The 41,326-nt window shown below is 66.0% G+C and carries 37 protein-coding genes; 20 read left to right on the forward strand and 17 right to left on the reverse strand.

Annotated features, from left to right (window positions below):
• On the reverse strand, positions 1-1,312 hold a 1,312-nt coding region (locus WAZ62_RS13700), incomplete at its 3' end, for an AAA family ATPase (protein ID WP_422644095.1).
• A 121-nt stretch (positions 1,313-1,433) separates the two neighbouring features.
• Between WAZ62_RS13700 and WAZ62_RS13705 the strand changes: the two genes are divergently transcribed.
• From WAZ62_RS13705 to WAZ62_RS13715, 3 genes are all read left to right on the forward strand, one after another.
• A complete protein-coding gene (locus tag WAZ62_RS13705; protein ID WP_422644096.1) occupies positions 1,434-2,240 on the forward strand; it encodes a Crp/Fnr family transcriptional regulator in 807 nt (268 codons plus the stop codon).
• Positions 2,241-2,305: 65 nt separating this feature from the next.
• Complete coding sequence (locus tag WAZ62_RS13710; RefSeq protein ID WP_422644097.1) at positions 2,306-2,770, forward strand: hypothetical protein; 465 nt, start codon at positions 2,306-2,308, stop codon at positions 2,768-2,770.
• Positions 2,771-2,799: 29 nt separating this feature from the next.
• A complete protein-coding gene (locus tag WAZ62_RS13715) occupies positions 2,800-3,678 on the forward strand; it encodes a universal stress protein (protein ID WP_422644098.1) in 879 nt (292 codons plus the stop codon).
• Positions 3,679-3,714: 36 nt separating this feature from the next.
• Here the strand turns inward: WAZ62_RS13715 and WAZ62_RS13720 are convergent, their stop codons facing one another.
• Positions 3,715-4,248, reverse strand: a complete 534-nt coding sequence (locus tag WAZ62_RS13720; protein ID WP_422644099.1) for a TIGR00645 family protein — start codon at positions 4,246-4,248, stop codon at positions 3,715-3,717.
• Positions 4,249-4,316: 68 nt separating this feature from the next.
• A complete protein-coding gene (locus tag WAZ62_RS13725; protein ID WP_422644100.1) occupies positions 4,317-5,636 on the reverse strand; it encodes an MFS transporter in 1,320 nt (439 codons plus the stop codon).
• A gap of 145 nt (positions 5,637-5,781) precedes the next feature.
• Between WAZ62_RS13725 and WAZ62_RS13730 the strand changes: the two genes are divergently transcribed.
• Together WAZ62_RS13730 and WAZ62_RS13735 are read left to right on the forward strand one after the other, a co-directional pair.
• On the forward strand, positions 5,782-6,069 hold the full coding sequence (locus tag WAZ62_RS13730; RefSeq protein WP_422644101.1) for a DUF1778 domain-containing protein: 288 nt from the start codon (positions 5,782-5,784) through the stop codon (positions 6,067-6,069).
• Positions 6,066-6,572 (forward strand): GNAT family N-acetyltransferase, encoded by a 507-nt coding sequence (locus WAZ62_RS13735; protein ID WP_422644102.1) that lies wholly within the window; start codon positions 6,066-6,068, stop codon positions 6,570-6,572. Before WAZ62_RS13730 ends, WAZ62_RS13735 begins: the two co-directional genes overlap by 4 nt.
• 21 nt (positions 6,573-6,593) lie before the next feature.
• On the opposite strand, the gene WAZ62_RS13740 is transcribed toward WAZ62_RS13735, so the two are convergent.
• Positions 6,594-7,607, reverse strand: coding sequence for a Fe(3+) ABC transporter substrate-binding protein (locus WAZ62_RS13740; protein WP_422644103.1), 1,014 nt, complete (start codon positions 7,605-7,607; stop codon positions 6,594-6,596).
• A 163-nt stretch (positions 7,608-7,770) separates the two neighbouring features.
• On the opposite strand from WAZ62_RS13740, the gene ettA reads away from it, so the two are divergent.
• Positions 7,771-9,453, forward strand: a complete 1,683-nt coding sequence (ettA, locus tag WAZ62_RS13745) for an energy-dependent translational throttle protein EttA (protein ID WP_422644104.1) — start codon at positions 7,771-7,773, stop codon at positions 9,451-9,453.
• 38 nt (positions 9,454-9,491) lie between these two features.
• On the opposite strand, the gene WAZ62_RS13750 is transcribed toward ettA, so the two are convergent.
• Positions 9,492-9,854: an EthD domain-containing protein gene (locus tag WAZ62_RS13750; RefSeq protein ID WP_422644105.1), complete on the reverse strand. Its 363-nt coding sequence runs from the start codon at positions 9,852-9,854 to the stop codon at positions 9,492-9,494.
• A 74-nt stretch (positions 9,855-9,928) separates the two neighbouring features.
• Between WAZ62_RS13750 and WAZ62_RS13755 the strand changes: the two genes are divergently transcribed.
• Both WAZ62_RS13755 and WAZ62_RS13760 read left to right on the forward strand, forming a co-directional pair.
• Positions 9,929-11,320 (forward strand): bifunctional enoyl-CoA hydratase/phosphate acetyltransferase, encoded by a 1,392-nt coding sequence (locus tag WAZ62_RS13755; RefSeq protein ID WP_422644106.1) that lies wholly within the window; start codon positions 9,929-9,931, stop codon positions 11,318-11,320.
• 1 nt (position 11,321) lies between these two features.
• Entirely contained in the window at positions 11,322-12,500 is a 1,179-nt protein-coding gene (locus WAZ62_RS13760) for an acetate/propionate family kinase (RefSeq protein WP_422644107.1), read from the forward strand.
• A 10-nt stretch (positions 12,501-12,510) separates the two neighbouring features.
• Here the strand turns inward: WAZ62_RS13760 and WAZ62_RS13765 are convergent, their stop codons facing one another.
• Positions 12,511-12,936, reverse strand: a complete 426-nt coding sequence (locus tag WAZ62_RS13765; protein WP_422644108.1) for an HIT domain-containing protein — start codon at positions 12,934-12,936, stop codon at positions 12,511-12,513.
• Positions 12,937-13,017: 81 nt separating this feature from the next.
• Here WAZ62_RS13765 and WAZ62_RS13770 point away from each other — a divergent pair, with 81 nt between their 5' ends.
• Positions 13,018-13,560: a GNAT family N-acetyltransferase gene (locus WAZ62_RS13770; protein WP_422644109.1), complete on the forward strand. Its 543-nt coding sequence runs from the start codon at positions 13,018-13,020 to the stop codon at positions 13,558-13,560.
• A 2-nt stretch (positions 13,561-13,562) separates the two neighbouring features.
• Positions 13,563-14,684 carry an alanine racemase gene (locus tag WAZ62_RS13775; protein ID WP_422644110.1) on the forward strand — a complete coding sequence of 374 codons (1,122 nt, stop codon included), beginning with the start codon at positions 13,563-13,565 and terminating at the stop codon, positions 14,682-14,684.
• A 6-nt stretch (positions 14,685-14,690) separates the two neighbouring features.
• Here the strand turns inward: WAZ62_RS13775 and WAZ62_RS13780 are convergent, their stop codons facing one another.
• The 8 genes from WAZ62_RS13780 to WAZ62_RS13815 form a co-directional block, all read right to left on the reverse strand.
• A complete protein-coding gene (locus WAZ62_RS13780) occupies positions 14,691-15,920 on the reverse strand; it encodes an MFS transporter (protein WP_422644111.1) in 1,230 nt (409 codons plus the stop codon).
• Between the two features lie 101 nt (positions 15,921-16,021).
• Entirely contained in the window at positions 16,022-16,858 is an 837-nt protein-coding gene (rsmA, locus tag WAZ62_RS13785; protein WP_422644112.1) for a 16S rRNA (adenine(1518)-N(6)/adenine(1519)-N(6))-dimethyltransferase RsmA, read from the reverse strand.
• On the reverse strand, positions 16,855-17,859 hold the full coding sequence (pdxA, locus tag WAZ62_RS13790; RefSeq protein WP_422644113.1) for a 4-hydroxythreonine-4-phosphate dehydrogenase PdxA: 1,005 nt from the start codon (positions 17,857-17,859) through the stop codon (positions 16,855-16,857). Before pdxA ends, rsmA begins: the two co-directional genes overlap by 4 nt.
• Before the next feature lie 4 nt (positions 17,860-17,863).
• The gene (locus tag WAZ62_RS13795) at positions 17,864-19,177 is read right to left on the reverse strand and encodes a peptidylprolyl isomerase (protein WP_422644114.1); all 1,314 of its coding nucleotides are present in this window, start codon (positions 19,175-19,177) and stop codon (positions 17,864-17,866) included.
• A gap of 149 nt (positions 19,178-19,326) precedes the next feature.
• Entirely contained in the window at positions 19,327-21,546 is a 2,220-nt protein-coding gene (locus WAZ62_RS13800; RefSeq protein ID WP_422644115.1) for an LPS-assembly protein LptD, read from the reverse strand.
• Positions 21,546-22,652, reverse strand: a complete 1,107-nt coding sequence (lptG, locus tag WAZ62_RS13805; RefSeq protein WP_422644116.1) for an LPS export ABC transporter permease LptG — start codon at positions 22,650-22,652, stop codon at positions 21,546-21,548. The genes WAZ62_RS13800 and lptG overlap by 1 nt, the downstream gene beginning before the upstream one ends.
• A 1-nt stretch (position 22,653) precedes the next feature.
• Complete coding sequence (lptF, locus tag WAZ62_RS13810) at positions 22,654-23,781, reverse strand: LPS export ABC transporter permease LptF (protein ID WP_422644117.1); 1,128 nt, start codon at positions 23,779-23,781, stop codon at positions 22,654-22,656.
• 9 nt (positions 23,782-23,790) lie between these two features.
• A complete protein-coding gene (locus WAZ62_RS13815) occupies positions 23,791-25,332 on the reverse strand; it encodes an ArnT family glycosyltransferase (protein WP_422644118.1) in 1,542 nt (513 codons plus the stop codon).
• 123 nt (positions 25,333-25,455) lie between these two features.
• Here WAZ62_RS13815 and WAZ62_RS13820 point away from each other — a divergent pair, with 123 nt between their 5' ends.
• From WAZ62_RS13820 to WAZ62_RS13850, 7 genes are all read left to right on the forward strand, one after another.
• A complete protein-coding gene (locus WAZ62_RS13820) occupies positions 25,456-26,952 on the forward strand; it encodes a leucyl aminopeptidase (protein ID WP_422644131.1) in 1,497 nt (498 codons plus the stop codon).
• Positions 26,953-26,960: 8 nt separating this feature from the next.
• Positions 26,961-27,419: a DNA polymerase III subunit chi gene (locus tag WAZ62_RS13825; RefSeq protein WP_422644119.1), complete on the forward strand. Its 459-nt coding sequence runs from the start codon at positions 26,961-26,963 to the stop codon at positions 27,417-27,419.
• 413 nt (positions 27,420-27,832) lie between these two features.
• Positions 27,833-28,879, forward strand: coding sequence for an HlyD family secretion protein (locus WAZ62_RS13830; RefSeq protein ID WP_422644120.1), 1,047 nt, complete (start codon positions 27,833-27,835; stop codon positions 28,877-28,879).
• A gap of 2 nt (positions 28,880-28,881) precedes the next feature.
• Positions 28,882-31,623, forward strand: coding sequence for a ribosome-associated ATPase/putative transporter RbbA (rbbA, locus tag WAZ62_RS13835; RefSeq protein WP_422644121.1), 2,742 nt, complete (start codon positions 28,882-28,884; stop codon positions 31,621-31,623).
• A gap of 1 nt (position 31,624) precedes the next feature.
• Positions 31,625-32,749 (forward strand): ABC transporter permease, encoded by a 1,125-nt coding sequence (locus WAZ62_RS13840; protein WP_422644122.1) that lies wholly within the window; start codon positions 31,625-31,627, stop codon positions 32,747-32,749.
• A 406-nt stretch (positions 32,750-33,155) separates the two neighbouring features.
• Complete coding sequence (locus WAZ62_RS13845) at positions 33,156-34,172, forward strand: methyl-accepting chemotaxis protein (RefSeq protein ID WP_422644123.1); 1,017 nt, start codon at positions 33,156-33,158, stop codon at positions 34,170-34,172.
• 99 nt (positions 34,173-34,271) lie between these two features.
• Positions 34,272-34,520 carry a hypothetical protein gene (locus tag WAZ62_RS13850; protein WP_422644124.1) on the forward strand — a complete coding sequence of 83 codons (249 nt, stop codon included), beginning with the start codon at positions 34,272-34,274 and terminating at the stop codon, positions 34,518-34,520.
• A 16-nt stretch (positions 34,521-34,536) separates the two neighbouring features.
• Here the strand turns inward: WAZ62_RS13850 and WAZ62_RS13855 are convergent, their stop codons facing one another.
• Positions 34,537-36,420, reverse strand: a complete 1,884-nt coding sequence (locus WAZ62_RS13855; RefSeq protein WP_422644125.1) for an ABC-F family ATP-binding cassette domain-containing protein — start codon at positions 36,418-36,420, stop codon at positions 34,537-34,539.
• Between the two features lie 116 nt (positions 36,421-36,536).
• Between WAZ62_RS13855 and ndk the strand changes: the two genes are divergently transcribed.
• A complete protein-coding gene (ndk, locus tag WAZ62_RS13860) occupies positions 36,537-36,959 on the forward strand; it encodes a nucleoside-diphosphate kinase (protein WP_422644126.1) in 423 nt (140 codons plus the stop codon).
• 73 nt (positions 36,960-37,032) lie between these two features.
• Here the strand turns inward: ndk and WAZ62_RS13865 are convergent, their stop codons facing one another.
• On the reverse strand, positions 37,033-37,812 hold the full coding sequence (locus WAZ62_RS13865; protein WP_422644127.1) for an NAD kinase: 780 nt from the start codon (positions 37,810-37,812) through the stop codon (positions 37,033-37,035).
• A gap of 22 nt (positions 37,813-37,834) precedes the next feature.
• On the reverse strand, positions 37,835-38,869 hold the full coding sequence (gene moaA, locus WAZ62_RS13870; protein ID WP_422644128.1) for a GTP 3',8-cyclase MoaA: 1,035 nt from the start codon (positions 38,867-38,869) through the stop codon (positions 37,835-37,837).
• 103 nt (positions 38,870-38,972) lie between these two features.
• Between moaA and glpK the strand changes: the two genes are divergently transcribed.
• Both glpK and WAZ62_RS13880 read left to right on the forward strand, forming a co-directional pair.
• A complete protein-coding gene (gene glpK, locus WAZ62_RS13875) occupies positions 38,973-40,493 on the forward strand; it encodes a glycerol kinase GlpK (RefSeq protein ID WP_422644129.1) in 1,521 nt (506 codons plus the stop codon).
• 52 nt (positions 40,494-40,545) lie between these two features.
• Positions 40,546-41,326, forward strand: a 781-nt coding sequence (locus WAZ62_RS13880) for a patatin-like phospholipase family protein (RefSeq protein WP_422644130.1), incomplete at its 3' end; no start/stop codon positions are given.

A 41,326-nucleotide genomic window follows, 5' to 3' on the forward strand; every position in this document is an offset into this window, starting at 1 on the left:
GCCACAGGCCGGTGAAGGCCCGGGGCGCGATCGCCCGCGCCGCCGCCCGTTCCGCCTCATGGGCGAAGACCCCGTCGAGAATGACGCTGCGGCCGGTGGCGAAGGCGGCGGCGGCCTGCTCGAAGAGCGCGCCATAGACCGCTTCGCTCTTGCCCGGGCCATAGGCGTCGGGCGGCAGCGGCTCGGTCTCGGCCACGCCGTTCAGCGCCTTGCGGATCACATCGGTGCGCAGGTGCAGGGCGCCCGGCACGGGGCCGAGGTACGGCGCCAGCGCCCGGCCGAGGGTGGATTTCCCGGTGCCCGACAGGCCGCCGATGGCGAGCAGGCGGGGTTTCGTGTCGGCCAGGCAATCCTCGGCGGCATCGAGGAAGCCGGAGATTTCGGCGATGGGCGCGGGGCCGCCCGTCGCCTGCCAGCGGGCATGGGCGACGAAGGCGCGGATCGCGGCGCGCAGCGCCATGCAGCCCGGCATCAGCGAAGGCCCGCCCGGCCCGACATCGCCATAGGCGTCGAACAGGGCAAGGGCGAGGTCGCCCCGGCCCAGCCGCCGCAGGTCCATGGCCAGGAAGGCGAGATCGTAAAGCACATCGGCGGTCGCGAAGGCATCGTCGAATTCGAGGGCGTCGAAGGGCACCAGGCGGCCCTCGATCAGGCAGATGTTGCCCAGGTGCAGGTCGCCATGGCCCCGGCGCCAGAAGCCGAGGGCCGCGCGCTGCGCCATCATCCGGTCGGCGGCGGCGAAATGCGGGGTCAGACGGCCGAGGAGGGCTTCGATCCGGGCCGCCGGAATTCCGGGTGCCATGGCCCGCAGGGGGGCGCGGCAGGGATCGAGCCGCGCGGTCATGGGCGCGGGCGGCAGGGGCGGGATCGGGCAGGCCTCGTGATAGGGCTTAAGGCGCCGGCCGAGATCGGCGACCATCGCGCGATCGACGCGCCCGGCGGCGAGGGCAAGCGTGCCCAGGGCATCGTCGGGAAAGCGGCGCATGACCACGATGGGCTCGACCGGCGTGCCTTCGCCATCGAGGGCGAGGCGGCCGTCCGCGTCCCGCGTGACATGGGACAGGCGCAGGTAAAGTTCGGGCGCGGTCCGGCGGTTCAGGGCCATTTCCGCCCGGCAGGCCGCCTCCCGCCCTTCGAGGGTGGAAAAGTCGAGATAGCCGAGGTTGACCGCCCGCTTCATCTTGTAGGCGAGGTCGCCCGCCAGGAAGACATAGGCGCAGGACGTGTCGATCCGGCGCGGCAACACGCCGCCATGGGGCCCGGCGGCGCCGAGGAAGGCGATGGTCTCTGTCTGGTCCAAGCAATCGGCCATAGCCCGTCCGTAACATGCGCCGCATTGATTCAGGTCAAGGATTGTTGACCCGGACTGCCCCCAATTACACGGGGAATGTTTCTTTCGATCGAGCGCGCGAATGCGGGAAAAGAGCCGGGACATGGCGGCACAGCAGGCAGGCAGGACCGGGCGCGCCACGGCCGAGGACAATGCCGGCACCAGCCGGCGACGCCACCCGGACATGCATACCTGCGAGCATTGCGAGGCGCGCGGCTTCAACATGTGCAACGCGCTCGATCCGAACGAACTGGCGCGGCTCGCGGCGATCATGTCGGATCAGCGCTTCGACGCCGGCACGACCTTCATCGAGGAAGGCGCCCCGGCGGATGACCTGTTCAACCTGACGTCCGGCACGGTCAAGGTCTTCAAATTGCTGGCCGATGGTCGCTGCCAGATCACCGGTTTCATGATGGCGGGCGATTTCCTCGGCCTGTCGCGTGGCGGCACCTATGCCTATAGCGCGACGGCGATCACGCCGGTGACCTGCTGCCGGTTCCAGCGGCCGCAGTTGCGCGGGCTGTTCAACGAATTGCCCAAGATCGAGCGCCAGATGCTGGGGCTCGCCATGAACGAGCTGATGGCGGCGCAGGACCAGATGGTGCTGCTCGGCCGCAAGACCGCGCGGGAGCGCATCGCGTCCTTCCTGCTGGCCCTGTCCGACCGGGCGGTGCGGCGGGGCCGGCCGGGCAATCCGGTCGACCTGCCGATGACGCGGGGCGATATCGCCGACTATCTGGGCCTGACCACCGAGACCGTCAGCCGGACCTTCACCCAGTTGAAGGGCGAGGGCGTGATCCAGCTGAAAGGCAATCACGGCGTCGACATCATCGACCTCGATGCTCTCGTCGAAATCGCCGGTCAGGAAGACCGCGTGGCATGCTTCCACCCCTTCGACCAGATCGCTTGATCCACCTCAAGGCGGTTGCAATTGCCCCCTGCTAGGGTCGCCATCACATCAGGGAGAGGTCCGCGATGGCAGCGGCATATCAGGTGTCACCACTGGGCGAAGGGCAGGTCGACGCGGCTTTTCCGCTCGCTCATGCCTGCCTCGGAACGCCTGACCTCGGCACCTGGCGCGCGGTCGCCAGGCGTTACGCCGACGGGGACAGCTCCGGCCTGATCGTCGCGGAACGGGATGGTTACATCCGGGGCCTGCTGGCCTATAGCATGGTGCCCTCGCTGAAGGGCGGTCTCGAACTGGTGGTCAACGCCGTTGGCGTGCTCGAGCTGCTGTTTCCCGAACGGGCGGCGCTCGCCCTCGCCGATGCCACGCGGGCGATCGCCCGGGCCCATGCCTGCGAGGAAATCGTCTTCGCCGTGCCGCACGATTCGGAATGGCTGACGGCCCTTCTGTCCGATCATGCCTGGCACGACGCCGGACGCCTGATGGTCGGGCGCCGGGCCATGACCATTGACAGCAATCGCCGCAGCCTTTAGTCCGCGATAGGCCATTCCGGGAGCTAAGCATGTCTTTCAGGACTATTCTCGTGCCTGTCGAGCGGCCGAAGACCGCCCGGCCGGCGCTGCGCCACGCCATTGAATTCGCCCGCGAGGCGGATGCCCATGTCGAACTCTTTCATCCGCAGATCGATCCGGCCCTCCTGATGCCGCCGGTGTTCGACGGTCTGTCGGGCATCGCCTTCGCGCCCGAATTGATCGCCAGCGCCCAGCAGGCGGCCGACGAGCTGAAGGGCGAGATCAAGTCGATGATGGGCGAGGTGCTGGCCGAGCTGGGCTGCGCCGATATCCCCCGCGGCCGCCAGCGTGGCTTCTCGCTGTCTTTCGGCACCATGGTCGGCGCGCCGGAGCGGCTGGTGGGTCGCCGTGCCCGCCTGGCGGATGTCGCGGTGATCGCCCGCACCCCGGCCAGCGTCAGCCGGGGCGAGACCGACAGCCTGAACGGCGCCCTGTGGTCCAGCGGCCGTCCGGTGCTTTTCGTTCCCGGCATCGGCAAGGGCGACGCCGCGCCGGGCCGCAAGCCGTCGCGCATTCTCGTCGCCTGGAACGGCAGCCTGGAAGCGACACGGGCGCTGACCGCGGCGATGCCGCTGCTGGTCGATGCCAGGCAGGTCGATGTCGTCACCTTCGACAAGGCCGTCGACCAGGACGGGCTTGACGATGTCGCCGCCTATCTCGCCGCTCATGGCGTGAGCGCGCGGACGGCGGATATCGCGACGGAGGGTTATCTCCTGTCGAAGGCCCTGTTCGACCGCGTGCTGGAGCTTGACGCCGATCTCATCGTCATGGGCGCCTATACTCACAGCCGGGTGCGTGAATATCTGCTGGGCGGACTGACCCAGGAAATCCTGGAAGGTGCCCCGGTCCCGGTCCTGCTCGCCCATTGAGCGGGCAGGCCGGTCGGAAACATTCGGAAAGGGCGGTCAGGTGGCCGCCTTTTCCTTTTCCGTCTTCTCGCCCTTGCCTTTCGAGAAGGCGAGCTTGTCGATGAAGGCCATCAGCAGGGTCGAGACGACCAGGGTCATGTGGATGGCGATCAGCCAGGCCAGTTCGGTCGACGAGTATTTGTCGACGCTGACGAAAGCCTTGAGAAGCTGGATCGACGAGATCGCCACCATCGACGCGCCGAGCTTGATCTTCAGCGTGCCGGGATCGAGCTTGCCGAACAGGGGCGGCGTGTCCGAACCTTCCTTCACGTCGATTTTCGAGACGAAATTCTCGTAGGAACTGATCACCACCATGGTGATCAGGCCCGCGACCAGCACGAGGTCGATCAGGGCCAGGGTCTCGAGAATGATCGCGGAATCATCCGCGACGCCCAGCGTGCCGATGACATGGAAGAAATCGGCATAGAATTGCCAGATCAGCACCAGCAGCATCAGCGCGAGGCCGAGGTAGAGCGGCACCAGAAGCCAGCGGCTGGCCAGGATGGCCTGTTCGATCAGTCTCTCGAGCATGAAAACCCCCAGGGAACACCGGCGCGAAACTGGGGACGGACACGCCCGAGTTCAAGGGCAAAAGCGCGTCAGAGCGGGCGCGCTGGATCGTCCATGTCTTCATTCTCGTAATGATCGCCGCCCCTGGTCGCGGCAAGACGGGCGTTGGGATCGGCGAAGGAAATGATCATGGCGACGAACAGCAGGCCGGCACCGATCAGATAGGGCAGGGACGGGTCCAGCTTGTAGGCCGGCATGGCGATGAAGGGCATGATCAGGAAGCCGAAGGCATTGGTCGCGTTGTTGAGGCCGGCGATCGCCCCCTGCTCGTGGCGGCGGACGATGAGGGAGGCGACGGCGACATTGCCCGGCCGGGACATGCCCTGGCCAAGGCCGATCATGGTCAGCGCGAAGACGAGGGGGCCGATCTGGTTGGCGAAGGCCATGGCGAGGAAGGCCCCCGCCGCGATCAGAAGCCCGCTGCGCTCGAGCATGGGCGCCGACATGCGGAAGCGGTGGACGATCACCAGCTGGCCGAACAGCGCCGCCATGGAAGCCGCCATCAGGCCGATGCCGGCATATTGCGCGGCATGGTCGAGGGGCAGGGCAAGGCGGTCCATCATGTAGAAGGCGACGGTCTGGATCATGATCGCCTGGGCCGAGGACATCAGCCCGCCATTGACGAGGTTCAGCACGATCCGGCGGTCGAACAGGCGCAGCTTCACCTTGGCGTGGGTCGGCAGCGGCCGCTCCTTCTCGGGCAGATAGCGCCAGATCAGCGCCGCGCTGAGAAGCCCGAGCAGCACGCAGAAATAGAAGGGCACCAGGATGCCGATGATGACGAGGCTGGCCGACAGCCCCGGCCCGATGGTCGCGCCGAGGCCATAGGCGGCGCCGATGGTGGCGACCGCCCGCGTCCGCTCGTCCCGGGTCGTCCGGTCGGCGACATAGGCCTGGGCCGAAGGATTGGCCGCCGAGACGATGAGACCATAGAGCGAGCGGGTCAGGATCAGAATGGGGAAGGCCGCCCCGATCGTCAGCCATTTCGCCTGCGCCGCCTCCAGCGCCAGGGTGAAGAGCAGCATCGACAGGGAAAAGCCGAACAAGCCGATCAGCACTGACAGTTTCCGCCCCAGCCTGTCGGAGCGCCGGCCCCACCAGGGCGTCGTCAGCACCCAGAACAGGGACGACAGCACGAAAATGCTGCCCACCTGCATTTCGGACAGGCCGAGGTCGCGCGCGATGGGCGGCAGGATGGCATAGACCACCGACTGGCTGAATCCCGTGCACATCAGGCCGATGGTCAGGACCAGAAAGGCCCGCCGCCGGTCCCTCGGGTCCATGTGAATGGTCGCCCGCTCCCCCTCGACCGCCTTCTGCCGGGCGGCTTCGTCGATTTTGTCGCTCATGATGTCCGTATGTGCTGGCCGGCAGCCATCATGGGCGAAGCGGGGCGAGTCGTCACGCGGTGGGTTGCTGCTGGCCTTTAACAGCGACGAGCTTGTTGCATACGGCAAATTGCCGTATTCTTGAGCCCAGCAGGAGAATGCTTCCATGGCCAAGACGGCAGACATTCCCATGGCCCGGCTGGAGGCCCGCATTCCGCAGCAGGTCTATGAGACCATGCAGCGGGCGGCTCAGCTTCGTGGCATGACATTGACTGGCTATCTGATGGCGACGGCGGGCGAGGATGCGCGTCGTGTGGTCGAGGATGCCGAGATCATGCGCCTCTCCCGGGCCGAACAGCAACGCTTCGCCGAGGCGCTGGTCCAGCCGGCGGAGCCCAATGCCCGGCTGCTGCGCGCCGCCCGGCGGCACAAGAGCCTCATCGAACCAAGGTGAGCCACCGGTTCGCGATCGAGGCCCTGTCCAGGGACCATGACCGGGCGGCCTTCGTCTGCGGCAACGAGAGGATCGACAGCTATTTCCGGACCGCGGTGTCGCAGGATGTGAAGCGCCACTATGCGACCTGCTTCGTTGCCCGGGACCTGTCGACTGGTCGGGTCGCGGGCTTCTACACACTCTCGTCCAGCCATGTGCCGCTGATCGACATCCCCGAACAGCTCGCTGCGAAACTGCCACGTTATCCGACGGTGCCCGCGGTGCTGATCGGGTGGTTGGCCCGTCACAGCGACTTCGCGGGTCTTGGCCTTGGGGAAGCCTTGCTGTTCGACGCCATCAAGACGGTCGCTTCGGCACCGATCGGTGCCCACGCCATTTTCGCCGACGCGATCGATGCGCCGGCCTTGGCCTTCTATGAGGCCTATGGCTTTACCGCCCTGAAGGATCAGCCGCGCCGGCTCTATTTGCCTGTGGCAACCGCCCTGTCGGCCCTGAAGCCTTGAGGGCGGTTGCCCGGCCGAGGCTTACCGCCAGCCGGCGCGGTCCAGCAGCTGGACGGCGGCGGCGTTGTTCTTGCCGAGTTCGTCGATCGGCAGCGTGTCGCGCTTGAAGTCGCCGAAGCCCTGCACGACCGAGGAGGGGGCGCCGCCCTTTAGGATCGGAAATTCATTGTTCGCCTCGGCGAAAATGTCCTGGGCTTCCGGGCTGGCCAGATATTCGAGGAATTTGATCGCCGCCGCCTTGTCCGGGGCATGGGCGGCGACGCCGGCGCCCGAGACGTTCACATGGGTGCCGAAGGTCTCCTGATTGGGGAAGAAGATCCCGACCCTGGCGACGATCTCCTTGTCCTCCGGCTTGTCGGAGGCGGCGATGCGGGCGAAGTAATAGTGGTTCACGATGGCGACATCGGCCTCGCCGACCGCGACCGCCTTGATCTGGTCGGTATCGCCGCCCTTGGGGGCGCGGGCGAAATTGGCGACGATGCCCTTGGCCCAGTCTTCGGCCTTGGCTTCGCCCAGATGGGCGATCATGGCCGCCGTCATCGACTGGACATATTCGTTGTTGGACGAGCGGGACAGCACGCGGCCCTTCCATTCGGGTGCGGTCAGCGCCTCATAGGTCGAGAGTTGCCCGGGCTTCACCTTGTCCTTGTTGTAGACGATGACGCGGGCGCGGGTGGCGAAGGCGTACCAGAGACCGCTCGGCTCGTGGAACTGGTCCGGCACAGCGGCCTGGAGCTTGTCCGAGGTCACGGGCTGGAACAGGCCGGCGGCCTGTGCACGCCACAGGTTGGCGGCATCCGTCGTGATGAAGATGTCGGCCGGGCTGTTGGCGCCTTCCAGCTTCATGCGCTCGACGAGTTCCGCCGCCTTGCCCTGGATCAGGTTCACCGAAATGCCCGTCTCTTCCTTGAACTTGCCGAACAGGATTTCGTCGGACGGATAGTGACGGGACGAATAGATGTTCAGCTCCTCGGCCCGTGCCTGGCCGGCGACGAGGCCGAGACCCAGGGCGAGAGTGGCGATCAGACGGCGCATCCAGATCCTCCGATGCAAATTAATGCAAATGGTTCGCAATAGCGTTGGCAATATGGTCCGCGGAAGATGGCAAATCAACCCCTGCCATTGCGGCACCCCGGCGGCTGGGCTACAAGGGCGTCAATCCAATCCAGCTATGTTAAGCGAATAGAGGGCAGGGCCGATGGCTTCCTACCAATACGTCTATGTGATGAAGGATCTGTCCAAGACCTATCCGGGTGGGAAGACGGTTCTGAAGAATGTCTGGCTGTCGTTCCTGCCGGGCGCGAAGATCGGCGTTCTGGGCGGCAACGGCGCCGGTAAGTCGACCCTGATGAAGATCATGGCTGGCCTCGATACCGAGTTTCAGGGCGAGGCCTGGGCGGCCGAGGGCGTGAAGGTCGGCTATCTGCCGCAGGAACCCCCGCTCGATCCCAAGCTCGACGTGCTCGGCAACGTCATGATGGGCGTCAAGGAGATCAAGGACCTCCTGGACGAGTTCGAGGCGGTTTCGGCCCGCTTCGGCGAGGACCTGACCGACGACGAGATGAATGATCTCATCACCCGCCAGGCCGAATTGCAGGAACAGATCGACGCCAAGGACGCCTGGGACATCCAGCGCCATGTCGAGATCGCCATGGACGCCCTGCGCTGTCCGCCCGGCGATTCCGAGGTGACCAAGCTCTCCGGCGGCGAGAAGCGCCGCGTCGCGCTGTGCCGCCTCCTGCTCGAGAAGCCGGACATGCTGCTGCTCGACGAGCCGACCAACCATCTGGACGCCGAGTCCATCGCCTGGCTGGAAAACTTCCTCGAGAATTACGAGGGCACCGTGGTCGCGGTCACCCACGATCGTTACTTCCTCGACAATGTCGCGGGCTGGATCCTCGAAATGGACCGTGGCCAGTGCCTGCCCTTCGAAGGCAATTACACCGGCTGGATGGAGCAGAAGCGCAAGCGCCAGGAAATCGAGAAGAACCAGGAAGAGTCGCGCCAGAAGGCGATCGAGCGCGAACTGGAATGGATCCGCGCTTCGCCCCGCGCCCGCCAGTCCAAGTCGAAGGCGCGTATCGCGGCGTTCGATGATCTGGTGGCAAGGCAGGGCGACCGCGAGATCGGCCGCTCGACCATCGTCATTCCGCCGGGCCCCCGCCTTGGTGGTCTCGTCGTCGAGGCGAAGAATGTCTCCAAATCCTTCGGTGACCGGCTGCTGATCGACAATCTGTCGTTCAACCTGCCGCCGGGCGGCATCTGCGGCATCATCGGCCCGAACGGCGCCGGCAAGACCACGCTGTTCCGCATGATCACCGGCGTCGAGAAGCCCGACGCGGGCGAGATCCGTATCGGCGATACCGTGGTCATGGGCTATGTCGACCAGTCGCGCGATGCCCTCGATCCCAACAAGACGGTGTGGGAGGAAGTCTCGGGCGGTTACGAGATGCTGACCATCGGCAAGCGCGAGATCCAGAGCCGGGCCTATCTCGGCTCGTTCAACTTCCGCGGCGCCGACCAGCAGAAGAAGGTCGGTATGCTCTCGGGTGGTGAACGCAACCGGGTGCATCTCGCCAAGATGCTGAAGTCGCAGTCCAACTTCCTGCTGCTCGACGAGCCGACCAACGATCTCGACGTCGATACCCTGCGCGCCCTCGAAGAGGCGCTGCTCGATTTCGCCGGTTCGATCATGGTGATCTCGCACGATCGTTACTTCCTCGATCGCATCGCGACCCACATCATGGCCTTCGAGGGCGAAAGCCATGTCGAATGGTTCGAGGGTAACTACCAGCAGTACGAGGAAGACCGGCACCGCCGTCTCGGCACCGATGCCGACCAGCCGCACCGGATCAAGTACAAGCCGCTGACGCGCGGCTGAGGTGCCTCCCGGCCCCCGTCCGCGGGGGCCGGACCGGCTCAGGCCGCGTTGTAGACGTCGATTTCCTCGCCGATGAAGATGGGCGAGTCGCTGTAATCGACGAAATTGATGTGATCGAGGAACAGCTCCGAAGCGGCACGGCCGCCTTCGGGCGTGCTCAGGTGATCGAGCATGGCGCCGATCGAATCCCAGTATAGCGCGTCGATGCCGTCATAGGGCTGGGGCGTGCCGCGCGCGGCGGTCAGGGCCTGGGAGATTTCCTCGTGCGCCGTCACGTTCTGGACATAGCGGCGAATGCCCAGCAGCTTGGCCCGCTCGGCCGCCATGGGACCGTGGACATTACGCCAGTATTTCAGGAACTGCTCCCGGCTCATGCCCGGCTGGCGCCTCATGCAGACCATCAGTTTTATCATTTAGTCCAGCTCCCGCATCTTGTTCTTCTTGTTGTCACCGTGCCGGGGGTAATCTTTGCCCCATGACGATGATCGAAAACCGCCCCTTTGACGAACTGTCCGTCGGCGATGCCGCCGTGATCGAACGTCGCCTCACCCGCGAGGATGTCGCAACCCTTACATCCTTGACCGGGGACCTCAATCCCTTCCTCGTCGACCCTGCCTTCGCCTCCGCGCACAGGTATGGCGAGCCCGTCGCGCCGGCGCCCTGGGCCGTGGCGCTGGTCTCGGCGGTGATCGGTACCAGATTGCCGGGGCCGGGGACCATCATCCTTTCGCAGCGTCTCGAATATCGCCGGCCGGTCGGGCTCGACGACACGCTGCGGCTGACGATCAAGGTGCTGGAAAAGGCCGAGGGACGCCGCGTCGTCCTCGGCGTCGAAGGCGAGACCAGCCCGGGGCACCCGGTGCTGACCGGTAGCGTCGAGGTGCTCGCCCCGCAGGAGAAGATCCGCCGCGAGGCGATGGGCCTGCCCGAGATCCGCCTGTTGCGGAAGGGCGCGCGCCTGGCCGGTCTGATCGAGCGGGCGGTGACCTTCCCCTCGCTGAAGGTCGCCGTCGTGCATCCTTGCGACGCTTCGTCGCTGGGCGGCGCGATCGAGGCCCGGGACCTCGGCCTGATCGAACCCGTGCTGGTCGGGCCGGAAGCGCGCATCCGCGCCGTCGCGGAAAAGATGGGGGTTTCGCTGGAGGGGATGCGCATCGTCCCGGTCGAGCATTCCCATGCCGCGGCCGACATGGCGGTCGAACTGGCCCAGGCCGGCGAGGTCGAGGGCCTGATGAAGGGCAGCCTTCACACCGACGAGATCATGGGCGCGGTGGTCGGCCACAAGGGCGGCCTGCGCACCGACCGGCGCCTGTCCCATGTCTTCGTCATGGATGTGCCGAATTACCCCAAGCTGCTGGCAGTCACCGACGCGGCGGTGAATATCGCCCCGACCCTCGAGGAAAAGCGCGACATCGCGCAGAATGCGATCGACCTCGCGCTGGCGCTGGGGATCGAGTCGCCCAAGGTCGCCGTCCTCTCCGCGGTCGAGACCGTGACGTCCAAGATTCCCTCGACCGTCGAGGCGGCGGCCCTGTCCAAGATGGCCGAGCGAGGCCAGATCACCGGCGGCATCGTCGATGGTCCGCTGGCATTCGACAATGCGATTTCGGCCGAGGCGGCGCGGACGAAGCATATCGTCTCGCCGGTGTCGGGCCAACCGGACATCCTGCTCTGCCCCAATCTCGAATCCGGCAACATGGTCGCCAAGCAGCTGGGCTATCTCGCCGACGGCGAGGCGGCGGGCATCGTCCTCGGCGCCCGGGTGCCGATCATCCTGACCAGTCGCGCCGATGGGCCGGCGGCCCGCGCCGCCTCGGCCGCCCTCGCCGTCCTGCGGGTGCGCTGCGCGCCCGCCAAGGGTGAATGACATGACGGTCGATCCCGAGGGTATCGTCTTCGTCATCAATGCCGGCTCGTCCAGCGTCAAGTTCCGCATCGCCGACGTGAAGGGCAGGGCGCTCTATGAGGGCTCGATCAGCGGCATCGGCAGCCATCCCGCCTTCAAGCTGAAGGATGGCGAGGGCAAGGCCATCCCCATGCATCTCGCCCCCGAGCAGATGGACGAGCAGGAAGACGCCCTCGACCTGTTGCTCGCCCTCGCGGCGGAGCGTCTGCCGGGGCGGCCCATTCTGGCCGCCGGACACCGGGTGGTGCATGGCGGGCTGGAATTCGACAGGCCCACCCTCGTCGATGACAGCGTGCTCGATCGGCTGGAGGCGCTGGTGCCGCTGGCGCCGCTGCACCAGCCGCATAATCTCGCGGCCATCCGCACGCTGGAGGGCTTGCGTCCCGATCTGCCGCAGGTCGCCTGTTTCGACACGGCCTTTCACTTCGGACAGAGCCGGGTCGCGCGCCTGTTCGGCATTCCGCGCGCCCTGATCGACGAAGGCGTATTCCGTTACGGCTTCCATGGCCTGTCCTATCAGGCGATCGCCGGGCGCATGGCGCCGATCATGGGCGAGGGGGCGCGGGGCAAGGTGATCGTCGCCCATCTCGGTAACGGCTGCAGCATGTGCGCGATGGACAACGAAAAGTCGGTCGCCACCACCATGGGCTTCACCGCGCTCGACGGTCTCGTCATGGGCACGCGCTCGGGCACCATCGATCCCGGCGTCGTGCTCTATCTGATGGAACAGAAGGGCTACAGCCCGGCACGGATCGCCGACATGCTCTATCGCGAGTCGGGTTTGCTCGGCGTCTCGGGCATTTCCAACGACATGCGCGATCTCCTGGCCTCGCCGGAGCCCGCGGCGGCCGAGGCGGTCGATCTGTTCGTGCACCGTATCCTGCGCGAGATCGGCTCGCTGATGATGGTGCTGGGCGGGCTGGACGGCATCGTCTTCACGGCGGGGATCGGCGAGAACGCCGCGCCCGTGCGCGCCCGGGTGATCGAGGGGCTGAGTTTCCTTGGCGCCGAACTCGATGCTGCTGCCAATGAGGCGAACGGGCCTCGCATCACCTCGGCCGAGAGCCGAATCAGCGGCTTCGTCATTCCGACCGACGAAGAGGCGGTCATCGTCACCGAGACGCTGGCCCTGCTGTCCTAGCGCGCTGCGCTCAAATGCCGCACTGCGGCAATTTCAGGCGCCGACGCAGCGTTTCCGCCGATTCGGCCGGATCGGGCCAGGGCTCGCGCGGGGAATGGCCCCAGACCGGACCCGGCCAGGCCGGGTCGCCCTCGGTCCTCGCGATCACATGGATGTGCAACTGGCGGACCATGTTGCCGAGGGCGCCCATGTTGATTTTTGTTCCCAGATCCCGCAGGGCAGCCATGCTTTGGTGCAATTCCTCCCAGAGCATCCGGGCTTCATCCGGTTCGAGATCCAGCAGTTCGACCAGGCCGGCGCGGCGCGGCACAAGGATAAGCCAAGGGTAGCGGCACTCGTTCATCATCAGGACGCGGCACAGCGGCAGCTCACCCAGCGTCACCGTGTCGGCGGCCAGGCGAGGGTCGAGCAAGAAATCGGTTGCGCGGTTGGTCATTTGGCCTTGTACCATATCCGTCATGAATGGAAGAACCGACCGTAGCCATGATTTTTGCGTTCGGTTTATTGTGAGTGCCGCATGATCACAATTCGCACCCTGGATGCGGCCGAAGCCTGGGCCGCCATTCCCGCTCTCGCCGACCTTCTGGTCGAAGCGGTGGACGCGGGGGCTTCGGTTTCCTTCATGGCGCCCCTGGAGTTCGGCGACGCCATGGCGTTCTGGACCGAAGTGGCCGGGAGTGTCGCCCATGGGCAGCGGATCCTGATCGTCGCGGAACAAGCCAACCGCCTCGTCGGCTGCGTCTATCTCGACCTCGTTCCGACACCCAACCAGAATCACCGGGCGGAAATCGCCATGCTGATCGTCGCCCTCGAGGTGCGCCGGCACGGTGTCGGCAAGCGCCTGATGGTGGTGGCCGAATCGCAGGCGGCGAAGGAAGGGCGAACCCTGCTCACCCTCGACACGAGGGCCGGCGACAAGAGCGAGAAACTCTATCGCGCCATGGGCTGGACCGAGGTCGGCCGGGTGCCGCGCTATGCCCGCGCCTCGACCGGCAGGCTGGAGGACACGGTGTTCTTCTACAAGGAATTGCCGCGCGCCAAAGACCTGGCGGCGGAATAGCGATGCATCCCAATCGCGCCCTGATCGGCGTCCCCGGTGGGCGGGCTGACCTGGCGACACCGGCGCTGGTGCTCGATCTCGCGGCATTCGAGCATAATCTGGCGGCCATGGCGGCGGCGGCGCGGGCATCCGGCCTCGCCCTTCGCCCCCATGCCAAGACCCATAAATGCCAGGCCATCGCGGCCCGCCAGCTGGCGGTGGGGGCCATCGGTCTCTGCGTCGCAAAGACCGGCGAGGCAGAGGCGCTGGCCTCGACCCCGGGGTTGCGCAGTCTGCTCGTGACCTCCCCGGTGATCGGCGCCTCGGCCCTGGCAAGGCTGGCGGGCGTCGCCGCGCGGTTACCCGAGCTTCTGGTGGCCGTCGACAGCGATGCCGGCGCCGGGGCCCTGTCGGCCGCGGCCACCAAGGCCGGGGTGCGCATCGGTGCCGTCGTCGATATCGATCCCGGCATCCACCGAACCGGCGTTGCCGGGCCGGCGGCGGCGGCGGCGCTGGCGAGGACGGTCGCCAATCTGCCGGGCCTGTGGTTCGCCGGGCTGCAATGCTATGCCGGCCATGCCCAGCATATCGAGGATTTCGCGACAAGGGCCGAGATCGCCCGCATGGCCCTCGCCGACATGGCGGCGGCGGCGGAAATGCTGCGGGACGCGGGCCTGCCGCCGCCCATGCTGACCGGCGGCGGCACCGGCACATTCGCGCAGGAAGCCGGGTTTGGTGTCCTGACGGAGTTGCAGGCCGGGTCCTATGTCTTCATGGATGTCGAATATGACGCGGTGGCGCTGGAGGCCGGTGGCGCGGGGCCGTTCCGCGCCGCGCTCTTCGTCGATGCCCGGGTGATCAGCGCCAATACCGCCGATTTCGTCACGGTCGATGCCGGTTACAAATCCTTCGCCACCGATGGGCCGAAGCCCCGGGTTGTCGCCGGCGCGCCTGCGGACAGCGAATTCGCCTTCATGGGCGACGAGCATGGCGCCATCTTCGCAGCCCTGCCCCTTGGCGGCCTCGTGCGGTTGCAGGCGCCGCATTGCGATCCGACAGTGAACCTCCACGACGTCATCCACGTCCTTGATGGCGACACGCTGGTCGACATCTGGCCGGTCGAGGCGCGCGGGCGCAGCGCCTGAGGCGGCTCAGGGCGCCAGTCTTTCCGCCTTTCTCAGGCTGGGAAACAGATGCATCCAGGCGATCGCGACCGTGATCGTGCCGATGCCGCCGATGATGCCGGCCTCGACCACGCCGAACAGGCCCGCGGTCATGCCGGACTCGAATTCGCCCAGCTGGTTCGAGGCGCCGATGAACAGCGAATTCACGGCATTGACCCGGCCGCGCATGTCGTCGGGCGTCGACAACTGCACGAGGCTCTGACGGATCACGACCGAGATATTGTCGGCGGCGCCGAGGACGATCAGCGCGGCGATCGACAGGGCAAGATTGGTCGAGGCGGCGAAGATCACGGTGCACAGGCCAAAGACGACGACCGAGGCGAAGAGCTTGGTGCCCACGCCCCGCTCGAGATCCAGGCGATCGATGAAAACGGACATCAGCACGGCGCCAACGGCCGGTGCAGCGCGCAGCAGCCCGAGGCCCCAGGGACCGGCGTGAAGGATATCGCGCGCGAAGATCGGCAGAAGCGCGGTGAAGCCGCCCAGCAGCACGGCCACCATGTCGAGCGACAGGGCGCCCAGCAGGATCGGGCGCCGGCGGATGAAGGACAGGCCGAGAAAGGCGGTCGACAGGCTCATGGGCTCGGCGGGGCGCGGTTTCTCGCGCAGGCGCAGGGGTACGAGCGATACGGCGGCAAACAGGAACAGAAGGGCGGACAGGCCGAGCGGGACATAGGCACCGAAGGCGAACAGGAGACCGCCCAGCGAGGGGCCGAGGATGGTCGCCGTCTGCATCGCCGAGGAGGAAACAGCGACCGCGCGCGGCAGGACCGACAGGGGCACGATACCGGGCAGCAGGGCGGCCATGGCCGGCCGCTCGAACGTGCGGGCGGCGCCGAGGATGACCAGCCCGGCGAAAATCGCCGAAACGCCCATCAGGCCGGTCGCGGTGCCGACCGTCAGCACGGCGATGGTCAGGCCCTGAACGATCTGCGACAGGCTGACGATGCGCCGCCGGTCGAAACGATCGGCGACCGAGCCGACGACGAAGGTCAGCAGCACCATGGGCAGGAACTGGGCAAGGCCAGCCAATCCCAGGAGATAGGCGCTGTCGGTCAGATCGTAGATCAGCCAGCTGAAGGCGACCGACGACATCTGGAAGGCGAGGGAGCCGAGCACCCGCGATGTCCAGAACATGATGAAGGGCGGCGATCGGCGCAGCGACAAGGGGAGGGCATCATCGGGCAGGACGGTCACGGGCAAGGCTTCCGGGCAGGGCGGGGAAGCCTAGCAGCGACACCCCGGGCCGGCATCAGCCGCCCGGGCGGGTGTGTCATGCAGCGGACGGGAAGCAATCTTCAGGGCAACTGCCGGGCGAGGCGGGCGAATTCCGCGATGCCGAGTTCCTCGGCCCTCGCGGTCGGGGCGATCCCCGCCGTCTCCAGCAGGGTCTCGGGCGGGATGCCGAGGCCCTTCAGGCTCTGGCGCAGCATCTTGCGGCGCTGGCCGAAAGCCTGGGCCGTTACCCGCTCCAGCGACGACAGGCGGCAATCATGTTCTGGCGCCGCCATCGGCCACAGGCCGACGACGGTCGAGGTGACCTTGGGCGGCGGCACGAAGGCCTTGGGGTTCAGGTCGAAATGATGGCGCACCCGGCACCGCCATTGCGCCAGGATCGACAGACGGGAATAGGCGTCGTCGCGCGGCGCCGCGGTCAACCGCTCGGCCACCTCGCGCTGGAACATTAGGGTGAGCGAGCGCCACCAGGGTGGCCAGGGATCGGCCGACAGCCAGCGGATGAGCAGGGCGGTGCCGACGTTATAGGGCAGATTGGCGACGATCTTCGCCGGCTGCCCGCCCAGCACCGCCGCTTCGTCGATCTCGAGGGCATCGCCCGGGATCACCGTCAGCCGGCCCGGCTCATAGGCGGCGGCGATTTCCGCCAGGGCTTCCAGGCAGCGCTCGTCCCGCTCGACCGCGACAACCCTCGCGCCTGCCGCGAGCAAGGCGCGGGTCAGCCCGCCGGGGCCGGGGCCGACTTCATAGACGAGGTCGCCGGGCGCGATTTCGGCCGCCCGGGCGATCCGCGCGGTGATGTTGAGATCGAGGAGGAAGTTCTGGCCCAGCGTCTTTTTCGCGGCAAGGCCATGGCGCGCGATCACGTCGCGCAAGGGGGGCAGGTCGTCGATGCTCATGCGGCGCGGGCCTTGGCCATGGCGGCGGCCATGGCGAGGGCGGACATCAGGCTCTGCGGATTGGCCTTGCCGGTGCCGGCGATATCGAGGGCGGTGCCATGATCGGGCGAGGTGCGGACGAAGGGCAGGTTCAGGGTGACATTCACCCCCTCGTCGAAATCGAGGGTCTTCAGCGGGATCAGGCCCTGATCGTGATACATGCAGATCGCGGCGTCATAGCGGTTGCGGGCGGCGGCGTGGAAGGCGGCATCGGGCGGCACCGGGCCGAAGGCATCGATCCCCTCGGCCCGCAGGGTGGCGATCGCCGGGGCGATGATCTCGATCTCCTCGCGGCCGAGAAGGCCCGACTCGCCCGCGTGGGGGTTCAGCCCGATGACGGCGAGGCGAGGGGCGGCGATGGCGAAATCCTGGCGCAGCGCCCGCGCCGTCGCCCGCGCGACCTCGAGAATGGCCGGAACCGACAAGAGGCCGGGCACCGCCGCCAGTGGCACATGGACCGTGACCAGCGTGACGCGAAGGCGCGGCGAGGCCAGCATCATGACCGAGCGGGCGCCACCGCCGGCAAGGGCGGCGAGAAATTCCGTATGGCCGGGATGGTCTAGACCGACAGCCTTCAGCGACTGCTTGCGAATGGGATTGGTGACGACGGCCGCGACCTCGCCGGCCTGGGCAAGACGCACGGCCCGCGTGATCGATTCGACGATGGCGGGCGCGTCGGCTTCGTCCACCCGGCCCGCCTCGCCATGGATCGGGGCTTCGAGGGGCAGGACCGGCAGGGCTTCGGCGAAAAGCTGGGCGTCGACCTCGGCCAGGCTGCCGACCTGCGCCAGCGGCACGTTGAGGCTGAGACGTTCGGCAAGACGGGCAAGGCGGGCGGGCTGGTCCAGAAGGACGAAGCGCGGCGAATGCTCGCCGCGCTCGATCCAGGCCTTGAGGGCGATTTCCGCCCCGATGCCCGCCGGCTCGCCGCAGGTCAGGGCCAGCGGGGCGAGGTCCGGCATGGGGTCAGCGGACCTCGATCGTCGCCGTCCGGCGCAGATCGCGCAGGTAACGCCGCGCCAGCATGGCCATCTGCTGGTCTTCGAGGCTGCGCTGCACGGCGTCGCGCATCATGGCGTTCTGGGTCTGGTCGTCGCGACCGCACAGCACGAGAAGATGCAGGCCATCGGTCGAGCGGACCGGACCGCCGGCCTCGCCGACCTTCAGGCCGTCGATGGCGTTGCGATATTCGACCGGCAGATCCTTGATGTTCAGGCGGCCGACATCGCCGAAGGTGGCGTCGGGCAGGCTGTCGAGGACATTGCGCGGCACCGAACAGCCGCTGATCGACGACTTGGCGTCATTCAGTTGCGCGGTCAGCTGGTCGATGGTGGCGGCATCCGCCGAGATATTGGCCGGGACGAACAGCTGTTTCAGTTCGACCAGAACCACTTCGGGCGGCGGCGGCTGGGTCTGCCGGCGGTCGCGGATGCCGAGGATGTACCAGCCGCCGGGCGCGCGTACCGGCGGCGAAATGGAATTCACCTGCATCTGGCCAAGGGTGTCGTCGAGTTCGCTGGACAACTGGCCGGGCAGGATCCAGCCGATATCGCCGCCATTGGCGGCCGAGGGCGCCTGCGAATATTGCCGCGCCAGGGCCGAGAAGCGGGCACCGCCGCGAATCTGGTCGAACAATTGCTGGGCCAGGGCTCGGGCCGGGCCTTCCTGTTCGGGATTGTCGACCGCGACCATGAGTTCGGAGACGAGGCTTTCGGGCCGACCCGCGTTGGCCTTGATGCGGTCGACGGCCGCCTGAATCTGCTCGGCACCGACCGACAGGCGGCCCTGATAGCGCCGTGACACCACCTGGTTCCAGGCCAGTTCGGCCCGCAGCTGACGCTTCAGCGTGGTGGCGGAAGTGCCGGCCTGTTTCATCAGCTGGTCGAATTGTTCCAGCGTCACCTTGTTCGACTGCAGGACCTGCTGGAAGCTCTGTTCCACCTGTTCCTCGGTGATGGTGACGCCCTGCTTGCGGGCTTCCTGCAGCTCGAGCGCCTCGTCGACCAGCGATCGCAGGGCGGTCAGCCGGGCGGCCCTGGCCGCTTCCGGGCTGTAGGGAACGCCGGTGGTGACGAGAAGCAGGCGCACGCGCTGTTCGACGTCGAAGGCCGAAACCATCTCGTCGTTGACGACGGCGGCGATGCCGACTTCCGTCGCGGGGGGCGGCGCGGCCGGTGCCTGGCCGCGTGGCGTGGCCTGGGCCGCGGCGCTGTCCGTCGTTCCGGTGACGAGAAGGGCGAGGGCCAGTGAGTAGACCGCAGTAAGGACGAATAAGCGCATTGTCGATCGATCTTCTGGTCGGTTGCCGTTCATCGGGGCAGGGGCCGCCCGCAGTGGTTCACGGACCGCAATCCGGTCGGCGCAGCATAGTCCCTGGCCGGCGGAAGGGAAAGCCCTGCGGCTCGTGAGCGGAGTTGGAACATATTGGATTACATCCCGAGATTGCGCAGGCGAAGCACGACATTGACGGACGTATCCGGTTCGATGTCGCGATCGCGCGTCGTGTCGCGGCGGTAGACGGTGCCGACCTCGATGCATTCGTCGGTGTAGAAGATGCCGAGACCGGTCGAGAGCGAGGTATTGGAATCGTTCAGCCGCTGCCGTGTGTCGCCGTAGACGCTCCAGTTTTCGGTCACCTTGGCCTGGCCGGCGATATAGATTTCGTCGCGGTCGGTCTGGTTCGCCACGCCGCTGGCATCCTTCACCGAGGTATAGCCGATATAGGCCTGCACGCGCTTGCCGGTGATGATCGCCCTTATGTCGTTGCGGTTGAACGACAGGTCTTCCTTGTCCAGGCGGAAGTTGTGCTGCAGCTCGAGCCAGTAGGTCGGCGTGTAGGTGATGGCGCCGACGAAATCCGAACGGCCGTGACCGATCCCCGCGCTGTCGTCATAGACTTCGTTGGTCTCGTTGAATTCGTAGCTTTCGCCGAAAAAGACCGAGAGGGTGGTGCCGTCGTCGCCGTAATAGGCGCTGCGCAGGCCGTAGACGAAGCGCGATCCCGAATCCCAGCGATCGTAACCGCTGAAGCGGTTGACGGCGAAGAGGTTGGTGTCGTCGAACTCGAAGTTCTGGCTGTCTTCGTTCGAGATCTTGTCGGACAGGGGAACGCTGGGGGCAAGGACGATTTGCGCGATCGGCTCGATCACATGGCGGCCGCCCTCCATGGTGCGCACCAGGGGATAGCGCATCTCGAGCGAGGCCTTGGGCAGAAGGCGCGTCGTCGAGCCCGAGACGTCGTTATTTTTGTCGCCATCAACATAGACGTCCTCGCTGTTGAAGACGTCGCCGCGAACCGACAAGTCGAGGGTGAAGACGGTGCCGAGATCGGTGATCCAGGGCCGTTGCCAGGCGGCGCCCAGGCTGAAGCGGCGCTGGCTGGTGCCTTCGTCCCGGCTGATGGCGATGCCGCTGGCGGTCAGATCCAGGCGGCCGCCGATCTGTTCGGGCTCGACCACCCAGCTGGCATAGCCCAGCGGCAGGACCAGCGGGGTCTGGCCCGGATCGGCGGAATTGCGCAGATCCTGGAAGCTGTAGCTGATGATCGAGGCGTAGGAGCGGCCATAGAAGCCCTCGGCATAGATGTCCGAGGTCAGGTAATTGGGGGACGAGAAGCTGAAACGTTTCAGATAGGTATCCGATGTCGCCCGTTCGGCATTGAAGCCGATGCGCCAGTTGTCGTTCACCTGCCAGTCGCCCTTGGCGAAGAGGTGACCGCGGAAGGCGTCATCGCCGGTATCCGTGCCATCATCGGAATATGAATTGCCGTAACCGGCGCTGAACTGCGCGAGCAACTGGCCCTTCGAGAACAGCTGCCGGTAGTCGCCGGTGACATAGGGGCCTTCCTCGGTCGTGTAATGCGGCGTCAGGGTCAGGTCGGTGGCATCGTCGATCGCCCAGAAATAGGGCGTGGCGATGTGATAGCCGAGCCGGTCGCTGCCGCCGATCCGGGGCGAGAGGAAGCCGCTGAGGCGCTTCACGCTGGGGTCGGGGTGGGAGAAATAGGGCGTATAGGCGACGGGAACGCCGAAGACCTCGAAGGTCGCGTCCTCATATTCGATTTTCTTGGCCGCCTGGTCGTGGGTGACCTTGACCGCCTTGACCTGCCACAGCGGCGCCCGCTCGGGGTGTTCGACGCAGGGCAGGCAGGGGCTGTAGACCGCCTGTTCGAGGGTCGTCACATTGCCGTCGCGCCGGATCGCCCGGACCGCGGCGGCGCGGGAATCATCAGCGAACAGCAGCTTGATGGTCTGGACGAACCCCTCGCGCAGCTGGTCGTCCAGCTCGACATAGTCGGCGAAGAGCACTTCCCCGCTCGGCTCCAGCAGCGAGACATTGCCGCTGGCCGCGACGATCCGGCTGTCCTCGAAATAGGTGATCTTGTCGGCCATCAGCACCCGTTCGCCCTGGGCGATTTCCACCTTGCCGGTGGCGGTGACCGTATGGCTGTTCGGATTGTAGATGATTTCGTCGGCGATGATCTGCACCGGCCCTTCGGGCGTCGCGATGCCGCCTGGCAGGCTCTGGGCGACCGCGAGGGTCGGCCCGCCGATGGCGACGAGGCCGAGCACCAGGGCAATGGCCGTCCGGTTGCGCAGGGTGCGCAGGCTCGGCCGGGACATGTCGTTCACGGGGCTTCGGGCGGCCATCAACCATCTTCCATATGAAACAGGAGCGAAATGCCGACCAGGGTCGCGGCGATCGCGGGCCCCCAGGAAGCAAGAATGATCGGAACACTTTCGGCGATGCCAAGAGCCCGGGCAATGTCGGAAACCACGAAAAGCACGAATCCCGCGATGCCGCCGAGGCCGATCAGCATGGCGACGCCGCCGCGGCGGGAATTGCGCAGGGAAACCGTCGCGGCCACCAGCACCATCGAGCACAGGATGAGGGGGAGCGAGGCGAGGCTGTGCCACTGCACGAGATAGCGGGTGGAAGAGAAGCCGGCCGCCTCGAGCCGCTTGGCGAAGTCGGGAATCGCCCAGAAGGAAATCGAGTCGGGATTGGCCAGGCTCTGCTGGATGTCCTCGGGGTGCAGATTGGTGGCCAGACGGTAGACCGGGACGGCCTTGGCCTGAAGATCGGGCTCGATCAGCCAGACATCGCTGAGGGTCCAGACGTCATTGTCGTATTTGGCGCTGAAGGCTTCGACCCGACGCAGGAATTTCTCGCGCGGATCGAACATGAAGACGACGACGGCGCTCAGCCGCAGGCCGCCGTCCGAAGCGGCCAGGGCGTGGATGACGGCGCTGCCCTGTTCGTCCGACTGGCGCAGCCAGATGCCGCTTTCGGTCACGGTCGACAGGCTCGAGGAGGTGCCCTTGATGTAGAAGGATTCGAGCTGGCGGTAATGGTAGTTCAGCGCCGCCGTCCACGGGTTGATCACACCCACGGTGAAAATGCCCAGCAGCAGCGCGACCATCATCGGCGGCGCCAGGAACTGCCAGACCGAAAGCCCGGCCGCCCGCGCGATCACCAGTTCGTTGGACCGGGTCATGCGGGCGAAGGTCCACATGGCGCCGAACAGACAGGCGAAGGGCAGGGCCATGGTGGCGAGGCCCGGCAGTTTCATCGCCGACATCTGCATCAGGGTGAAGAAGTCGACGTCGGTGCCATTCACCCGCGACGCCCGCCGGGTCAATTCCAGCAGGTCGACCATGTAGATGAGGGCGATCACCGGCGCGAAGACGAGGGCGAGGCCCGAAAGATAGCGCCGCATCATGTAGAGCGCGAAGACCGGGGCAAGACGCAGCATGTCAGACGGCCTCCACGTTCAGCCCGGGCGGCGCCTCGGCGGGGACGGAGCGGCGGGGCGGCCTCAGCACCCAGAGAGCGATGAAGGTCGCGGACAGCGGCACGAAATAAAGCAGGGGCGCCAGCGCCGGCATCGAGGTGACGAGGCCCGAGACCCCGAGCTCGCTGACGCGGAGCGCGAGGGCGAGCACGGCGGCGATGGCCGAGCGGAGATATTTGCCCCGCCGGGAATATTCGCCCGACAAAAGGCCGCAGGCCGCGATCAGCGCGAGCGGCAGGGCATAGAGCGGCGACGACAGCCGCTTGTGCGCCTCGGTCAGCAGCTTGGCGGCGTTTTCCTGATCGGCCGGGGTGGTATAGGGCGGCAGAAGTTCGGTCAGGAAGCGCTCGCCCGGTTTCAGCCAGCGGACGTCGTTCGCCCCGCCGAAGGAGCCAAGGTCGAGAACATAACGCTCGAAACTGAGGTAGGAGCCCTTGCCGGTGAAAAGCTCGCTTTCCTGCCGGTTGCCGTTCATCAGCAGCACCTTGGTGCCTTCGCCTTCCGGCAGCAGGGTGCCCCGCTCGGCCATCATGGTCACGGCCATGTCGGGGCGGCGCGCGTCATAGACGAGAATGCCGCGAAGTTCACCGGTCGACAGGCGCTCGCGGACATAGACGGTCAACCCGTTGACCGGCTCGGTGAATTCACCGTCCTGCAGGAAGACGGCGGCCAGATCGCCCCGGATTTCCGTGATTTCGTTGCGGAAGGAGCGCAGGCCGAGCGGCGTCACATAGACATTGAGCGCGAGGGATATGGCGGTGACCACCAGCGCGAGCTCGACCGCCGGCCGGATCAGGCGCCAGACCGAGATGCCGGACGCCGCCATCACGATCAACTCGCTGTCCTGCCACAGGCGGTAGAAGGCGAACATCACGGCGCAGAACAGCGACAAGGGCAGGATCATCGACAGCGCGCCGGGGATCAGCAGGGCGGTCAATTCCAGCAGGGTCTGCAGCGACAGGCCCTTGTTCACGATCAGGTCGACGGTGCGCAGCGACTGGCCGACCAGCATCACGCCGGTCAGCGTCAGCGTGAAGAAAATCATCGGGCCGGCGATCTGGCGCCTGATATAGGAAGTCATGCGACTCATGGCGCGCGACTATAGCCTCCGCCCGGTGCGGGTGATAGAGCGGCAAGATCCCGCGCTTTCCGGCGTGCCGCCGAAGCCGCGCCCGACGAAGAGGTAGTAGGTGCCCTTCGGATCGGCATAGGGCCGCATGGTGACCTCGGCCGGAGGCCCCAGCGCCGTGAAGGCCGCGGCGAGGTCGGGCGGCAGGCTGTTCCGGCGCGACACGATCACGGCATCACAGCCCTTCGCGTCGGCGAGATCCAGCACCATGGCGAAATGATCTTCCGGCGGTGTGCCCTCGGGCGACCAGCGGCGGATCAGGGCCCCACTGTCGCGCAGATGGTAGATGAGTTCGGCCGTGGCGCCGCGCTCGGTGGTGATCACGGCAAGCGGATGGTCGGGATCGGCGAGGCGAAGCGCCTCCACCTCTTTCGCCAGCACGTCCCAGCCCCTGATCCAGCGGAAAGGATCGGTCTGCCGCGTCAGGCCAAGGAAAGGCACATGGCCGACCGCGAGGGCGATCGCCAGCACGGCGAAGGCGCCAGCATGAAACCACAGCGCCGCCCGCAGCAGCCGGGGATAATCGAGACGGACGAGCGCCGCGACGATCAGCACGCAGAGCGCGGGGAAGGCGACCGCCGCCCAATTGCCGTGAGCGCGCGACAGGAAGGCCTGCGCGATCAGCAGCCCGAGAATGGGCAGGGAAAACCACGCCAGCAAGCGAATGCCCGGATCGCGGAACAGTCCGCGCGGCCGGACCAAGAGGGCCAGCAGGGCGATCGCGAAAATGGGGCCGAGGATCGCGACCTGATCGCCGAGGAAATCGATCACGCCGGCAATATTGCCGACATGCTGGCCGACACTGGCATTGGCCGCCGTGTGCTTGAAGGTCTCGAAGCCCGTGAGGGCGTTCCAGACCAGATTGGGCGACAGCACGACGAGGCCGATGGCGACCGCCAGCAGGAAGCCGCCGACAGGGCGACGGCCCCGCGGTTGCAGGGCGACCAGGATGGCCGCCGGCACCAGGAAATAGGCCATGGCGTATTTCGCCAACATGCCGATGCCGAGAAAGAGCCCGGTCAGCATCCACCATTTCGCCCCGCGCAGCGCCAGCGCCCGCTCGAAGGCCCAGAGGGCGCCGACCCAGGCGGTCAGGACCAGGGGATCGGTCGAGATGATGAAGCCCGAGAAGGCGATGCCGGGCAGGGTGGCGAAGGCGATCCCGGACAGGAGGCCGACGCGGACCCCGAACAGGTTGCGGGCGAAGAGATAGACGAAGATCGGCGCGATGCCATAGGCGATGGGCGAGGCCGCCTTGACGCAGGCCGCCGAGTCGCCGCAGAGCGCGGTCGTGCCGGCGATGGCCCAGCCGATCAGCGGCGGCTTCGAGAAATAGCCGAAGGCGAGGTCCTGGCCCCAGAACCAGTATTGCGCCTCGTCGAGGTAGAGCGGCATGGCGCCGATCCAGAGGACGACAAGCCGCAAGACCGCGAGGCCGAGCGCCAGCGAAACCACGAGGCGCAGGGCCGCGCGGTCTTCGATGGCGGCGGCGGGGGCAGGGGCGAAGTTCATGCGCTGTCAATAACCGGGCCATGCTCCGCTGTCGAGCGGGCTTCCCAACGGCCCGCGCGCGTACCAAGATGCGGCACGCCGGCCGGATGCCCGGCCAAGATGCTTGCTGGAGTGATGTACACGATGAAGATCGCCTTTGCTGCGCCCGCGCTGCCGTCTTCGGGCACGGTTGCCGTGCTCGCCCTCGACGACAAGGTGCTCGGTCCCTCGGCCCAGACCCTCGACAAGATGTCGGGTGGCGCCATCGGCCGGGCGCTGGCCGCCAGCCGTTTCAAGGGCAAGCGGGGCGACATTCTCGAAGTGCTGGCGCCGGCCGGTCTCGACCTCGATCGCATCATCGTCGCCGGCATCGGCAAGCCGGAGGCGCTCGACGCCCTGGCCGCGCAGGCTTTGGGCGGCGGTCTCGTGGCGCGGCTGGCCCTGTCGGGCGAAACCGCCGTGCAGCTGATGGTCGACGAGATCGACGGCCTGCCCCTGCCGACTGCGGAAATCGCCGCCAATGCCGGCTATGGCGCCCTGCTGCGCTCCTATCGGTTCGACAAATACCGCACGACCAGGAAGGCCGACGAGAAGCCGTCCCTCGCCAAACTCGTGATCGGGGTCGACAAGGACGGTGCCGCCCGGAAGGCGTTCCAGATCCTCGAGAAGATCGCCGATGGCGTGTTCCTCACCCGCGATCTGGTCTCGGAACCGGCCAATATCATTTATCCCGAATCCTTGGCGAAACAGGCCAAGTCCCTGGAAAAGCTGGGTGTCGAGGTTGAGATTCTGGGCGAGTCCCAGATGTGGAAGCTCGGCATGGGCGCGCTCCTCGGCGTTGGCCAGGGCAGCGAGCGGGAAAGCCAGCTCGTCGTCATGCGCTGGCAGGGCGGCAAGGCCAAGGAGGCCCCGGTCGCCTTCATCGGCAAGGGCGTGACCTTCGACACCGGCGGCATTTCGATCAAGCCGGCCGGTGGCATGGAAGACATGAAATGGGACATGGGCGGCGCCGGCACGGTGATCGGCCTGATGAAGGCGCTGGCCGGGCGCAAGGCCAAGGCGAATGTCGTCGGTGTCGTCGGCCTCGTCGAAAACATGCCGTCCGGCACGGCGCAGCGCCCGGGCGATGTCGTCACCTCGATGTCGGGCCAGACCATCGAGGTGATCAACACCGATGCCGAAGGCCGCCTCGTGCTGTCCGATGCCCTGTGGTACACGCAGGACCGCTTCAAGCCGAAGTTCATGATCGATCTCGCCACCCTGACCGGCGCCATCATCATCGCGCTCGGCCACGAATATGCCGGCCTGTTCTCGAACAACGACGAATTGTCAAGTCGCCTCGCCGCCGCCGGCAAGGCGACGGGCGAAGGCGTGTGGCGGATGCCGATGGGCGATGCCTATGATAAGCTGATCAACTGCGATATCGCCGACATGCAGAACACCGGCCAGGACCGTTCCGGCGGCTCGATCACCGCGGCCCAGTTCCTGCAGCGTTTCGTCAAGGACGTGCCCTGGGCCCATCTCGACATCGCCGGCACGGCCTGGGCCAAGAAGGACCAGCCGACTGTGCCGCGCGGCGCGGCGGGGTGGGGCGTCCGCCTGCTCGACCGTCTGGTCGCCGACCACTACGAAGGCAAGTAATCCGCCCGATGGCGGAGGTCTCCTTCTATCATCTCGAGGCGCAGCCGCTCGAATGGGCGTTGCCGCGTCTTCTCACGCGGGTGGTCGACGCCGGTATGCGCGCCGTCGTCGTCACCGGCAATGCCGAGCGTCTGCCCTTTCTCGACACGGCGCTCTGGACCTATGACGATCAGTCCTTCCTGCCCCATGGCCGGGCGCCCGACGAATTCGCCGCCGAGGAGCCGGTCTGGCTGACCGCCGATCCGGCGGACCGGCCGAATGGCGCGCGGGTTCTGGTTTTGGTCGACGGCGCGGCGCCGGCCGATTTCGCGCTGCAGGGTATCGATCGCTGCCTCGACATGTTCGATGGGCGGGACGAGGCGGCGCTGTCCAGCGCGCGACGGCGCTGGACCGAATTCCGTCAGGCCGGCCATGCGGTCACCTACTGGCAGCAGTCCGCGGAAGGGCGCTGGGAGAAGAAGGCGTGATCACCCGAATCATGCTGCCCCGCGACAATTCTTCGCCCATTGCGCTAGGCGGTGTGGACGGGTTTTAGCAGGATAAAGCCCGCGGCGAGAGCGACGAATTCGGCCAGTTCTCGACGGTCTGTCGCTGCATCGGGAGAATTTGCACCGTCAAAAGGCATCACGGAACCCCGACGATCCCGCAGCCAACGGTGACTTCATGGTTAAAGCCAGATTCAAGTTAATCGATTGAGCAAGATCAACGTCGTACAGCGATTCATGGTTATCGTTCTACCAAAGGCACCAGTCTTCGGGCCCTCTCACAGGAAATAGCCGATGAAAGAGCGCGACCTAATGTCGTTGGCGCGGCCCGGCAGATTCATGTTCGCGGCCCAATCGGCACGTCGCGCCCCTGTCCCACATTCAAGGATTCGATCGTGACAATCACCCCGAGTAAAGACGCAAAGCCTTCATGGCGGCGCATGTCCGTGAGGGTCCTTTTCGCCATCGCAATAATTTTGCTAGCCGGTGCCGGCGGCGCTTGGTATTGGCAGCGAAGTCAACAGGGCAAGTTGCCTGAGGGCCTTGTGTCCGGAAGCGGACGCATCGAATCTGATCAGATCGATATCGCCGCGAAGTTGACTGGACGAGTCCGCGATGTGCTGGTTCGGGAAGGCGATCTCGTCTCGGCCGGACAAGTGCTCGCCCGCATCGACACCACGGAATTGCAGGCCCAACGTGCGAAATATGCCGCGGACGTGGCATCCGAGGAAGCCTCGATGCTCGAGGCAAAGGCGACCGTTGTCCAGCGGCAGGCGGAACTGACCCTCAAGGAAGCCAATTTTCGCAGAGCCCTTAAGCTTGTTGGAACCGGAGTAATCAGCCAGGAAAGCCGTGATCAGGCGCAGAGTGAACGGGACGCCGCGCGCGCCGTTCTTGAAGCGGCGCAAACGAACGTGACCGCGCGCGAGCGTTCGATCGAGGCCGCGCAAGCTCTCGTTGACCAGATCGATGCGCAGATCGCCGACACCATCCTTGTGGCGCCGGTGCAAGGCCGCGTTCTTTATCGGCTTGCCAATCCCGGAGAAGTCCTTTCGGCGGGCGGCAAGGTCCTGACGATCATCGATCTGTCGGAGATCTATATGGAGATATATCTCCCCTCCGAGGAGGCCATGCGCATAACAATCGGGTCGCAAGCACGAATAGTGTTCGACGGTGCCGATTTCGCCGTTCCGGCCAAAGTGAGCTTCGTGTCGCCGGAGGCTCAGTTCACGCCCAAGCAGGTCGAAACGCGCAGCGAACGGGACAAGCTGATGTTCCGGGTCAAGCTGCGCATGCCGCCGGGCCTTATCGAGCGTCATCTCGACCAGGTGAAAACGGGCACCCGTGGCGTCGGCTATGTGCGCCTCGATCCGAACCCGCCCAATTGGCCGGACAACCTGCAGAAGCGCATCCAGGGTGATCCCATCGACGCCGGGGATTGACGATGGTGGCCTCCGCACAACCGATCGCCGAGATTTCCGGCACTACGCATAGCTATGGCAAGATCCGAGCGCTCGACAATGTGTCGCTCGAACTGCCGAGAGGCAGGATGGCGGGCATCATCGGTCCGGATGGTGCCGGCAAGTCCACGCTTCTTGGCCTGATCGCAGGAGCCCGAAAGCTGCAGGTCGGATCAATCACGGTCCTCGGCGGCAGCATGGGGAATGCTCGGCATCGCCGTTCCGTCTGCACGCGTATTGCCTATATGCCGCAAGGATTAGGCAAGAACCTCTATCAGGAAATCAGCGTCCGCGAGAACCTGGCCTTCTTCGGAACTCTCTTTGGTCTATCCGCGTCGGAACGCGACGCACGCACGCACCGTCTGACGGCCGCGACCGGCCTGCTCCCTTTTCTCGATCGGCCTGCCGGAAAGCTGTCCGGCGGCATGAAGCAAAAGCTTGGTCTGTGCTGCGCGCTCATTCACGATCCCGATCTTCTCATTCTCGACGAGCCGACGACCGGCGTCGATCCGCTGTCGCGCCGGCAGTTCTGGAATCTGATCGGCGACCTGCGGCGCGAGCGGCCGACGATGAGTGTCGTCATCTCCACCGCTTATATGGATGAGGCGAGCCATTGCGATTGGCTGATCGCGATGGATCACGCATGCGTGCTTGCTTCCGGCACGGCGGATGAACTGCGCGCGAAGACCGGTGAACAGGACCTCGAAGCAGTCTTTGTCGCGCTGCAGCCGGGACAAAAGACGGCATCTCAGCGTCTCGTCATTCCGCCACGCACACCGAGCACGGAGGCGCCAGTTATTGTCGCGAAGGATTTGACATGCCGTTTCGGTAATTTTACCGCGGTCGATCGCGTCAATTTCGCCATCGAGCGTGGAGAAATCTTCGGCTTCCTCGGCTCGAATGGCAGCGGCAAGACCACGACCATGAAGATGCTGACCGGGCTGCTGGCGCCGAGCGAGGGAGAGGCCGAGGTTTGCGGGAAGCCCGTCGATGCCAATGATCTGTCGATACGCCGACGCGTCGGCTTCATGTCGCAATCATTCTCGCTCTACGGCGAACTCACCGTGCGGCAGAACCTGCTTCTTCATGCTCGGCTTTTTCACCTAGCCAAGGACCAGATTGAGGACCGTATCGCCGAGCTGCTCGTCGATGTCGGTCTTGTCGATTATGCCGACACTGAAGCCAATTCTCTACCGCTCGGGGTGCGGCAACGTCTTTCGCTGGCCGTGGCGATTGTGCATGACCCCGAGCTGCTGATTCTGGACGAGCCCACCTCGGGTGTCGATCCGCAGGCGCGCGACGAATTCTGGCGCCTGCTGGGCGATCTGTCGCGAACCCGCAATGTCACGATTTTCGTTTCCACGCATTTCATGGGCGAGGCGATGCGTTGCGACCGCATCTCATTGATGCATGCGGGGCGCGTCCTCGTCTGCGACACGCCGCAGAACGTCATCGCATCCAAAGGAGGCGCTAATCTCGAAGAGGCGTTCATCGCCTATATCGAGGACGCCGAGGCCGCTTCGACGGCACCCAAAGCGGCAGATGCCCAAGTGAAGACCCTGCAGGATGCGGAGGCGTCGCCGCCCGGTCGCTCGACCTTCATGCCGCTGCGGCGCATCTTCGCCTATACCAAGTGCGAGACGCTGTCGCTGATGCGCGATCCGGTGCGGCTCGCCTTCGCCTTCCTCGGCTCCTTCATCATGCTGTTGATCTTCGGCTTCGGCGTTTCCAGTGACGTGACCAATCTCACTTACGCGGCGTTCGACCATGACAACACGCCGGAGAGCCGGGCCTATCTTGCCAATTTCTCAAATTCGCGATCCTTCACCGAAAAGATGCCGATCCGCAGCCTCGATGAAATGGAACAGCGTCTGAAGTCGAACGAGATCACGCTGGCCATCGAGATTCCTCCGGGCTTCGGCCGCTTGGTCACGCGCGGCTCGGATTGGCAGGTATCGGCCTGGATCGATGGTGCCAACACCTCGCGCGCCGCCACCATCGAGGGCTATGTCCAGTCGGCGCACAATCTTTTTTCCGAACAGAGAAGCCGGGAGTCCAGCACTCGGACAAGCGCCGCCCCGACCACCAGCATCCTGGTCCGCAACCGCTACAACCCGACGGCCGAAAGCATCTACTCGATCGGGCCGGCCGTGCCGGCGATGCTGCTCATGATGTTTCTCGCCATTCTGATGGCCGTCAGTGTCGCCCGTGAAAAGGAGATCGGCACGATCACGAATTTTTACGCCACGCCCACGACGCGGCTGGAGTTCCTGATCGGCAAGCAACTGCCCTATATCGGCGTCGGTATGATCAACTTCTTCATCATGACTGCGACCGTGCTGTTCCTCTTCGGGGTCCCGCTCAAGGGCGATGGCCTCACGCTGGCCCTGGGGGCGCTTCTCTATGTGGCGGCGGCCACCGGCTACGGGCTTTTCATCTCGACCTTCACGTCGAGCCAGGTAGCGGCGGTCTTTGCCGGAGCGGTGCTGTCGATGCTGCCGACCATGCAGTTTTCCGGCATGATGCAGCCCGTCTCGACGCTGGAGGGCGGCGCGCGCCTCATGGGGTATCTCTGGCCCACGAGCTACTACATGCATATGAGCGTCGGCGCCTTCACCAAGGGGCTTGGTTTCAGCGACATGGTGAGCGATCTCCTGGCGCTGGTCCTATTTTGGCCGGTCTTCCTGGCGCTTTCATCGCTTCTCTTGCGCAAACAGGAGAAATAAGATGCAGAGTCTCTCGAACATATTCTGGCTCGGTACCAAGGAGCTGCGTACCCTCTCGAAAGATCTGATGATGATACTCTTCATCATCTATTCCTTCGGAATCAGCATCTATACGCAATCGACAGGGGCCGGCGAGACAATCAACAATGCTTCCGTGGCGATCGTTGACGAGGACCATTCCAGACTCTCGCGTTCGATTGCTGGGCTTTTCTATCCTCCGTACTTCCAGAGGGTCAAGACGATCGGCGCCGCCGATATCGATCGCGCGATGGACGAAGGTCTCTATACCCTCGTCATCGTCATTCCGCCGCGCTTTGAAGCGGATGTGCGCAAGGGACGCGATGTCGAAGTCCAGGTCAATGTGGATGCCACTGCGGTCCAGCAGGCGTCCTTGGGCGCGGGTTATATCCAGAGCATGGTGACCAACGAGGTCAAGCGTTACCGACAGGAAACGCAGCAAACCACCGGCCTCTCCTCCAACCTCGTCATTCGCCGTGCCTTCAATCCCAACGGCACGCAATCCTGGTTCCGCGCGATCGTCGGCTTGGCCGATCAAATGTCGATGCTGATCATTATCTTGACCGGCGCGGCGCTGTTGCGCGAGCGAGAGCACGGCACGATTGAGCACCTGCTGGTGATGCCGCTGACCGCCTTCGAGATTGCGCTCGCCAAGGTGTGGTCGAACGGACTGGTGCTCATTATCGGCTTCATCTGTTCTCTTTTATTCGTGGTCCAAGGTCTCCTCGACGTTCCGATTGCCGGTTCGCGTGGTCTCCTGCTGCTCGGAACCGTCATCTATGTCTTCGCCACGGCGGCGATTGGCATCTTCCTCGGCACGCTTGCGCGCACCATGGCGCAATTCGCCCTTCTGATGATGATGGCCGTGATGCCGATGATGATGCTGTCAGGTGGCATGTCTCCCATCGAGAGCCAGCCGCAATGGGTCCAGTATGTGACGTGGTTTTTCCCGTCACGACACTATGTGAGCTTCATGCAGGCGATCGTCTATCGAGGCGCGGGCCTCGACATCGTCTGGAAAGAGTTCGTAACGGTCCTGGTCATGGGCGTGGTGTTTCTCACGACGAGTTTGGTGCTGTTCCGTCGGTCCGTTGCAACCTTGCGATAGAGCGTATCGGGCACAAAAACGTCTGGAACGTCGGAGCCGCGACGATCCGAGAGTGAGCGAGAGCCGGAAAATTCCACCATCCAGCGATCCAAATTTCAGGCTCGGAGCAATCGAGGCTGGGCTCCTATCTTAGCTGGAGGAAATTGCCCGTGGCGGGTCACGATGCACCAGATCCCCTTGAGGGGTAGCACACGGAATGTGCGCACAACGAGTTGCCGCCGTCCGCTTTGTCCGCAGCCAAGATGTCCGTCGTGATCGCCGGAAGGCGCAATTTCGTGTCCTCCGTCGCTTCCGCCGCAGGCTTCATCCCGCTCCAATCCGTCCACACCGCTTAGAGGCGGTGTCACCAGATTGGTGGTAATGTCTTGTCAGTCATAGTACAGGCGCAGGTGTACCGATGTCGGACGTGAGTATTTCTTCCATCATCCAGAAGATTCAATCCATGGTGGAGCGCTTCGTCACCATCAACGAGAAGATCGCCGGCCAGACCAACCTGCTCGCCCTCAACGCGACGATCGAGGCTGCCCGGGCCGGCGAGGCCGGCCGGGGCTTTGGCGTTGTTGCTGGCGAGGTGAAACTTCTGGCGAAACAGGCGGCGGAGAATTCCAAGGAACTCCGCACCCATGTCATTCAGGAAATCCAGGCCCAGACCACGGTCCTGCAGGGCCAGTTCGACGACAAGGAACGTCAGCGCCTCGCTGAAATGGCGCAGACCCTGGTTCAGCTCATCGTGCGCAATCTCTATGAGCGGACGGCGGATGTGCGGTGGTGGGCGACGGATGACGCTCTTTACCGCGCTCTCGAGAGCCTGGCGCCGGAGGCCATCCACCATGCCGCGGCCCGCCTCGGCCTGATCAACCGCTTCTATTCCGTTTATGTGAATCTGGTGCTGACGGACCGGCAGGGCCGGGTGCTGGCCTCTTCGGCGGGCAGTCGATTTCCGCGGCTGAACGGGGCCCATCTGGGCGACGTGTCCTGGGTCCGGCGGGCGCTGGCCACGCGCGGCGGCGACGATTATGTCGTCGACGACATCTATCGCGATCCCTTGCACGATAACCGCATGGTCGCGGTCTATGCCACGGCGGTACGGGCGGGGGGGCGGATCGATGGCGCGGCCCTGGGCGTCCTCGGCGTCTTCTTCGACTGGCAGGATCAGGCCCGGGTGATCGTGAGGGACGAGCCCAGCCTGAGCGAGGAGGAATGGCGCCAGTCGCGGGTTCTGTTGCTCGATCAGTCGCTGCGGGTGATCGCGGCCTCGGATGACGGCGGATTGCTTGGCCATTTCCCGCTCGACCATGGCGGCCGGCAGAAGGGTTTCTATGTCGCCGGCAATGGCGATCTGGTCGCCTTCGCCAGGACCATCGGCTATCAGGAGTACGACGGCCTCGGCTGGTATGCGGTGGTCATTCGTCACGCGCCGTGATGGCGCCGAATGAGAACAAAACGTGAAGAATACCCTTGTGCGGCGCTCGGCTTCGTGAGAGAACGAATACGGAACAAATGCGGCAAGGGGAAAACGGCGATGATGCAGGCGGCTTTCGATCGGGCGTTGGTGTTTCTGGCCTGGGCATGTCGCCCGGCGCTGTTCCTGTTTCCCGTGCTGGTGATCGCCGAAATGGCCGGTTACGTCTCGTCGGAAGTGACGATCCCCTTCGCCGCCATGGCCGCCATCCACGCCGCCGGGCGCAAGGCCTGGCTGGCCAGCCGTCGCCGCCCGGTGGTGGAGCGGGTCGTGGGCTGGGCGGCGGTGCGGCCGGTCGCCCAGTCGTAAGGCCGAACGCCGCCGGTCAGCCGGCGGCGTCCATCGCTTCCAGTTCTTCCTGCAGGGCCAGCCAGTCGTTCTCGACCGTTTCCTGCGCCCTCAGGATCTCGCCGCGCTTCTTGCCGAGATCGGTCATGCGGCCGGCGTTGTTGTAGGTTTTCGGGTCGGCCATGTCGGCCTCGATCACTGCGAGCTCGGCGGTCAGTTTCTCGATCTTCGCTTCGGCGGATTTGATCTTCTTCATCAGGGGGGCGCGGGCCTCGCGCGCCCGGGCCGCTTCGCGCCGGGCTTCCTTGCGGTCGCTGGCGCTGCCATCCACGCCCGATTTCACCGGCCCATCCTCGAAGGCGCCGGCGAGGACGAGGCGGCGGTAATCCTCCATGTCGCCATCGAAGGTCTTCACCGTGCCGCCCGAGACCAGCCACAGCCGGTCGGCGCAGGCTTCGATCAGATGGCGGTCGTGGCTGATCAGGATGACCGCGCCGGCATAATCATTCACCGCCTCGACGAGGGCTTCGCGGGCCTGAATGTCGAGGTGGTTGGTCGGCTCGTCGAGGATGATCATGTTGGGCGCGTCGACCGCCATCATGGCGAAGAGCAGCCGGGCCTTCTCCCCGCCCGACAACCGTCCGACCGCGTTATCCGCCAGGGTCGCGCCGAAGCCGAAGGCGCCCAGCCGGCCGCGCACTTCGGTCGGGCTGGCCTTGGGCAGCAGGGCCTGCATGTGCTGGACCGGGGTTTCGTTCAGGCGGAATTCGTCCTGCTGGTGCTGGGCGAAAAAGCCGGGCCGCAGCTTGGGCGCCCGGTGCATCTCGCCCGAGACCGGGGTCAGGCGGCCGGCGATCAGTTTAGCCAGGGTCGATTTGCCATTGCCGTTGGAGCCGAGAAGGGCGATGCGGTCGTCCGGGTCGATGCGCAGGTTCAGGTTCCGCAACACCGGCGGCCGGCCTTCATAGGCGACGGCGGCATTCTCGATGGTCACGACCGGCGGTGCCAGCTCGTCCTTGCAGGGGAAGCGGAACTCCACCCTGGTCTCGCCCGGCAATTCGGGCAGCGGCTCCATCTTCTCGATCATCTTGATGCGGGCCTGCGCCTGCTTGGCCTTCGACGCCTTGTAGCGGAAGCGGTCGACGAAGCTCTGCAGGTGCTTGCGGGCGGCGTCCTGCTTGCCGCGCTGGGCTTCGAGATTGGCGATATGCTCGGCCCGCGTCTTCACGAAGCGGTCGAAGCCGCCGGTGTAAAGCGTCATCTTGCCCTGTTCGAGATGCAGGATGCTGCCGACCGCCTTGTTCAGCAGATCGCGATCGTGGGAGACGATGATCAGCGTCCGGGGATAGCGGGCGAGGAAGTCCTCCAGCCACAGCGTCCCTTCGAGATCGAGATAATTGGTCGGCTCGTCGAGCAGCAGGAGGTCCGGTTCGGAAAACAGCACGGCGGCGAGGGCGACCCGCATCCGCCAGCCGCCGGAGAAACTGCGCATCGGCCGGCTTTGCGCTTCCGGATCGAAGCCGAGGCCGGCCAGGATGCGCTGGGCGCGGGCAGGACCCGAATGGGCCCCGATGGCGGCGAGGCGCTCGTGGATCTCGGCGAGGCGATGGCCGTCGGTTTCGGTTTCCGCTTCCGCCATCAGGCGGGCGCGCTCCTGATCGCCCGCCAGAACGACCTCGGTCGGCGTTTCGTCGCCGCCCGGCGCTTCCTGGGCGACCGTGCCGAGGCGCGCGCCGCGGTCGAGCTGGATCGTGCCGTCGTCCGGGTGGGCCTGGCCGAGGATCAGGCGCAGCAAGGTCGACTTGCCGGCGCCATTGTGGCCGACGAGGCCGACCCGGTGGCCGTCGGGGATCATGGCGCTGGCCCCGTCGAGGATAGTGCGCCCGGCGATGCGATAGGTGAGACCGTCAATCCGTAACATGGGGCGGCTAATAGCACGTCGGCCGGGCGGCCACAAAGCGCCGCAGTTGCCAGTCGGGCGGGCGTCGGCTAAAAGGCGCCCACCCTATTGCTGTCATAGTCGAAATGGAGCCTGTCATGGCCGTCGAACGCACTCTCTCGATCATCAAGCCGGATGCCACCCGCCGCAACCTGACCGGCAAGGTCAACGCCAAGTTCGAGGATGCCGGCCTTCGCATCGTCGCGCAGAAGCGCATCCAGCTGACCAAGGCCCAGGCCGAAGGCTTCTACGCCGTTCACGCCGCGCGTCCCTTCTTCGGCTCGCTGGTCGAGTCCATGATCGCCGGGCCGGTCGTCGTCCAGGTGCTGGAAGGCGAAGGCGCGGTCCTGAAGAACCGCGACGTCATGGGCGCCACCAACCCGGCCAATGCCGCCGAAGGCACCATCCGCAAGGAATTCGCCGAGTCGATCGAAGCCAATTCGGTCCATGGCTCGGACAGCGCCGAGAATGCGGCGATCGAAATCGCCTATTTCTTCGCCCAGACCGAAATCGTCGGCTGACGCGACCGGCGCCCCCGGTTTAGGGGGCGCCATCCGCGCCCCATCGGGCGACGGGGCGCCATCCGCGCCCCCATCAGGGCGCGAACTGCTCCGTCAGGATGCGCTCGCCCAGGGCGCCGCCCGGATCGAACAGCAGTTTCAGGGTTACCTCGCGGTCTTCCGCGATTTCCACTTCGACGATATTGCGCACTTCGCTGTTGTCGGCCACGGCCGAGACCGGCCGCTTGCCCGCGTCCAGCACTTCGAGCCGGACCACCGCCTCGTGCTGGAGAAGCGCGCCGCGCCAGCGCCGGGGCCGGAAGGCGCTGATCGGGGTGAGGGCCAGGACCCCCGCATCCAGCGGCAGGATGGGGCCATGGGCCGAGAGATTATAGGCCGTGCTGCCCGCCGGTGTCGCCAGCAGGATGCCGTCGCAGGTCAGGGAGTCGAGCCGCATCCGCCCGTCGACGAAGATGCGCAGCTTGGCGGCCTGATGGGTCTCGCGGAACAGGGATACTTCGTTGATGGCGAGGGCATCGGTGATCTTGCCGTCGCGCCCCCGCGCTTTCATGCGCAAGGGGTGCAGCGACGAGGATTCGGCGACCGAAAGGCGCAGCAGCAGATCGTCCTCGGCGTAAGGATTCATCAGGAAGCCGAGGGTGCCCTGGTTCATGCCGTAGATGGGCAGGGGATTGTCGGCGTAATCGCCCGACATGATCCGGTGCAGGCAGGACAGCATCAGCCCGTCGCCGCCGAGCCCGACGATCACATCGGCATTCTCGCCCGCCTCGCCATAGCGCTTGCGCAATCGCGCCAGGGCGGCCTGGGCGTCGGGGGATTCGGAGGCGATGAAGGTGATGCGTTCGCGGGCCATGGCATACGGACTTCCGGGCGGATCAGCCGCCGGTGGTGTTCATGTGGCGGGCAAGGGCCGGGGCGGCGCCCGGCCGGTCGATGATGAAATCATGGCCCTTGGGCTTGCGGGCGATGGCCGCGCGGATCGCGTCCCGCAACCCGCCATCCGTGGCGCCGCCGCGCAGCACGGCGCGCAGATCGGCGGCATCCTCCTGCCCGAGGCAGAGGTAGAGCGTGCCGGTGCAGGTCAGCCGCACCCGGTTGCAGCTTTCGCAGAAATTATGGGACATCGGCGTGATGAAGCCGATGCGGCGGCCGGTTTCGGCGACCGTCGAATAGCGCGCGGGGCCGCCGGTGCGATAACCGCTCGGCGTCATCTGATAGCGCGTGGCGATGCGCTCGCGCACCGCCGACAGCGGCAGGTAATGATCGGTGCGGTCGCCGTCGATATCGCCCATGGGCATGGTTTCGATGAAGGTGATATCCATGCCCTGCCCATGGGCGAAGGCGACGAGCGGCAGGATCTGCTCCTCGTTGATGCCCTTGAGGGCGACGGCGTTCAGCTTCACCGAAATACCGGCATCCCGCGCCGCGCGAATACCGTCGATCACCGGGCCAAGCTCGCCCCGCCGGGTGATCCGGCGGAAATCCTCGGGATCGAGCGTGTCGAGACTGACATTCACCCGGCGGATGCCGGCATCCGCCATTTCGCCGGCGAAACGGGCGAGCTGGCTGCCGTTGGTGGTCATGGTGATTTCATCGAGCGCGCCGCTGCGCAGGTGGCGCGACAGGCTGCGCAGCAGATCCATCAGGCCCCGGCGCACCAGAGGCTCCCCCCCCGTGAGGCGGAGGCGCTTCAGGCCGAGGGCGACGAAGGCGGAGCACAGGCGGTCGAGTTCCTCGAGGCTGAGGATTTCCGCCTTGGGCAGGAAGGTCATGGCTTCCGCCATGCAATATTGGCAGCGGAAATCGCAGCGGTCGGTGACCGAGACGCGTAAGTAAGTGATCGGCCGCAGGAAAGGGTCGATCAGCGGTGCCGTGGCGGGTCGGTCGAGACGGGGCAGGTTTCCATCCATCACCCCTATATGGCATGGAAATCACGGCGCCGCCATGGCTGGCCGGCTTGACCTTTCGGGCCATTGCCGGAACCATCCCGGCCCATGACACGAGGGGGAAACGATGGCGCGGCACCTGCTGGCGATCGATCAGGGTACGACATCGACACGGGCGATCCTGTTCGGCGCGGACGGCACGCCCGTCATGGAGGCGCGCCGCGACCTGCGCCAGATCTATCCCGCCGAGGGCTGGGTCGAGCATGACGGCGAGGAGATCTGGCAGGCCGTGCTCGACACGGTGCGCGAGGTCCTGGCCAGGGCCAGCCTCGCCGCCCGCGACATCGCCGCCATCGGCATCACCAACCAGCGCGAGACGACCCTCGTCTGGGAACGCAGGACCGGCCGCCTGCTGCATCACGCCATCGTCTGGCAGGACCGCCGCACCGCCGAGACCTGCGCTCGCCTCCGCGCCGAGGGGGCGGAGGCGCTGGTCGCCGCCCGCACCGGCCTTGTCATCGATCCCTATTTCTCGGGCACCAAGCTCGCCTGGGTGCTGCAGCATGTGCCCGAGGCGCGGCTGCTGGCGGTCCAGGGCGAACTGGCCTTCGGCACGGTCGACAGTTTCCTTCTGTGGCGGCTTACGGGCGGCGCGGTCCATGCGACCGATGCGACCAATGCCGCCCGCACCCTGCTGTTCGATATCCATCGCGGTGTCTGGGACGAGGATTTGCTGGCCCTCCTCGACGTGCCGGCCAGCCTGTTGCCGGAAGTCCGATCCTCCGCCGGGGATTTCGGGGCGACGCTGCCCGACCTGTTCGGCGCGGCCATTCCCATTCGCGGCGTCGCCGGCGACCAGCAGGCGGCCGGGGTCGGTCAGGCCTGCCTCGCGCCGGGTACGATCAAGGCGACCTATGGCACCGGCTGCTTCGTTCTGGTGAACACCGGGGATGCCGCCATCGCCTCGCGCCACCGGCTGTTGTCGACCGTCGCGCTTGATCTGGGCGGGCACCGGACCTATGCCCTCGAAGGCTCGATCTTCGTCGCCGGGGCGGCGGTGCAATGGCTGCGCGACGGGCTGCATCTGTTCAAGGGCGCGGCCGAGACCGAGGCCCTGGCAAGGGCCGCCCGGCCGCAGGCGCAGGTCCACATGGTGCCGGCCTTCACCGGCCTCGGCGCGCCCCATTGGGATCCGGAGGCGCGGGGCGCGATCCTGGGCCTGACCCGCGATACCGGCATCGCCGAGATCGTGCGGGCGACCCTCGAATCCGTCGCCTTCCAGACCCGCGACCTGATGGAGGCGATCGGCAACGACCTCGCCGCCGAAGGCCGGCCGCGTCCCGTCTCGCTGCGGGTCGATGGCGGCATGGTGGTGAACGACTGGGCCATGCAGTTCCTCGCCGACATGCTGGGCATTCCGGTCGAGCGACCGAAGGTGACCGAGACCACGGCGCTGGGCGCCGCCTTCCTCGCCGGCCTCGGCTGCGGGCTTTTCGCCGAGCCGGCGGAAATATCCGCCGCCTGGCGGCTGGAGCGGCGCTTCGAGCCGCGCATGAGCGCCGACGAGCGGGCAGCGCGCTGGCAGGGCTGGCAGGCGGCGGTGAGCCGCGTGCTGTCGCATGGCGGACCTGCGCCCGCCTCGCGTTGACCCGCCGGAACAGGCTCCCTAGCATTCGCCACAATGAAACGCGGGAGCGGCGATGACCGGGCAGGGGGACACGCGGGATGCGGTGGCGGCGCTGATCGCCGAGCGGCGGCGTGATGCCTCCCGTCCCGGCGCACGGCGTGACCCCCATCGTCTCGCCCTTGTCATCGAGGGCGGCGGGATGCGCGGCGTCATCGCCGGTGGCATGGTGTCCGCGATCGAGCATCTGGGCTTTGTCGATGTCTTCGACGCGGTCTACGGCACCTCGGCCGGGGCCTGCGCCGGGGCCTGGCTGCTGGCGGGGCAGGCGGTGCAGGGCACGCGCATCTTCTACGAGGATATCAACAACCCCCGCTTCATCCGTCTGGGCCGGGCGCTGATCCGCCGGCCGGTGCTGAACACCGATTACCTGATCGATCATGTGCTGACCGAACTGCGCCCGCTCGACGTCGCCCGTTTTCTCGATGCGCCCATCCCGCTCACCATGATGGCGACCGATGTCGAGACCGGGCGGCCGGTGCCCTTGCGGGATTTTCGCGATGTCGCGGCGGTGATGGCGGCCCTGAAGGCGACGACGCGGCTGCCCCTCGTCGGCGGGCGGCCGGTGCCGGGGCCGGACGGCCGCCTGCTGGTCGACGGCGCCCTGACCGCGCCTTTGCCGATCGATATCGCGGAGGCCGATGGTGCCAGCCATATTCTCGTGCTCTCGACCCGGCCCGACGTCACCCCGCTGGATGGCGGGCCCAGCCGGGGCTGGTTCGCCCGGCTGCTCGCCCGCCATGTCTCGCCCGCGGTGGCGCAGGCTTATCTCGACCGGCCACGGGTCCATGCGGCGC

The organism is Zavarzinia sp., from assembly GCF_049306435.1.
Classification (GTDB): Bacteria; Pseudomonadota; Alphaproteobacteria; order Zavarziniales; family Zavarziniaceae; genus Zavarzinia.

Excerpts from the sequence above, each read along its gene's own strand:
- WAZ62_RS13760 (WP_422644107.1), top strand. The coding sequence starts at position 11,322 with ATGACGGTCGATCCCGAGGGTATCGTCTTCGTCATCAATGCCGGCTCG.
- lptG (WP_422644116.1), bottom strand. The coding sequence starts at position 22,652 with ATGCTGCGTCTTGCCCCGGTCTTCGCGCTCTACATGATGCGGCGCTAT.
- WAZ62_RS13840 (WP_422644122.1), top strand. The coding sequence starts at position 31,625 with ATGCAGAGTCTCTCGAACATATTCTGGCTCGGTACCAAGGAGCTGCGT.
- WAZ62_RS13710 (WP_422644097.1), top strand. The coding sequence starts at position 2,306 with ATGGCAGCGGCATATCAGGTGTCACCACTGGGCGAAGGGCAGGTCGAC.
- WAZ62_RS13725 (WP_422644100.1), bottom strand. The coding sequence starts at position 5,636 with ATGAGCGACAAAATCGACGAAGCCGCCCGGCAGAAGGCGGTCGAGGGG.
- WAZ62_RS13850 (WP_422644124.1), top strand. The coding sequence starts at position 34,272 with ATGATGCAGGCGGCTTTCGATCGGGCGTTGGTGTTTCTGGCCTGGGCA.
- lptF (WP_422644117.1), bottom strand. The coding sequence starts at position 23,781 with ATGAGTCGCATGACTTCCTATATCAGGCGCCAGATCGCCGGCCCGATG.
- pdxA (WP_422644113.1), bottom strand. The coding sequence starts at position 17,859 with ATGCCGGACCTCGCCCCGCTGGCCCTGACCTGCGGCGAGCCGGCGGGC.
- WAZ62_RS13770 (WP_422644109.1), top strand. The coding sequence starts at position 13,018 with ATGATCACAATTCGCACCCTGGATGCGGCCGAAGCCTGGGCCGCCATT.
- rbbA (WP_422644121.1), top strand. The coding sequence starts at position 28,882 with ATGGTGGCCTCCGCACAACCGATCGCCGAGATTTCCGGCACTACGCAT.
- WAZ62_RS13765 (WP_422644108.1), bottom strand. The coding sequence starts at position 12,936 with ATGACCAACCGCGCAACCGATTTCTTGCTCGACCCTCGCCTGGCCGCC.
- WAZ62_RS13795 (WP_422644114.1), bottom strand. The coding sequence starts at position 19,177 with ATGCGCTTATTCGTCCTTACTGCGGTCTACTCACTGGCCCTCGCCCTT.
- WAZ62_RS13865 (WP_422644127.1), bottom strand. The coding sequence starts at position 37,812 with ATGGCCCGCGAACGCATCACCTTCATCGCCTCCGAATCCCCCGACGCC.
- moaA (WP_422644128.1), bottom strand. The coding sequence starts at position 38,869 with ATGGATGGAAACCTGCCCCGTCTCGACCGACCCGCCACGGCACCGCTG.
- rsmA (WP_422644112.1), bottom strand. The coding sequence starts at position 16,858 with ATGAGCATCGACGACCTGCCCCCCTTGCGCGACGTGATCGCGCGCCAT.
- glpK (WP_422644129.1), top strand. The coding sequence starts at position 38,973 with ATGGCGCGGCACCTGCTGGCGATCGATCAGGGTACGACATCGACACGG.
- ndk (WP_422644126.1), top strand. The coding sequence starts at position 36,537 with ATGGCCGTCGAACGCACTCTCTCGATCATCAAGCCGGATGCCACCCGC.
- WAZ62_RS13825 (WP_422644119.1), top strand. The coding sequence starts at position 26,961 with ATGGCGGAGGTCTCCTTCTATCATCTCGAGGCGCAGCCGCTCGAATGG.
- WAZ62_RS13815 (WP_422644118.1), bottom strand. The coding sequence starts at position 25,332 with ATGAACTTCGCCCCTGCCCCCGCCGCCGCCATCGAAGACCGCGCGGCC.
- WAZ62_RS13730 (WP_422644101.1), top strand. The coding sequence starts at position 5,782 with ATGGCCAAGACGGCAGACATTCCCATGGCCCGGCTGGAGGCCCGCATT.
- WAZ62_RS13715 (WP_422644098.1), top strand. The coding sequence starts at position 2,800 with ATGTCTTTCAGGACTATTCTCGTGCCTGTCGAGCGGCCGAAGACCGCC.
- WAZ62_RS13855 (WP_422644125.1), bottom strand. The coding sequence starts at position 36,420 with ATGTTACGGATTGACGGTCTCACCTATCGCATCGCCGGGCGCACTATC.
- WAZ62_RS13720 (WP_422644099.1), bottom strand. The coding sequence starts at position 4,248 with ATGCTCGAGAGACTGATCGAACAGGCCATCCTGGCCAGCCGCTGGCTT.
- WAZ62_RS13705 (WP_422644096.1), top strand. The coding sequence starts at position 1,434 with ATGGCGGCACAGCAGGCAGGCAGGACCGGGCGCGCCACGGCCGAGGAC.
- WAZ62_RS13775 (WP_422644110.1), top strand. The coding sequence starts at position 13,563 with ATGCATCCCAATCGCGCCCTGATCGGCGTCCCCGGTGGGCGGGCTGAC.
- WAZ62_RS13755 (WP_422644106.1), top strand. The coding sequence starts at position 9,929 with ATGACGATGATCGAAAACCGCCCCTTTGACGAACTGTCCGTCGGCGAT.
- WAZ62_RS13800 (WP_422644115.1), bottom strand. The coding sequence starts at position 21,546 with ATGGCCGCCCGAAGCCCCGTGAACGACATGTCCCGGCCGAGCCTGCGC.
- WAZ62_RS13820 (WP_422644131.1), top strand. The coding sequence starts at position 25,456 with ATGAAGATCGCCTTTGCTGCGCCCGCGCTGCCGTCTTCGGGCACGGTT.
- ettA (WP_422644104.1), top strand. The coding sequence starts at position 7,771 with ATGGCTTCCTACCAATACGTCTATGTGATGAAGGATCTGTCCAAGACC.
- WAZ62_RS13740 (WP_422644103.1), bottom strand. The coding sequence starts at position 7,607 with ATGCGCCGTCTGATCGCCACTCTCGCCCTGGGTCTCGGCCTCGTCGCC.
- WAZ62_RS13750 (WP_422644105.1), bottom strand. The coding sequence starts at position 9,854 with ATGGTCTGCATGAGGCGCCAGCCGGGCATGAGCCGGGAGCAGTTCCTG.